56 protein-coding genes and 3 pseudogenes (2 of these 59 running past the window's edge) are annotated in these 55,117 nt (G+C 74.5%); 33 read left to right on the top strand and 26 right to left on the bottom strand.

What is annotated here, in order from left to right; all coding sequences use genetic code 11:
- From ygfZ to GA0070606_RS18765, 3 genes are all read left to right on the top strand, one after another.
- Positions 1–761, top strand: the 3' portion of a protein-coding gene (ygfZ, locus tag GA0070606_RS18755; RefSeq protein WP_091102041.1) for a CAF17-like 4Fe-4S cluster assembly/insertion protein YgfZ. The gene continues 352 nt to the left of window position 1, outside the view; the window shows 761 of its 1,113 coding nt (coding positions 353–1,113); the start codon falls outside the window, past its left edge; the stop codon is at positions 759–761.
- A 92-nt stretch (positions 762–853) separates the two neighbouring features.
- The gene (locus GA0070606_RS18760; protein WP_091102045.1) at positions 854–1,696 is read left to right on the top strand and encodes a beta-keto acid cleavage family enzyme; all 843 of its coding nucleotides are present in this window, start codon (positions 854–856) and stop codon (positions 1,694–1,696) included.
- Positions 1,697–1,790: 94 nt separating this feature from the next.
- On the top strand, positions 1,791–2,750 hold the full coding sequence (locus GA0070606_RS18765) for an asparaginase (protein ID WP_091102047.1): 960 nt from the start codon (positions 1,791–1,793) through the stop codon (positions 2,748–2,750).
- A 21-nt stretch (positions 2,751–2,771) separates the two neighbouring features.
- Here the strand turns inward: GA0070606_RS18765 and GA0070606_RS18770 are convergent, their stop codons facing one another.
- The gene (locus GA0070606_RS18770; protein WP_176737361.1) at positions 2,772–3,569 is read right to left on the bottom strand and encodes an alpha/beta fold hydrolase; all 798 of its coding nucleotides are present in this window, start codon (positions 3,567–3,569) and stop codon (positions 2,772–2,774) included.
- A gap of 108 nt (positions 3,570–3,677) precedes the next feature.
- Here GA0070606_RS18770 and GA0070606_RS18775 point away from each other — a divergent pair, with 108 nt between their 5' ends.
- The 4 genes and pseudogenes from GA0070606_RS18775 to GA0070606_RS18790 all read left to right on the top strand — a co-directional run bounded on the left by GA0070606_RS18775 (position 3,678) and on the right by GA0070606_RS18790 (position 6,406).
- Positions 3,678–4,310: a helix-turn-helix domain-containing protein gene (locus tag GA0070606_RS18775; protein WP_091102052.1), complete on the top strand. Its 633-nt coding sequence runs from the start codon at positions 3,678–3,680 to the stop codon at positions 4,308–4,310.
- Positions 4,307–5,137 carry a hypothetical protein gene (locus tag GA0070606_RS18780; RefSeq protein ID WP_091102056.1) on the top strand — a complete coding sequence of 277 codons (831 nt, stop codon included), beginning with the start codon at positions 4,307–4,309 and terminating at the stop codon, positions 5,135–5,137. The genes GA0070606_RS18775 and GA0070606_RS18780 overlap by 4 nt, the downstream gene beginning before the upstream one ends.
- Positions 5,138–5,208: 71 nt before the next feature.
- A complete protein-coding gene (locus GA0070606_RS18785; RefSeq protein ID WP_091102059.1) occupies positions 5,209–5,523 on the top strand; it encodes a DUF2516 family protein in 315 nt (104 codons plus the stop codon).
- Positions 5,520–6,406: pseudogene (locus GA0070606_RS18790) on the top strand (alpha/beta fold hydrolase). Before GA0070606_RS18785 ends, GA0070606_RS18790 begins: the two are co-directional and overlap by 4 nt.
- Before the next feature lie 156 nt (positions 6,407–6,562).
- Here the strand turns inward: GA0070606_RS18790 and GA0070606_RS18795 are convergent.
- On the bottom strand, positions 6,563–7,258 hold the full coding sequence (locus GA0070606_RS18795; protein WP_091107885.1) for a nucleotidyltransferase domain-containing protein: 696 nt from the start codon (positions 7,256–7,258) through the stop codon (positions 6,563–6,565).
- Positions 7,259–7,334: 76 nt separating this feature from the next.
- Between GA0070606_RS18795 and GA0070606_RS18800 the strand changes: the two genes are divergently transcribed.
- Entirely contained in the window at positions 7,335–8,249 is a 915-nt protein-coding gene (locus GA0070606_RS18800; RefSeq protein WP_091102063.1) for an SDR family oxidoreductase, read from the top strand.
- Here the strand turns inward: GA0070606_RS18800 and GA0070606_RS18805 are convergent.
- Positions 8,240–9,244, bottom strand: a complete 1,005-nt coding sequence (locus GA0070606_RS18805; RefSeq protein WP_091102066.1) for a helix-turn-helix transcriptional regulator — start codon at positions 9,242–9,244, stop codon at positions 8,240–8,242. The two genes, GA0070606_RS18800 and GA0070606_RS18805, sit on opposite strands and share 10 nt — an antisense overlap.
- A gap of 85 nt (positions 9,245–9,329) precedes the next feature.
- Between GA0070606_RS18805 and GA0070606_RS18810 the strand changes: the two genes are divergently transcribed.
- Positions 9,330–10,121: an EI24 domain-containing protein gene (locus tag GA0070606_RS18810; RefSeq protein ID WP_091102070.1), complete on the top strand. Its 792-nt coding sequence runs from the start codon at positions 9,330–9,332 to the stop codon at positions 10,119–10,121.
- 1 nt (position 10,122) lies between these two features.
- Positions 10,123–10,638 (top strand): O-acetyl-ADP-ribose deacetylase, encoded by a 516-nt coding sequence (locus GA0070606_RS18815; RefSeq protein WP_091102074.1) that lies wholly within the window; start codon positions 10,123–10,125, stop codon positions 10,636–10,638.
- 56 nt (positions 10,639–10,694) lie between these two features.
- Here the strand turns inward: GA0070606_RS18815 and GA0070606_RS18820 are convergent, their stop codons facing one another.
- The 8 genes from GA0070606_RS18820 to GA0070606_RS18855 all read right to left on the bottom strand — a co-directional run bounded on the left by GA0070606_RS18820 (position 10,695) and on the right by GA0070606_RS18855 (position 18,818).
- Positions 10,695–11,591, bottom strand: coding sequence for a GNAT family N-acetyltransferase (locus GA0070606_RS18820; protein WP_091102078.1), 897 nt, complete (start codon positions 11,589–11,591; stop codon positions 10,695–10,697).
- 2 nt (positions 11,592–11,593) lie between these two features.
- Positions 11,594–11,995, bottom strand: a complete 402-nt coding sequence (locus GA0070606_RS18825; protein WP_091107887.1) for a RidA family protein — start codon at positions 11,993–11,995, stop codon at positions 11,594–11,596.
- A gap of 115 nt (positions 11,996–12,110) precedes the next feature.
- Entirely contained in the window at positions 12,111–13,118 is a 1,008-nt protein-coding gene (locus GA0070606_RS18830; RefSeq protein WP_091102081.1) for a LacI family DNA-binding transcriptional regulator, read from the bottom strand.
- A gap of 19 nt (positions 13,119–13,137) precedes the next feature.
- Positions 13,138–14,517, bottom strand: a complete 1,380-nt coding sequence (locus tag GA0070606_RS18835) for a GH1 family beta-glucosidase (RefSeq protein ID WP_091102084.1) — start codon at positions 14,515–14,517, stop codon at positions 13,138–13,140.
- Complete coding sequence (locus GA0070606_RS18840; protein WP_091102087.1) at positions 14,514–15,347, bottom strand: carbohydrate ABC transporter permease; 834 nt, start codon at positions 15,345–15,347, stop codon at positions 14,514–14,516. The genes GA0070606_RS18835 and GA0070606_RS18840 overlap by 4 nt, the downstream gene beginning before the upstream one ends.
- Positions 15,344–16,357, bottom strand: a complete 1,014-nt coding sequence (locus GA0070606_RS18845) for a carbohydrate ABC transporter permease (RefSeq protein WP_091102090.1) — start codon at positions 16,355–16,357, stop codon at positions 15,344–15,346. Before GA0070606_RS18845 ends, GA0070606_RS18840 begins: the two co-directional genes overlap by 4 nt.
- 74 nt (positions 16,358–16,431) lie before the next feature.
- Positions 16,432–17,736: an ABC transporter substrate-binding protein gene (locus GA0070606_RS18850; protein ID WP_091102093.1), complete on the bottom strand. Its 1,305-nt coding sequence runs from the start codon at positions 17,734–17,736 to the stop codon at positions 16,432–16,434.
- A gap of 320 nt (positions 17,737–18,056) precedes the next feature.
- Positions 18,057–18,818, bottom strand: a complete 762-nt coding sequence (locus tag GA0070606_RS18855; protein WP_091102097.1) for a maleylpyruvate isomerase family mycothiol-dependent enzyme — start codon at positions 18,816–18,818, stop codon at positions 18,057–18,059.
- 70 nt (positions 18,819–18,888) lie between these two features.
- Here GA0070606_RS18855 and GA0070606_RS18860 point away from each other — a divergent pair, with 70 nt between their 5' ends.
- A complete protein-coding gene (locus GA0070606_RS18860; RefSeq protein WP_091102101.1) occupies positions 18,889–19,980 on the top strand; it encodes a UDP-N-acetylmuramate dehydrogenase in 1,092 nt (363 codons plus the stop codon).
- Between the two features lie 137 nt (positions 19,981–20,117).
- Here GA0070606_RS18860 and GA0070606_RS18865 read toward each other — a convergent pair whose 3' ends face one another.
- A complete protein-coding gene (locus GA0070606_RS18865) occupies positions 20,118–20,915 on the bottom strand; it encodes a class I SAM-dependent methyltransferase (protein WP_091102105.1) in 798 nt (265 codons plus the stop codon).
- 13 nt (positions 20,916–20,928) lie between these two features.
- Entirely contained in the window at positions 20,929–21,693 is a 765-nt protein-coding gene (locus GA0070606_RS18870) for an SDR family NAD(P)-dependent oxidoreductase (RefSeq protein WP_091102108.1), read from the bottom strand.
- 181 nt (positions 21,694–21,874) lie between these two features.
- Here GA0070606_RS18870 and mshA point away from each other — a divergent pair, with 181 nt between their 5' ends.
- The 3 genes from mshA to GA0070606_RS18885 all read left to right on the top strand — a co-directional run bounded on the left by mshA (position 21,875) and on the right by GA0070606_RS18885 (position 24,915).
- Entirely contained in the window at positions 21,875–23,230 is a 1,356-nt protein-coding gene (mshA, locus tag GA0070606_RS18875) for a D-inositol-3-phosphate glycosyltransferase (RefSeq protein ID WP_091102111.1), read from the top strand.
- Positions 23,231–23,281: 51 nt separating this feature from the next.
- The gene (locus GA0070606_RS18880) at positions 23,282–23,875 is read left to right on the top strand and encodes a type III secretion system chaperone family protein (protein WP_091102116.1); all 594 of its coding nucleotides are present in this window, start codon (positions 23,282–23,284) and stop codon (positions 23,873–23,875) included.
- A gap of 116 nt (positions 23,876–23,991) precedes the next feature.
- The gene (locus GA0070606_RS18885) at positions 23,992–24,915 is read left to right on the top strand and encodes a hypothetical protein (RefSeq protein ID WP_091102121.1); all 924 of its coding nucleotides are present in this window, start codon (positions 23,992–23,994) and stop codon (positions 24,913–24,915) included.
- A gap of 380 nt (positions 24,916–25,295) precedes the next feature.
- Here GA0070606_RS18885 and GA0070606_RS18890 read toward each other — a convergent pair whose 3' ends face one another.
- Complete coding sequence (locus GA0070606_RS18890) at positions 25,296–26,576, bottom strand: MFS transporter (protein ID WP_091102125.1); 1,281 nt, start codon at positions 26,574–26,576, stop codon at positions 25,296–25,298.
- Between the two features lie 212 nt (positions 26,577–26,788).
- Positions 26,789–28,108, bottom strand: a pseudogene (locus tag GA0070606_RS18895) (MDR family MFS transporter); the annotation flags it as partial.
- Between the two features lie 151 nt (positions 28,109–28,259).
- Between GA0070606_RS18895 and GA0070606_RS18900 the strand changes: the two are divergent.
- On the top strand, positions 28,260–29,027 hold the full coding sequence (locus tag GA0070606_RS18900; RefSeq protein WP_091107889.1) for a phosphoglyceromutase: 768 nt from the start codon (positions 28,260–28,262) through the stop codon (positions 29,025–29,027).
- 55 nt (positions 29,028–29,082) lie between these two features.
- Here GA0070606_RS18900 and phoU read toward each other — a convergent pair whose 3' ends face one another.
- A complete protein-coding gene (gene phoU / locus GA0070606_RS18905; protein ID WP_091102132.1) occupies positions 29,083–29,736 on the bottom strand; it encodes a phosphate signaling complex protein PhoU in 654 nt (217 codons plus the stop codon).
- A gap of 198 nt (positions 29,737–29,934) precedes the next feature.
- Here phoU and GA0070606_RS18910 point away from each other — a divergent pair, with 198 nt between their 5' ends.
- Both GA0070606_RS18910 and GA0070606_RS18915 read left to right on the top strand, forming a co-directional pair.
- A complete protein-coding gene (locus GA0070606_RS18910; RefSeq protein ID WP_091102136.1) occupies positions 29,935–31,221 on the top strand; it encodes a sensor histidine kinase in 1,287 nt (428 codons plus the stop codon).
- Positions 31,222–31,244: 23 nt separating this feature from the next.
- Positions 31,245–31,928, top strand: a complete 684-nt coding sequence (locus GA0070606_RS18915; protein WP_091102139.1) for a response regulator transcription factor — start codon at positions 31,245–31,247, stop codon at positions 31,926–31,928.
- A gap of 49 nt (positions 31,929–31,977) precedes the next feature.
- On the opposite strand, the gene GA0070606_RS18920 is transcribed toward GA0070606_RS18915, so the two are convergent.
- On the bottom strand, positions 31,978–32,787 hold the full coding sequence (locus tag GA0070606_RS18920) for a DUF3109 family protein (RefSeq protein WP_091102143.1): 810 nt from the start codon (positions 32,785–32,787) through the stop codon (positions 31,978–31,980).
- A gap of 74 nt (positions 32,788–32,861) precedes the next feature.
- Here GA0070606_RS18920 and GA0070606_RS18925 point away from each other — a divergent pair, with 74 nt between their 5' ends.
- Both GA0070606_RS18925 and GA0070606_RS18930 read left to right on the top strand, forming a co-directional pair.
- Complete coding sequence (locus tag GA0070606_RS18925) at positions 32,862–33,806, top strand: Ppx/GppA phosphatase family protein (protein ID WP_091102147.1); 945 nt, start codon at positions 32,862–32,864, stop codon at positions 33,804–33,806.
- Positions 33,807–33,867: 61 nt separating this feature from the next.
- A complete protein-coding gene (locus GA0070606_RS18930) occupies positions 33,868–34,674 on the top strand; it encodes a sugar phosphate isomerase/epimerase family protein (RefSeq protein ID WP_176737362.1) in 807 nt (268 codons plus the stop codon).
- Between the two features lie 88 nt (positions 34,675–34,762).
- Here the strand turns inward: GA0070606_RS18930 and GA0070606_RS18935 are convergent, their stop codons facing one another.
- Genes GA0070606_RS18935 through GA0070606_RS18945 form a run of 3 tightly spaced genes read right to left on the bottom strand, consistent with a single transcriptional unit; the run spans position 34,763 to position 36,792 of the window.
- Positions 34,763–35,335, bottom strand: a complete 573-nt coding sequence (locus tag GA0070606_RS18935; RefSeq protein ID WP_091102153.1) for a CGNR zinc finger domain-containing protein — start codon at positions 35,333–35,335, stop codon at positions 34,763–34,765.
- Positions 35,336–35,357: 22 nt separating this feature from the next.
- Entirely contained in the window at positions 35,358–36,521 is a 1,164-nt protein-coding gene (locus GA0070606_RS18940) for a glutathionylspermidine synthase family protein (protein ID WP_091102157.1), read from the bottom strand.
- A 1-nt stretch (position 36,522) separates the two neighbouring features.
- Positions 36,523–36,792 (bottom strand): hypothetical protein, encoded by a 270-nt coding sequence (locus GA0070606_RS18945; protein ID WP_091107891.1) that lies wholly within the window; start codon positions 36,790–36,792, stop codon positions 36,523–36,525.
- A gap of 131 nt (positions 36,793–36,923) precedes the next feature.
- Here GA0070606_RS18945 and GA0070606_RS18950 point away from each other — a divergent pair, with 131 nt between their 5' ends.
- Positions 36,924–37,844, top strand: coding sequence for a proline dehydrogenase family protein (locus GA0070606_RS18950; RefSeq protein ID WP_091102161.1), 921 nt, complete (start codon positions 36,924–36,926; stop codon positions 37,842–37,844).
- A 1-nt stretch (position 37,845) separates the two neighbouring features.
- Here GA0070606_RS18950 and GA0070606_RS18955 read toward each other — a convergent pair whose 3' ends face one another.
- The gene (locus GA0070606_RS18955; protein ID WP_091102166.1) at positions 37,846–38,256 is read right to left on the bottom strand and encodes a VOC family protein; all 411 of its coding nucleotides are present in this window, start codon (positions 38,254–38,256) and stop codon (positions 37,846–37,848) included.
- Between the two features lie 76 nt (positions 38,257–38,332).
- Here GA0070606_RS18955 and GA0070606_RS18960 point away from each other — a divergent pair, with 76 nt between their 5' ends.
- The 9 genes and pseudogenes from GA0070606_RS18960 to GA0070606_RS19000 all read left to right on the top strand — a co-directional run bounded on the left by GA0070606_RS18960 (position 38,333) and on the right by GA0070606_RS19000 (position 45,530).
- The gene (locus GA0070606_RS18960; RefSeq protein ID WP_091102169.1) at positions 38,333–39,133 is read left to right on the top strand and encodes an alpha/beta fold hydrolase; all 801 of its coding nucleotides are present in this window, start codon (positions 38,333–38,335) and stop codon (positions 39,131–39,133) included.
- On the top strand, positions 39,126–39,692 hold the full coding sequence (locus tag GA0070606_RS18965) for a TetR/AcrR family transcriptional regulator (protein WP_091102172.1): 567 nt from the start codon (positions 39,126–39,128) through the stop codon (positions 39,690–39,692). Before GA0070606_RS18960 ends, GA0070606_RS18965 begins: the two co-directional genes overlap by 8 nt.
- 8 nt (positions 39,693–39,700) lie before the next feature.
- Entirely contained in the window at positions 39,701–40,036 is a 336-nt protein-coding gene (locus GA0070606_RS18970) for a DUF2568 domain-containing protein (protein ID WP_091102175.1), read from the top strand.
- Between the two features lie 634 nt (positions 40,037–40,670).
- Positions 40,671–41,999 carry a hypothetical protein gene (locus GA0070606_RS18975; protein ID WP_176737363.1) on the top strand — a complete coding sequence of 443 codons (1,329 nt, stop codon included), beginning with the start codon at positions 40,671–40,673 and terminating at the stop codon, positions 41,997–41,999.
- Between the two features lie 102 nt (positions 42,000–42,101).
- A pseudogene (locus tag GA0070606_RS33905) lies at positions 42,102–42,311 on the top strand (hypothetical protein); the annotation flags it as partial.
- 261 nt (positions 42,312–42,572) lie between these two features.
- Entirely contained in the window at positions 42,573–42,782 is a 210-nt protein-coding gene (locus tag GA0070606_RS18985) for a helix-turn-helix domain-containing protein (RefSeq protein WP_007465625.1), read from the top strand.
- Between the two features lie 218 nt (positions 42,783–43,000).
- Positions 43,001–43,102 (top strand): 30S ribosomal protein bS22, encoded by a 102-nt coding sequence (locus GA0070606_RS18990; RefSeq protein ID WP_007465623.1) that lies wholly within the window; start codon positions 43,001–43,003, stop codon positions 43,100–43,102.
- A gap of 119 nt (positions 43,103–43,221) precedes the next feature.
- Positions 43,222–44,295, top strand: coding sequence for an NAD-dependent epimerase/dehydratase family protein (locus GA0070606_RS18995; RefSeq protein WP_091107893.1), 1,074 nt, complete (start codon positions 43,222–43,224; stop codon positions 44,293–44,295).
- Between the two features lie 338 nt (positions 44,296–44,633).
- Entirely contained in the window at positions 44,634–45,530 is an 897-nt protein-coding gene (locus GA0070606_RS19000; protein ID WP_091107895.1) for a lysophospholipid acyltransferase family protein, read from the top strand.
- Between the two features lie 49 nt (positions 45,531–45,579).
- Here GA0070606_RS19000 and GA0070606_RS19005 read toward each other — a convergent pair whose 3' ends face one another.
- From GA0070606_RS19005 to GA0070606_RS19015, 3 genes are all read right to left on the bottom strand, one after another.
- Entirely contained in the window at positions 45,580–46,455 is an 876-nt protein-coding gene (locus GA0070606_RS19005; protein WP_091102180.1) for an HAD family hydrolase, read from the bottom strand.
- A gap of 111 nt (positions 46,456–46,566) precedes the next feature.
- Complete coding sequence (locus GA0070606_RS19010) at positions 46,567–47,436, bottom strand: DUF5667 domain-containing protein (protein ID WP_091102184.1); 870 nt, start codon at positions 47,434–47,436, stop codon at positions 46,567–46,569.
- Between the two features lie 288 nt (positions 47,437–47,724).
- Positions 47,725–48,684 carry an ECF subfamily RNA polymerase sigma factor, BldN family gene (locus tag GA0070606_RS19015; RefSeq protein WP_091102188.1) on the bottom strand — a complete coding sequence of 320 codons (960 nt, stop codon included), beginning with the start codon at positions 48,682–48,684 and terminating at the stop codon, positions 47,725–47,727.
- A 623-nt stretch (positions 48,685–49,307) separates the two neighbouring features.
- Here GA0070606_RS19015 and GA0070606_RS19020 point away from each other — a divergent pair.
- From GA0070606_RS19020 to GA0070606_RS19030, 3 genes are read left to right on the top strand one after another with little or no spacing between them, the layout of a single operon-like run.
- A complete protein-coding gene (locus GA0070606_RS19020) occupies positions 49,308–51,002 on the top strand; it encodes an AMP-binding protein (RefSeq protein ID WP_176737364.1) in 1,695 nt (564 codons plus the stop codon).
- The gene (locus tag GA0070606_RS19025; RefSeq protein WP_091102193.1) at positions 50,995–51,246 is read left to right on the top strand and encodes a glutaredoxin family protein; all 252 of its coding nucleotides are present in this window, start codon (positions 50,995–50,997) and stop codon (positions 51,244–51,246) included. Before GA0070606_RS19020 ends, GA0070606_RS19025 begins: the two co-directional genes overlap by 8 nt.
- Before the next feature lie 22 nt (positions 51,247–51,268).
- Positions 51,269–51,919: an HAD family hydrolase gene (locus GA0070606_RS19030; RefSeq protein ID WP_091102197.1), complete on the top strand. Its 651-nt coding sequence runs from the start codon at positions 51,269–51,271 to the stop codon at positions 51,917–51,919.
- 219 nt (positions 51,920–52,138) lie between these two features.
- On the opposite strand, the gene GA0070606_RS19035 is transcribed toward GA0070606_RS19030, so the two are convergent.
- A complete protein-coding gene (locus GA0070606_RS19035) occupies positions 52,139–52,792 on the bottom strand; it encodes a response regulator (RefSeq protein WP_091102202.1) in 654 nt (217 codons plus the stop codon).
- Positions 52,793–52,817: 25 nt separating this feature from the next.
- Entirely contained in the window at positions 52,818–54,119 is a 1,302-nt protein-coding gene (locus tag GA0070606_RS19040) for a sensor histidine kinase (protein WP_091102206.1), read from the bottom strand.
- Positions 54,120–54,557: 438 nt separating this feature from the next.
- Here GA0070606_RS19040 and GA0070606_RS19045 point away from each other — a divergent pair, with 438 nt between their 5' ends.
- Positions 54,558–55,117 carry the 5' portion of a redox-sensing transcriptional repressor Rex gene (locus GA0070606_RS19045; protein WP_091102208.1) on the top strand. The gene runs 211 nt beyond the window's last position, so only the first 560 of its 771 coding nucleotides appear in the window; it begins with the start codon at positions 54,558–54,560; the stop codon falls past the right edge of the window.

A 55,117-nucleotide genomic window follows, 5' to 3' on the forward strand; every position in this document is an offset into this window, starting at 1 on the left:
CCGAGCCCGGCGCGACCGCCGGCCTGCTGGCGTACCTGGAGCGGATGCGGTTCTTCAGCAAGGTCGAGCCGCGCGACGTGACCGCCGAGCACGCGCTGCTCTCGCTGGTCGGCCCGGAGGCCCCCGCCGCGGTGGAGACGCTCGGCGTCACCGGGCTGGCGGCGCCCGACGTGGTCGCGGTGCCGGGCCCGAAGTTCCGCTCCGGCGAGGTGCCACCCCGGCCCACCGCGCTGTACGACGTGCGGCCGCTGCCCGTCGGCGGCTGGGCGCGCCGGGGGCCGCTGGGCGTGGACCTGCTGGTGCCCCGGGCCGCAATGGAGCAGGTGGTCACCGAGCTGCGGGGCAACGGGGTGCCGGTCGCCGGGCTGTGGGCGTACGAGGCGGTGCGGGTGGCCGCCCGGCGGGCCCGCGTCGGGGTCGACACCGACCACCGGACGATCCCGGCCGAGGTGGACCTGATCGCCCCGGCCGTGCACCTGGACAAGGGCTGCTACCGGGGCCAGGAGACCGTGGCCCGGGTGCACAACATGGGCCGGCCGCCGCGTCGGCTCGTACTGCTGCACCTGGACGGGGTGACCACCGACCAGCCGCCGACCGCCGGCACGCCGGTGATGCTCGACGGCCGGGCGGTCGGCTTCGTCGGCACCGCCGTGCACCACCACGAGCTGGGCCAGGTCGCCCTCGCCGTGGTCAAGCGCAACGTCGCCGACGACGCCCGCCTCCTGGTCGGCGAGACCGCCGCCGCGATCGATCCGGCCTGACCGCCCGTCGGCGAAAGAATCTCTGCTTCGCGGCGTCATGGCCGGAAAAGTTCCGGTCGACTGGCTCGCTGGCCTCGGTCTAGGATCCGGGCATGACGACAGGGACGTTGATCACGGTTGCCCCCACCGGCGCGGAGTCGGCCAAGGCGGAGGTGCCGGCGCTGCCGGTGACGCTCGACGAGCTGCTGCTCACCGCCAAGGAGTGCGAGGCGCTCGGCGCCGCCGTGATCCACGTCCACATCCGCGACGACGAGGCGAGGCCCACCCTGGACCAGGGGCGGCTGCGGGAGACCGTGGCGGCGCTGCGGCAGAACACCGACCTGATCGTGCAGCTCTCCTCCGGCGGCGCGGTCACCGACCCGGAGGCCGACCGCCTCGCCGTGCTCGACGCGGGGCCCGACATGGCCTCCTGCACGATGGGCACGCTCAACTTCGGCGACGACGTCTTCCTCAACCGCTGGGAGTTCATCGTCGACCTGCACACCCGGATGCAGGAACGCGGCATCGTGCCGGAGTACGAGATCTTCGACCTCGGCCACCTGACCGCGTTGCAGCGGCTGCTCGGCAAGTACGGCCTGCCGGCCGGCGGGCACGTGCACGTCGACTTCGTGATGGGCGTGCCGGGCGGCATGCCGGGCACCACGGCGACGCTGGTCGCCGCCCACCAGGCGCTGCGCGACCTGCCCGAGGGCACCACCTTCTCGGCCACCGGCATCGGTCGCAGCACCATCCCGGTCATGCTGGCGTCGCTCTCGGCCGGCGGGCACCTGCGGGTCGGCATGGAGGACACGGTGACCTACGCCAAGGGGCGCCCGGTCGAGTCCAACATGCAGCTCGTGGCCCGGGCGGTCGGCTTCGCCCAGCTCGCCCAGCGGCCGCCGCTGACCACCGTCGAGGCGCGCGAGCTGCTCGGCGTGCCGGCCGCCGGCCGGTAAGCGGCGGCTCCGCCAGCGCCCCTGTACGCCGGGGCGCCGACGTCCTGGTCACCCGCCCGCCGGGGGTGACCGGGCGATCGGTACCGTCCACACCGTGGGAAAGACGTACGAGGGCGGCGTGCCGCTCGCCGAGGTGGTCCGGTCCGGGTTCGTCGAGGGCGTGCACCGGGGCTCGGTGGTGGTGCTCGACGCCGACGGCGCGACGGTGTCCGGCGCCGGGGACGTGACCTCCCCGGTCTTCCCGCGCTCGTCCAACAAGCCGATGCAGGCGGTCGGGATGCTCCGCGCCGGGCTGTCGCTGACCGACCCGGCGGACGTGGCGCTGGTCTCGGCCAGCCACGCCGGGGAGGACTTCCACCTGGCCCGGGTCGGGGCGCTGCTGGCCGGCGCAGGGCTGGACGAGTCCGCGCTGCACTGCCCGCCGGAGCTGCCGGTGGGCGAGGAGGCCCGGGCCGCGGTGCTGCGCGCCGGCGGCGGCCCCACCCGTACGCAGATGAACTGCTCCGGCAAGCACAGCGGGATGCTGCTGACCTGCCTGGCCGCCGGCTGGCCGCTCGACGGCTACTGGCGCCCGGAGCACCCGCTGCAGCAGCGCCTCCGCGACGCGGTCGAGGAGTTCACCGGCGAGCGGGCGGCGGCGGTCGGGGTGGACGGCTGCGGCGCTCCGGTGCTCGCGGTCTCACTGACCGGGCTGGCCGGGGCGTACCTCCGGCTCGTCTCGGCGGAGCCCGGCTCCGTGCCGCGGACGGTGGCCGACGCGATGCGCGCCCACCCGGAGATCGTCGGCGGCACGCAGGCCGACGACACGCGGCTGATGCGCGGCGTCCCCGGGCTGCTCGCCAAGGTGGGCGCCGAGGGGGTCATCGCCGCGGCGGTGCCCGGGGTCGGCGCGGTCGCCCTCAAGATCGACGACGGGGCGGGCCGGGCCCGGATGCCGGTGCTGGTCTCCGCCCTGCGCCGGCTCGGGCTGGACGCCCCGGTCCTGTCGGAGTACGCAGAGGTGCCGCTCTTCGGCGGCGGCCTGCCGGTCGGCGGCGTACGCCCCCTCCGGTGACCGCCGCCGACGCGCCGGGCGTCAGGGGAGGAAGTCCAGCAGGGCGGCGTTGACCGGGGCCGGGCGCTCCAGTGGCAGCAGGTGGGCGGCGTCCGGCACGTCCGGCAGGCGGGTCGCCCCCGGCGCCTCGGCCGCGATCCGGTCGGCGAGCCGGCTGATGTCGGGCACGTCCGCCGCGCCGGCGGTGACCAGGACGGGCATCCGCAGCTCACCGAGGCGCCCGATCGCGGGCGGGTCCAGCTCGGCGACGTCCACCGCGCTGAGGGCCAGCTCGGCGGCGAGCGCCCGCTGGTCCATCTCGCGGGCGAACGCGACCAGCCCGGGGTCGACGTCCTCGGGGCGACGCTCGGGGCCGACGACCCAGAAGCGCACCTCACCGGCGGCGCTCGCGGCGAAGTCCTCCGGGTCGACCTCGCCCACCAGCGTCTCCCAGAGGCCGTTCGCCTCGTCGGACCACTCGTGCCCGGTGACGGCGCTGCCGAGCAGGGCGAGCGCGCTCACCCGGTCGGGATGGGCCAGCGCGGTGTCGACGGCGACCGCGCCGCCGAACGAGCAGCCGACCAGGGCGGCCCGGGGCAGGGCGAGCGCGTCGAGCAGGCCGGCCACGTCGTCGTGGTGGGCGAACGGCGTGGGCGGCAGCTCGGAGTCGCCGTAGCCGCGCAGGTCCAGGGCGATCACCCGGTGCCGTTCGGCCAGCGGGCCGAGCTGTTCCCGCCACATCCGGCGGTCCGCGATGCCCGCGTGCAGCAGGACGACGGGGCTGCCGCTGCCGACCTCGTCGTACGCGAGCCGTGCGCCGTTGACTTCGATCTTGTTCACCGGAGGAACGTACGGACGGCGCAGCGGCCACGCAAGTACGTATGAGACCTTGCTAACTCCGGTTAGCGTTTCGCTTGCAAAAGCTAGCGGCGGTGTTAGCGTCGAGGCATGGCCAATGGCAAGGACCTTCCCGACGTCGGCGGGTTCATTCGCGATCTGCGCCGCAACGCCAAGATCTCGCTCCGGCAGCTCGCCGAGCAGGCGGGGGTCAGCAACCCGTACCTCAGCCAGATCGAGCGCGGCCTGCGCAAGCCGAGCGCGGAGGTGCTCCAGCAGCTCGCCAGCGCGCTGCGGGTCTCCACCCCGGCGATGTACCTGCGCGCCGGCCTGCTCGACGACCGGGAGGGCCAGGGAGTGCTGGCGGCCATCGCGGTCGACCCCGAGCTGACGATGGCGCAGAAGCAGTCCCTCACCCAGATCTACGAGACGTTCCGGCGGGAGAACGCGCGGCTCGCCGAGGCGACCGGGCAGGCCCCCGGCGCCGACACCGAGCCGGGCGGCACGGCGGCCGGACCCGGCGCGACGCCGGCCGCGGGCTCGCCGTCGGCCGCCGAGGCGGCGGACCTGGCCAGCGTCGCCGCGACCGGACCCACCACGCCGGAGGGCACCCCGACCGAGGCGGTCCTCGAGTCGGTGGCCGTCACCGAGGCCGGCCCCGCCCCCGCTCCGACCGACACCCCCGCGAAGAAGGCCGCCGAGGCGGTCCGGAAGGCCGCCGACGCGGCCGAAGAGGAGAAGTGATGACCCAGCCGAAGACCCACCGCATCCCGGCCCCGATCTACGCCGCCGCCGGTGCCGGCGAGCTGGCTCTCGAGCAGCTCCGCAAGCTCCCCGCCGTCGTGAGCGGCCTCGGCACCAAGGTCGTCGCCGACCTGGGCGGCAAGGCCGTCGTCACCGGCGTCGAGCTGCGCCAGAAGGCCAACGAGACGCTGCGTACGGCGAACCTGACCGCCGGCGGCCTGCGGGAGAAGGCGGTCGCGACCGACCTCGACCTCAAGCGCCTCCGCGAAGCCGCCGACCTGCACAAGCTGCGCGAGGCGGCCGACCTGAACAAGCTGCGCGAGGTCGCCGACCTCGACAAGCTGCGCGAGGTCGCCGACCTGGACAAGCTGCGCGAGGCGGCGATCCGCAACGCCGCCGTGGTGGTCGCCGGCGCCCAGGCCGCGCAGGAGCGGGCGCAGGCCGCGTACGTCGCCCTGGTCGCCCGGGGCGAGCGGGTGGTCGGCGCCGGCGTGCTGGAGGCCGCCGAGACCGTGAACGCCGACATCGAGGCCACCGAGGCCGAGACCGAGCCGGCCGCCGCGAAGCCGGCCGCCACCGTGCCGGCCCAGCCGGCCGCCCCGGTCACCGCCGAGGTCCCGACCCCGGCGACCGCCGAGGTCCCGACCCCGGCCGACGTGGCCGAGATCGTCGAGGCCAAGCCGGCCGCCGCGAAGAAGGCGACCCGGGCCCCGCGGGCCACCAAGGCCGCCGCCAAGCCGGCGGCCACCAAGGCCGCCAAGCCGACCGCCACCCCGTCGGCGAAGCTGCCCCGGGCCACCAAGCGGACTCGCCCGGCCGCCGAGTAGTACCGCTGCGCCGGCGACCCCGGAGGCGTCCTGTCGGACGTTTCCGGGGTCGCCGGCATAAGCTTGCCGTCATGGCATACGCCGCGCCGCTCTTCGCCTTCGAAGTCCGCTACGTGATCGAGCTGATCCTGCTCGTCTTCGCGTTGATCGTGCAGGGCGTCGCCCTGGTGCACGCCATCACCCAGCGTTCCGACGCCTTCGCCGCCATCGGCACCCTGCCCAAGGGCGGCTGGATCGCCATCCTGGCCGTCTGCCTGGTGCTGACCCTGCTCGGCTTCGGCCCGATCAGCCTCTTCGGACTGATCGGCATCGCGGCGGGCCTGATCTATCTGCTCGACGTCCGGGTCGGCCTGCGCGACCTCAGTGACGGCAGAGGGCCCTGGTGAGAGGATTCCGCTGGCCGCCCCCGCCGGACGGCGGGCCCCGCACCTGGGGCCCGGGACCGGGCGCCCCGCGCACCGGCCGGCCGGCCCTGCCCGAGCCGGAGACCGAGCTGGTCGCCACGCCGCATGGCGTACGGCTGGAGCAACTCGTCACGGGGGTGGGTGACCCGGTCACGGTGTTCGCCCACGGGCTGGGCAACGGCATCGCCACGACCCGGCCGTTCGGCAGCGGCGTGACCGGTCGCAAGCTCTTCTTCCAGTTCCGGGGCACGGCCGCTCCGACGCGCCGCCCGGCCCGTGGAGCTACCTGGACCTCGCCCGCGACCTGCGCGCGGTCGCCGACCTGGGCGGCGCCACCCGGGCCTTCGGCGCCAGCCTCGGGGCGGGCGCGCTGTGCCGGCTGCTCGCCGAGAGCCCCGAGCGCTTCGAGCGGCTGGTCTTCTTCCTGCCCGCCGTGCTGGACCAGCCGCGCGGCGAGGTCGCCCGGGCCCGGCTGACCGCGCTGTTCGACGCGGTGGAGAGCGGCGACGCGTCCGCGGTCGCCGACGTGGTCCAGGCCGAGCTGCCGCCGGCCGTACGCAACACCCCCGCCGGCTGGGCCTACCTGCGTCAGCGGCTCGACCAACTCCTCCGCGACGGGCTCGCCCCCGGGCTGGCCAGCCTGCCCGAGCAGGCGCCGCTGCGCGACGCCGCGTCGCTGGCCGCGGTCACCGCGCCCGCGCTGGTGATCGGCTGCGTCGGCGACGACCTGCACCCGGCCGAGGTCGCCGAGCAGCTCGCGGCCGCGTTGCCCCGGGCCACCCTGCACGTGTACGACCGGCCCGGCGTCCTCTGGAGCGAACGCGCCGATCTGCGCGGCCGGATATCCGACTTCCTCAACGGGTGACGCGCCCCGACCCGGGCGCCTGATCGCTGCCCGGGATCCGGACAACATCCGGGAAAGAGTGGGCTCCCGCCCCGGCGGAGGGGACTACTTCCGGGAAGTTGCGTGATCGTGGCCGTGCGCGGTCGAGCGCCCGCCGGGTTCCGCACGGCGGCGCGATCAGCGGCCGGTCGACCCGGGCGGCAGGTGGGCGGCGCGGACGTCGAGCAGCCAGCGCTCCACGGTGGCCTCGTCCGGGCGGTCCGGCAGCGGGGAGCGGGTGCGGTCGAAGTCGCGTTCCGCCTCGGCGAGCAGCGCCCGCGCCTCGCTCAGGTCGCCCCCGGCCACCCGCTCGCCGAACGCCCGGAACCATTCCGGGTCGGCGAGCCGGATCTCCAGCACGCCGGTGGCGTACAGCAGGCGGCCCTGGTGCACGAGCCGGGCCAGGTGCCGGGCGTGCTTGGCGGTGCGCCGCCGGGTGTCGGCCGAGAACGTCCCGTCGCCGCGTGACTCCAGCTTGCGGAACTGCTGACCGGCGTAGCCGAGGTAGGCGTCGCGGACGCGCGGCGCGCTGAGGAACGCCGAGCGGATGCCGATCAGCCGGTCGCCGAACTCCGTACGCGTCTCGTAGCAGTCGTCCGGCAGCCAGGCCAGCTCGGTGGCGGTCGGGTTGCCGCCCAATGCGAGCCGGCACCACTTCGCGGCCTCGTGCAGGGTGATGTCCGGGTCGGTGGTCACCACCGACTCGCGGGGCGGGCGCAGACCGTGGAAGGCGACGGTGGGCGCGGCGAAGACGCCGATCCGGTCGACGTCGGAGCCCGCGCCGGCCAGCCCGTACGCCACCGAGCCGACGATGCCGGAGAGCAGCAGGTGCATGCGGGCGAGCATGACGCATCACACCGATGCGCGAAACCGGACTTCGGTTGTCAGGTATCGCTGACAGGCTCGCCGTATGACGAAACCGCTGACAGGCAGGGTTGCGCTCGTCGCCGGGGCGACACGGGGCGCCGGCCGGCAGATCGCCGTCCAGTTGGGCGTGGCCGGCGCCACCGTCTACGCGACCGGTCGCAGCAGCCGGGCCGGCCGCTCCGAGATGGGCCGGCCGGAGACCATCGAGGAGACCGCCGAGCTGGTCACCGAGGCCGGCGGCACCGGTGTCGCCGTCCGGGTCGACCATCTCGTGCCGGAGCAGGTCCGCGACCTGGTGGCCCGGATCGACGCCGAGCAGGGCCGGCTCGACGTGCTGGTGAACGACATCTGGGGCGGCGACCCGCTGACCACCTGGGAGAAGCCGGTCTGGGAGCAGCCGCTGGAGGCCGGCTTCCGCGTCCTGCGGCTGGCGGTCGACACGCACATCGTCACCAGCCACTTCGCGCTGCCGCTGCTGATCCGCCGCCCCGGCGGGCTGGTGATCGAGGTCGGCGACGGCACCAGGGAGTACAACGACACGACCCGCCGGCTCTCGGTCTTCTACGACCTGGCCAAGGTCTCGGTGAACCGGCTCGCCTTCAACTGGGCGCACGAGCTGGCGCCGCACGGATGCACCGCCGTCGCGCTCACCCCGGGTTGGCTGCGTTCGGAGGCGATGCTGGAGCACTTCGGCGTCACCGAGGAGAACTGGCGGGACGCCCTCGACCGGGAACCGCACTTCGCCATCTCCGAGTCGCCCGCCTTCGTCGGGCGGGCGGTGGCCGCCCTGGCCGCCGACGAGGACCGGGCCCGCTGGAACGGGCGGTCCGTGTCCAGCGGCGAGCTGGCCAAGGTGTACGGCTTCACCGACGTCGACGGCAGCCGGCCGGACGCCTGGCGCTACATGGTCGAGGTGCAGGACCCGGGCAGGCCGGCCGACGTCACCGGCTACCGCTGAGCGGAGGCGTCCTGCCCGGCGGGCGGTGTGGCGTAGAGCGTGGCGGACCGCCGGGCGGCGTCGGCCAGCCGCGCCCGCAGCTCGGGCGGGTCGAGCACCTCCACCTCGGGGCCGAGCCCGAGCAACTGCTGGTACGCCACGTCGGCGGACTCGACGGGCAGCCGGAGCACCATCCGGCCCTGCCCGTCGGGCCCGTCGGCGGCGGCGAGCGCCTCGTCGTACACGAAGGGGGCGTCGACCAGGTGCCGGAGCTGGCGCAGGCCGGCGGGGCTCAGCCGGACCGTCACCCGGGCCCGGAGCATGTCCCGCAGGAACGCCTCGGCCTGCTCCCGCCAGTATCCGGCCAGGTCGAAGCCCTCGTCCCGGTCGAACGTCTCCGCGCCGACCTCGACGCCGGTCACCCGGTCCACCCGGTACGTGCGCGTGTCGTCGCCGACCCGGCCGACGAGATACCAGACGCCGTTCTTGAGCACGAGCCCGTACGGCCGCACGGTCCGCGTCACCTCGCGGTCGCCGCGCCGGTAGCGCAGCTCGACCACCCGGTCCCGCCAGACCGCGCCGGCCAGCTCGGTCAGCCACGTCGGCGGCCCCACCTCCCGGAACCAGCCCGGCACGTCCAGGTGGAACCGCTGCCCGGTGCGGGCCGGCGCGTCGCGCAGCGCGGGCGGCAGCGCGGCCAGCACCTTCAGCTCGGCCGAGGCCACCGCGTCGGCGAGCCCCATGTCGCCCGCCGGCCCGCGCAGACCGGCCAGGAACAGCGCCTCCGCCTCGTCCCGGGTCAGCCCGGTCAACCGGGTGCGGTAGCCGCCGACCAGCCGGTACCCGCCGGCGCGCCCCCGGTCGGCGTAGACCGGCACCCCGGCGGCCGAGAGGGCCATGACGTCCCGGTAGACGGTGCGCTCGGAGACCTCCAGTTCCCGCGCCAGCTCCGCCGCGGTCATCGTCTCCCGCGCCTGGAGCAGCAACACCAACGAGATCAACCGGGCCGCCCGCACCCGTCCATCCTGCCGCCCGCCCGCCCGGCCGCCCCCGACCGCCTCCGGGGCCGTCGACCCGACGCGACCACTAGGCTCTGCGGTCGTGAACGCACCCCGTATCGCCGCGCCCGTGACCGGCGTCGTCGGCCGGTTCTTCACCGGCGTGGGCCTGCTTCTGCGCGGCCTCGGCCTCTACGTCCGCAGCCCCGGGCTGATGCTGCTCGGCGTCGTGCCGGCGCTGATCTCCGGCGCGCTCTTCGTGGCCGCGTTCGCCACGCTGGCGTACTTCGTCGACGCCCTGGCCGCGCTGGTGACGCCGTTCGCCGACGACTGGTCGGCCACCTGGCGCAGCCTGGCCCGGGTGGTCGCCGGGCTCGCCCTGCTCGGGCTCGGCGGCCTGCTCTCCGTGGTCAGCTTCACCGCGGTCACCCTGGTCATCGGCGACCCGTTCTACGAGAGGATCTCCGAGCGGGTGGAGGAGCGGCTCGGCGGCACGCCCGGCGCGGTCGACGTGGCGTTCTGGCCGTCGCTGCGACGCAGCATCGCCGACTCGGTACGCCTGGTGGGCCTGTCGATCCTCTTCGGCATCCCGCTCTTCGCCGCCGGCTTCATCCCGGTGGTCGGCCAGACCGTGGTGCCGGTGATCGGTGCGGCGGTGGGCGGCTGGCTGCTCGCCGTGGAACTGGTCGGCGCCCCGTTCTACCGGCGCGGGATGCGCCTGCCGGACCGGCGGGCACAACTCAAGGCGGACCGGCCCGTCACGCTCGGCTTCGGGGTGGCCGTCTTCGTCTGCTTCCTGATCCCGCTCGGCGCGGTGCTGGTCATGCCGGCCGCCGTCGCCGGGGCGACCCTGCTGGCCCGCCGCTCGCTCGGCCAGTCCGTCACGGAGGGCTGACGTGCGGGTCACGCTGGTCGAGGGGGACATCACCACGCAGCGGGTGGACGTGGTCGTCAACGCCGCCAACTCGTCGCTGCTCGGCGGCGGGGGAGTGGACGGCGCGATCCACCGGCGGGGCGGCCCGGCCATCCTCGACGAGTGCCGGGCGCTGCGCGCCTCCCGGTACGGCCGGGGCCTGCCCACCGGCCAGGCGGTGGCCACCACCGCCGGCAACCTGCCCGCCCGGTGGGTGGTGCACACGGTCGGGCCGGTCTGGTCGGCAACCGAGGACCGCTCGGCGCTGTTGCGCGACTGCTACGCCAACAGCCTGCGTGCCGCCGACGAGCTGGGCGCGACCAGCGTGGCGTTTCCGCTGATCTCGGCCGGCGTCTACGGCTGGCCGGTCGAGGACGCCGTGCGGCAGGCCCTGTCGGTGCTCCGCCCGGCCACCCCGGCACACGTCACCGAGGCCCGGCTGGTGCTCTTCGGCGCCGACGCCCGCGCGGCCGCACAGCGGGTGTACGACGCCGGTTGACCGGGACGGTCCGGAAGCTCGCGCGGCCGGGGCCGGCTCGTCGTCGACCGGGGCGGTCAGGAGAGCTCGCGCAGGCAGGACCAGCTCGAGCCGACCGGGCGGTAGCCGAGCCCGACGTTGATCGCCAGCATCGGCGCGTTCGCCTCGTCGTTCGAGGTGTAGGCGACGCGCACCCCGTTGGCGGCGGCGCGGTGCAGGGCCGCCGTCTTGGCCAGCCGGGCCAGCCCGCGCCCCCGGTGGGCCGGCACCGTGGCGGTGTAGTCCGACCACATCCGGTCACCGTCGCGCACGACGAGGCTCAGGGCCACCACCTCGCCGCCGGTCACGGCCGCCGTGCTGGCCGCGCGGTCCAGGCCCGGGTTCTCCCAGGTCTCGGAGCACCAACGCGCGTAGCTGGTCGCGTCGGAGGACACGTCCCCCGGCTCGTCGGCCGCCGCCGCCGTCTCGGCCAGGTAGACCCGACGCGGGTCGACGTCGGTCAGCGGCAGCAGCCGTACGCCCGGCGGCGGCTCCGGCATCGGCGGGGCCGGCCGCAGGTCCAGGGCGGAGTAGCGCAGCTCCCGGCTCGGCGTGAACCCGTGCCGGCGGGCGAACGGCAGCGACTCCGGCAGCGCCCAGGTGCGCACCCGGCGCGCCCCGATCACCCGCAGGCGCCCCAGCGCGGCGGTCAGCAGCGCGGTGCCGCCGCCCCGGCCCCGGTGCTCCGGGTGCACGTGCAGGGGGGAGACCTCCCCGACGTCGGGCTCCGAGGTCTGGTCGTTGCGGTACGCTGCCACCCAGCCGACCACCGTGTCGTCCACCTCGACGACGTACGCGGTCCACTGCTCGCTGGGCGGGGGCTGGGCGATCATGCGGCGGGTCGACTCGACGCCGCGCACGAGGTACGGGTACACGAGCGCGCGCAGCGCCACCACGGCGGGCGCGTCGTCGGGGCGGGCGGTGCGGATCCGCACGGTCAGCCCTCCCCGCGTACGGCGGCGACGGCCTCGACCTCGACGAGCTGGTCGTCGTAGCCGAGCACGGCCACCCCGAGCAGGGTGCTGGGCGGCTCGTGGTCGCCGAACGCGTCCCGGACCACCTCCCAGACGGCCACGAGGTCGGCCTGGCGGGACGACGCCACGTACACCGTGGTCTTGACGACGTCGGCGAGGCGGGCGCCGGCCGCCGCGAGGGCGGTCTCCAGGTTGGCCATCACCTGCCGGGCCTGGCCGACCGGGTCGCCGGGCGCGACGGTCCGCCCCTCGGCGTCGAGCGGGCAGGCACCGGCGGTGAGGACGAGCCGGGAGGGTGGCTCGACCGTGGCGGCGTACGCGTACTCGGCGACGTCGGAGAGGGCGGGTACGCGGATCAGGTTCACGGTCACGCGCGCGACGCTACCGACGCCGGCACCACGCCTCCACGGATTAATCCGCCGCCCGCCGGCGGTGCGGGGTGGGCGCCCCGCCCGCGCGGGAGGCCGCCCGCCCGCACCCTCAGGCCGACTCGCGGACGATCAGCTCGGTGGGTAGCACCACGGCCGGCTCGATCGCCTCGCCGGCGGCCAGCCGCAGCAGCAGCCGGGTCATCTGCCGGCCGAGTTCCACGATCGGCTGGCGGACGGTGGTCAGCGGCGGCTCGGTGTACGCCGCCGTCTCGATGTCGTCGAAGCCGATCACCGCCACGTCGTCCGGCACGCGCCGCCCCGCCTCGCGCAGCGCCCGCAGGGCGGCGTGCGCCATCAGGTCGGAGGCGGCGAAGACCGCGTCGAGGTCGGGGTGCGCGGCCAGGAGCTGCCGCATCGCCGTCGCGCCGGACTCGCGGGTGAAGTCGCCGGTCGCCACCAGCTCCGGCAGGCCGGCCTCGGCGACCGTGTCGCGGTAGCCCGCGAGCCGCTCGATGCCGGCCACCATGTCCTGCGGGCCGGCGATGGTGGCGATCCGGCGGCGACCGCTTCCGATCAGGTGCCGGACGGCCCGCGTCACCCCGCCGACGTGGTCGACGTCGACGTAGGGCACCTCCGCGCCGTCGAGCGGGCGACCGCTGCACACCACCGGGATGCCCAGCCGGGCGAGCCGGCCGGGCAGCGGGTCCTCGCCGTGCAGCGAGGCGAAGAGCACCCCGTCGACGTGCCGCCCGGTGGTGTAGCGCTCGACCCGGTCGTGCCCGGCGGGGGAGCCGGCCAGCATCAGCACGAGCTGCTTGTCGGCCGCCTCCAGCTCCTGCGCCGCGCCCCGGATGATGCCCGGGAACACCTGGTCGTCGGAGAAGACCCGGGTGGCGGCCTCCGGCAGCACCAGGGCGATCGAGTCGGTCCGCTGGGTGACCAGGCTGCGGGCGGCCAGGTTCGGCACGTATCCCAGCTCGGCCACCGCCCGGCGGACCGCCTCCCGGATCGGCTCGGCGACGGTGGTGGAGCCGTTCACCACCCGGGACACCGTGGCCCGCGAGACCCCCGCCCGCCGGGCCACCGCCTCCAGCGTCGGCCGTTGCGCCGTCGTCATCCCCGTTACCACCGCCTCGTCACAGCCCGTTCCGGGAGATCACCTCCTGGTACCACCGGGCGCTGGACTTCGGTGTGCGTCGCTGGGTCAGGTAGTCGACGTGGATGATCCCGAACCGTCGGCGGTAACCCTCGGCCCACTCGAAGTTGTCCATCAACGACCATACGAGATAGCCCCGGAGGTCCACGCCCCGGGAGATCGCCTCGTGCGCGGCGCGCAGGTGCCCGTCGAGGTAGGCGATCCGGTCGGCGTCCACGACCTGCCCGGCGCCGTCCGGGGCGTCCGCGCCGGCCTTGTCGGGGAACGCCGCCCCGTTCTCGGTGACCATCAGCGGCACGCCGGGGTGGTCGGTGGCGATCCGCTCCAGCAACCGGGTCAGCCCCGCCGGCTCGATCATCCAGCCCATGTCGGTCAGCGGACCGGTCGGCGGGAGGAACTCCACCGCGCCCTCGGTGCCCGGGTACGCGCTGCCGCCCGCGCCGCCCGGCCGTCCGGCGACGTAGGTGGGCGCGTAGTAGTTGATCCCGAGCAGGTCGATCGGTGCGGCGATCAGCTTCTCGTCGCCGTCGCGGACGAACGTCGGCTCGATGATCCGGGCCACGTGCTCCAGCACGTCCTCCGGGTAGGCCGCGCGCAGCAGCGGGTCGAGGAAGATCCGGTTGTGCAGGCCGTCGACCAGGCGCACGGCCGCCACGTCGGCGGCGCTGTCGGGGTCGGCCGGGCGCACGTCGGCCGGGTTGACCGTGATCCCGACGGTGTCCGCGCCGCCCGCGCGCAGCGCGCGGGCCGCCAGCCCGTGCCCGAGCAGCAGATGGTGTACGGCGGTGAAGGCCGCGCCCGGGTCCCGCTCGCCGGGGGCGTGCACCCCGTTACCGTAGCCCAGGTAGGCCGAGCACCACGGCTCGTTGAGCGTGGTCCAGGTGCCCACCCGGTCGCCGAGCCGGGCGTGCACGGCGGTGGCGTACGTGGCGAAGTGCTCGGCGGTCTCCCGGTTGGTCCAGCCGCCCCGGTCCTGGAGGGACTGCGGCAGGTCCCAGTGGTAGAGCGTGACGATCGGGTCGATGCCCCGGTCGAGCAGCGCGTCGACCAGCCGGTCGTAGAAGTCCAGGCCGCGCGGGTTGACCGGGCCGCTGCCGTCCGGCTGGATCCGCGGCCAGGCCACCGAGAATCTGTACGCCTTCAGCCCGAGCTCCGCCATCAGCGCCACGTCGTCGGCGTACCGGTGGTAGTGGTCGCAGGCGACGTCGCCGGTGTGGCCGTGGTGGACCCTGCCCGGCGTACGGCTGAAGGTGTCCCAGATCGACGGGCCGCGACCGTCGTCGGTGGCCGCCCCCTCGATCTGGTACGCGGCGGTGGCCGCGCCCCAGACGAAGTTCTCGGGGAATCGCAGAGTGCTCACGCCTTGACCGCACCTTCCATGATGCCGCCGATGATCTGGCGGCCGAACAGGACGAAGACCAGGAGCAGCGGAAGGGTGGCGATGGCCGTCCCCGTGAACACCTGGGACATGTCGGTGTAGTACCCGTCGGAGAGGGTGCGCAACGCCAGCTGCACTGTCGGGTTCTCCGGATCGTTGAGGACCGCGTACGGCCACAGGAAGTCGTTCCAGGTGGTCATGAACGTGAGCAGTCCCAGCACGGCGGCGGCCGGGCGCAGCGCCGGCAGCACCACGTTCCAGTAGATCCGCGCCGTGCCGCAGCCGTCCATCCGGGCCGCCTCGATCAGCTCGTCGCTGACGGCCTGGCCGGCGTACTGCCGCATCATGAACACCCCGAACCCGGTGACCAGGGCCGGCACGATCACCGCCGGCAGCCGGTCGTTCCAGTTCAGCCTGGTCATCAGCATGTAGAGCGGGATGACGCCGAGCTGGGTGGGCACCATCATCGTCGCGATGATGACCATGAGCAGCGCGTTGCGTCCCCGGAACCGCAGCTTGGCGAAGGCGAACCCGGCCAGCGTGGAGAAGAACACCACCGAGACGGTGACCGTGGTCGCCACGATCGCCGAGTTGACCAGACCGGTGACGAAGTACGCGTCGGTGTTGCCGAGCAGCCGGGAGACGTTCGCGCCGAAGTTGCCGCCGGGGGTGACCGGGGGCGGCAACTGGCCCATCGCGTCGTTGGAGCGGCTGGCCACCACGAACATCCAGTAGATCGGGAAGACCGACAGGATCCCGGCGGCGATCAGCGCGGCGTAGGTGAGCCGGCTGGCGGCCCAGAGGCGGGTCATCGCGGTCCTTCCTTCGGCTTCGCGTCCGCCCTCGCGGGGCGCGCGCCCCCGCCGAGCCGGCGCAGGAGCAGCACGTTGACCGCCGCGACGACCGCGATCAGCGCGAAGAGCAGCCATGCCACGGCCGAGCCGTACCCGAAGTTGTAGTGGGGAGCGAAGGCGTTCTCGAACATGTACATGGTCACGGTCTGCGACTCCCGCAGCGGTCCGCCCCGGATCGGGTTGGTCCCGGAGTGGAAGAGCCGGGGCTCGGTGAAGAGCTGGAGCCCGCCGATGGTGGAGATGATGACGGTGAAGATGATCGTCGGCTTGAGCAGCGGCACGGTGATCGACCAGAACTGCCGGGCCCGGCCGGCCCCGTCGATGGCGGCCGACTCGTAGAGGTCTCGTGGAATGGCCTGCATCGCGGCCAGGAAGATCAGGGCGTTGTAGCCGGTCCACCGCCAGTCGACCATGGCGGAGATGGCCACCCAGGAGGCGAACCGGTTCGACTTCCACTCGACCGCGTCGATCCCGACCAGGTCCAGCAGCCAGTTGACCATGCCGAAGTCGCGGCTGAAGAGCACCCCGAAGACGATCGCGACGGCGGCGGTCGAGGTGATGTTCGGGATCAGCACCGCCATCCGGAACGTGGTCCGGGCGCGCAGTTGCCGGTTGAGCAGGTTGGCCAGCCAGAGCGCGGCCAGCAACTGCGGGACGGTGGAGATGACGAAGATGCCGAGGGTGTTGACGACCGCGTGCCAGAAGTCGGTGTCCGCCAGCAGCCGGCTGTAGTTGTCGAGGCCGACGAACGGGTGGTCGCTGCCCAGCAGGTCCCAGTCGTGCAGCGAGACCCAGAGGGTGTAGATCAGCGGGTACACCCCGAACACCGCGAAGAGCACGAAGAACGGGGCGATGAACAGGTAGGGCGAGAACTGCGTGTCGAGGCGGCTGAGCCGCGTCCCCCGCGTACGCCGGCCGGCGCGGGGCGCCGGTGCGACCGGCGGGCGCGCGTCGAGCTGGACGGTCATGCCCGAACACTCCTTTCCACGGTGCGGGCGGGACCGGCGCCCCCGGCGCCCACCCGCCCGCACTCCGGCTCGGGCTACTTGGCGGCGGCCTTCTTCGCGTTGTTCACCGCGTCCGTCCAGCCCTGTTCGGGCTTGCGCTGGCCCAGCTCCACCGTCCGGACGGCGTTCTCGACCTCGGTGCGTACGGCCTGGTTCTTCGGCCCCATGTAGACGGGCTTCAGGGTCTTGGCGCCCTCGCCGAAGATCTGCCCGACGGGGGCGTCGGAGAAGTACGGGTTCTTGGCGTCGACGATCGCGGGATCGGCCAGCGCCTGCGGCGAGGAGGGCAGTGGGCCCTTGGCCTTGAACGCCCCGATCTGGCCCTTGGCGCTGGTCAGGAACTTCGCCAGCTCGATCGCCTCGGCGCGGTGCTTGCTCTGGGTCGGTACGGCGAGCCACGACCCGCCCCAGTTGCCGCCGTTGCCGGGCACCCGGGCGATGTCCCACTTGCCCTTGGCCTCCGCGCCGGCGTTGCCCTCGATGACGCCGGTCATCCACGCCGGGCAGGCGATGGTGGCGAACTTGGCCTGCTTGAAGGCCGAGACCCACTCCTCGGACCAGGAGCCGTACTTGCCGGAGAGGCCGGAGTCGATGATGTCCATCGTGGTGTCCCACGCCTGCCGGACGGCCGGGTTGCTGTCCACCACCAGGTTGTCGTTGGTGTCGTAGTAGTGGTGACCCTGCGAGTTGCCCGCCGTCTGGAGCACGATGGTGTTGAAGATGTTGGTGGCGGCGTCGAGGAACGACGCCCCGGTGTTCTTCGCCTTGAACTGCTCGCCGACCTTGATGTAGTCCTGCCAGGTCGGCCAGAGCTTCGACACCGCGTCGCGCTCGGTGGGCAGCCCCGCCTTGGCGAACAGGTCCTTGCGGTAGCACATCGCCATGCCGCCGACGTCGGTGCCCAGGCCGATCAGCTTGCCGTCCTGGGTCATCCCGCCCTTCCACTTCCACTCCAGGAAGTTGCCCTGGAGTTCGGCCCCGCCGTGGTCGAGCAGGTTGACGAAGTTGTCGGGGTTGGCCTTGTACTCGACCATCAGCCCCTCCTCGATGGCGACGACGTCGCCCGCGCCCTTGCCCGCGGCGAGCCACTGGGTCAGCTTGGGCGAGTAGTCGTCGAGGTTGGTGCCGGTGCCCCGCTCGACGATCTTCACGTTGGGGTGGCTGGCCATGTACTCCTTGTAGAGCTCGTCGTAGCCGAACTGGCTGAACACGTCGACCGTCAGCGTGATCTTGCCGTCGTCGGCGGGCTCGCCGTCGCCGGCGCAGCCGGCGGTGGCGAACAGCGCGGTGGCGGCGACGAGGGCCACCGCCGCCAGGCGGCGGCGCGGAAGGACACCCATGCTTTCGGACCCCTCTCAGGTCGTCTGAGGTGGTGAGGAAGGTGGTGGAGCAGAGCTGAGAGAGCGCTCTCACGACAGGGTGGGGGCTGGCGGGTCCGGTGTCAAGAGAGCGCTCTCCCCCGGATGCCGGCGGCGCGTTCGGACCGGAACCGACCCGCCCGGCCGGGGCGCGCGCACGACAGTGGCCGCCCCCTCGGTCGGGGACGGCCACTGTCGTCGGTGGTGCGCTCGCCCGGCCCGTCCGCCGGTGTCGTCGCCGGGTGCGGCCGGCGTCGGTGCGCGACTACGCGAAGCCCTCGGGGCCCGGCTCCGCGCGGAGGTCAGCCGACCCGGAGGCCCTCGAGCAGGGCGCGGTCGCCGGCCACGTCGAGCGTGTCGAAGCTGACCCGGCCCCAGAGCGCGAGCAGCAGGTCGCTCGCCGTGCCGCTGACCTGGACCCGGGCGCGGTGGTCGTCGTGGTCGAAGATGGTCGCGGTGTCGAGCAGGGCCACCCCCTCGCCGCGCAGCCGCAGGAACCACTGCTGGGCGGCGTCGACCGCCGAGAGCTGCACGACCCCGTGCCACTGGCCGGCGGTGCGGCGGCGGCCGGCGGGCAGCCAGGTGTCCAGCACCTCGCCCACCCCGTCGGCGGCGAGCTTCGCCTCGACCGGCTCGCCGGCGGCGATCGCGAGCTGGGCGTCCCAGCGGTGCACCGCGGTCTCGTGCGCCATCCGGCGCGGCCAGAAGCCCGCCTTCTTCGGCTGCGGCGCCCAGTTCCAGGCCGGCGCCTCCGGGTCGAGGGCGTCGAAGAGGGTCATCAACTGGTCGTACGCCTGCTGCCAGAGCTGGAGCGGCGCGACGCCCGGCTCCGGCTCGATGGGCGTGGACCTCCCCGGCGACGGGGAGGTCGCGCCGGAGCCGGCGAACGAGTGCACCCAGCGGTAGATGGAGGTCAGGTGCAGGGTCAGGTCGGCGACGGTCCAGCCGGGACAGGACAGCACCGGTGTCTCCGGTGGGGCCTCGGCCGCCGCCGCGGCGAACGCGGGGCCCTCGGCCCGGAGTGCGCCGATCCAGAAGTCCTTCGTGCCGTGCAGTCTGCTCATCGCCATCCTCCCGGGGGTGACCGGGCCACCAGTGGGCGCCGCGGCTACCCCTCAGCCTAGGGTGAGAGGCGTGTCAGACGTCTACGCCCAGCCGACAACGGGAGCCGAACCCACCGATACGTGCGAACTGGCGCGATACACGACATTGCGCCTCGGCGGCCCGGCCGGACGGGTCGTGGCCGGCACCGACGCCGACGAGATCGTCCGGGCGGTGCGGGAGGCGGGCGACCGCGACGAGCCCGTCCTGGTCCTCGCCGGGGGCAGCAACGTCGTGATCGGCGACGACGGCTTCCCGGGCACGGTGGTCCTGGTCCGCTCGCGCGGCCTGCGGGTGGTCGCCGAGGACGCCGAGACGGTCACCGTGCGCGTCGAGGCCGGCGAGCCCTGGGACGACCTCGTCGCCACCACCGTGGCCAACGGCTGGTCCGGGCTGGAGTGCCTCTCCGGCATCCCCGGCTCGACCGGCGCCACCCCGATCCAGAACGTCGGCGCGTACGGGCAGGAGGTCGCCGAGACCGTCACCGGCGTCCAGGTGCACGACCGGGTCGACGGGACCGTCGGGCGGATCGCCGCCGCCGACTGCGGCTTCGCGTACCGGTCCAGCATCTTCAAGTACAGCGACCGCTGGGTGGTGCTCTCGGTCGACTTCCGGCTCGCCCGCTCGCCGCTGTCCGGCCCGGTGCGCTACGCGGAGCTGGCCCGGGCGCTCGGCGTGCAGGTGGGGGAGCGGGTGCCGCTGGCCGACGCCCGGGCCACCGTGCTGCGGCTGCGCGCCGGCAAGGGCATGGTGCTCGACGCAGGCGACCCGGACACCCGCTCGGTCGGCTCGTTCTTCACCAACCCGGTGCTGGACGCGACCGCGTACGAGCTGCTGCGCGAGCGCGCCGCCGAGCTGGGGGAGCCGCCGTCCTGGCCCTGCCCGGGCGACATGGTCAAGGTCAGCGCGGCGTGGCTGATCGACAAGGCCGGCTTCGGCAAGGGCCACCCCGGCCCGGAGGGCACCGCCATCTCCAGCAAGCACACCCTCGCCCTGACCAACCGCGGCGGCACCGCCAGCACCGCCGCCCTGGTCGAGCTGGCCCGGGAGATCCGCGACGGCGTCCACCGCCGCTTCGGCGTCACGCTCCACCCCGAGCCGGTCCTCGTCAACTGCGCCATCTGACCCACTCCCGCCCCCGCCCCCGACCCTCCCGTGATCTTGCACTTGCTGCCCGGGCGAAGCGGGGTAAAGGCGCGAAACGCGGGCCGAAAGTGCAAGATCGCGGAGAGTCAGGGGGGCGCGGAGGGGCCGGGGAGGGGTCAGGTGGGGGCGACGGCGGGCCAGGGGAGGGTCAGCTCGCCGTGGCGCCAGCGGCGGGGGCCGTCGAGGACCGGCCAGCCCGCCTCGCGTACGGCGGCGACGGCGCGCAGCCAGCGCTGGCGGGGGCCGAACGGGGCGTAGCCGGCGGCGGCGTGCCAGGCGTCGTCCAGCGCTCCGACCAGGTCGTGGATCCGCTCGCCGGGCACGTTGCGGTGGATCAGTGCCTTGGGCAGGCGTTCGGCCAGCTCCGCCGGGGTGCCGAGGGTGGTGAGCTTCGCGGCCAGGGTGAGCGTGCGGGGGCCGTCGGCGCCGAGCAGCACCCAGCCGCCGAGCCGGCCCAGCTCGTCGCAGGTGCCCTCCACCAGCAGCCCGCCCGGGGCCAGCGCGCCGGTCATCGTCCGCCACGCGTCGGCCACCTCGCGCTCGTCGTACTGGCGCAGGACGTTGAACGCGCGGACCAGGGCGGGCCGTAGCCCGGCCAGCTCGAACCCGCCGCGGGCGAAGGTCAACCGGGGCGGGTCGGCGGAGGGCTGGGCGGCGGCCACGCGTACCGGATCGATCTCCAGCCCGACCACCCGCACGTCGGCGCGGACCCCAGCGGCCAGCCGGGCGCGCAGCTCGACGGCGGTGACGGGGGTGGCGCCGTAGCCGAGGTCGACCACCAGCGGGTCGGCGGCCTCGCGCAGCGCCCCGCCGCAGGTCTCGACGATCCAGTTGTCCACCCGGCGCAGCCGGTTGGGGTTGGTCGTCCCCCGGGTCACCACGCCGAGCGGCCGGTGCCGCGCCGTGCCCGCCATCGTCCGCGCCGGCTCAGCCGGCCCGGTGCACCTTGTGCTGGGCGGCCTGCGCCAGCGGGCGCACCACGAGGCGGTCGACGTTGACGTGCTGCGGGCGGGTCGCGCACCAGGCGACGCAGTCGGCCACGTCGTCGGCGACGAGCGGCTCGGCGACGCCGGCGTAGACCGCCTCGGCCTTCTCCCTGTCGCCGCCGAAGCGCACCAGCCCGAACTCGTCGGTCTTGACCATGCCGGGGTCGATCTCGATCACCCGGACCGGCCGGCCGCAGAGCTCCAGGCGCAGCGTGCCGGCGACGGCCGTCTGCGCGTGCTTGGCGGCGGTGTAGCCGCCCCCGCCCTCGTAGACGGTGAAGCCGGCGGTGGAGGAGACGATCACGATGGTGCCGGCCCCCGACGCCTCCAGCGCGGGCAGCAGCGCCTGGGTGACGCGCAGCGTGCCGAGCACGTTGACGTCGTACATCCACTGCCAGTCGCCGACCGACCCGGACTCGACCGGGTCCAGACCGCGCGCGCCGCCGGCGTTGTTGACCAGCAGGGTGACCGGCCCCGGGGCGGCGGCCGCGGCCTCGGCGAGCCCGGCCACCGACTCGTCGGAGGTGACGTCGCAGGCCACGGCGGTGGCCGTGCCCCCCGCCGCCTCGATGTCGGCGACGAGGGCGGCCAACCGGTCGGTACGCCGCGCGGCGGCGAGCACGTGGAAACCCTCGGCGGCGAGCCGGCGGGCGGTGGCCGCGCCGATCCCGCTGGACGCTCCGGTGACGACGGCGACAGAGGTCATCCGGCCATTCTCACCCGGGCGCCGCGACGGGCGGCGCCGGCCCGGTGATGAGGTCCGTCACGCCCGGGGGTCGTCTCCGCGCATCACGGGGGCCGGATCGGGAAGATGACATCCGGCGAGGACGTTGTCCGAAAAGCGCCGGGCGTGCGGGACGGCATAAACCGTGACAGAGGGAGCGGACGTGGCGGAAGTGCACACCGGTGTCGGTCGTCAGCGCGGTGCGCGTCCGTGGCCCCGCCCCCGGCGGATCGCCACGCTCTCGGTGCACACCTCTCCCCTGCACCAGCCGGGCACCGGCGACGCGGGCGGCATGAACGTCTACATCCTGGAGGTCGCGCGGCGGCTCGCGGAGGCGAACGTCGAGGTGGAGATCTTCACCCGCGCCACCTCCGGCGACCTGCCCCCGGTCGTCGAGACCGCGCCCGGGGTGCACGTCCGGCACGTCACCGCCGGCCCTCTCGAAGGGCTCACCAAGGAGGAGCTGCCGGGCCAGCTCTGCGCCTTCACCGCCGGCGTGCTGCGCGCCGAGGCGTCCCGCCCGCCGGGCCACTACGACCTGATCCACTCCCACTACTGGCTCTCCGGCCAGGTCGGCTGGCTGGCCAAGGAGCGCTGGGGGGTGCCGTTGGTGCACACCGCGCACACCCTGGCGAAGGTCAAGAACGCCCAGCTCGCCGCGGGGGACCGGCCGGAGCCCAAGGCCCGCGTCATCGGCGAGGAGCAGGTGGTCGCCGAGGCCGACCGCCTCGTCGCGAACACCGCCGTCGAGGCCCGGGACCTCATCGACCGGTACGACGCGGACCCGGCCCAGGTGACGGTGGTCCAGCCCGGCGTGGACCTGGACCGGTTCCGTCCCGCTCCGGAGAGCCGCCGGCACGCCGCCCGCCGCCGGCTGGGGCTGCCCGCCTCCGGGTACGTGGTGGCCTTCGTCGGCCGGATCCAGCCGCTGAAGGCGCCCGACGTGCTCGTCCGCGCCGCGGCGGCGCTGCGCGAGCGCGATCCGGCGCTCGCCGACGAGCTGACCGTGGTGATCTGCGGGGGCCCCAGCGGCAGCGGCCTCGACCGACCGACGGCCCTGATGGAACTGGCCGCCTCGCTCGGGGTCGCGGACCGGGTGCGGTTCCTGCCGCCGCAGACGGGCGACGACCTGCCCGCCCTCTATCGGGCGGCGGACCTGGTCGCCGTGCCGTCCTACAACGAGTCCTTCGGGCTGGTGGCGCTGGAGGCGCAGGCGTGCGGCACGCCGGTCGTGGCCGCCGCCGTCGGCGGCCTGGTGACCGCGGTCCGCGATCAGGTCAGCGGCGTGCTGGTCGACGGCCACGACCCGGTCGACTGGGCCCGTACGCTCGCCCGGCTGCTGCCGGACCGGCTCCGCCGGACCGAGCTGTCCCGGGGCGCGGCCCGGCACGCCCGCGGCTTCTCCTGGCACCGGACGGCCTCGGGGCTGCTCGCCGTCTACGGCGAGGCGATCGCGGAGCACCGCGCCCGGCTCGCCTCCGAGCTGGCCGGCGGCGCGGCCATGTCCTGCTCCTGGTGACGGGTCGCCGCCACCCGGTGGCGGGTCGTCGGCGGCCGTAGAGTGGGTCCGATGAGCGCGAAGAGTGATCTTGCAGCCCTGATCGAGGCGGTCTGCGACGAGCGGGAGCTGGCCTGGGAGTCGACCGGCCCGGGCTCGTACGCGGTCACGCTGCCGGGCACCCACAAGCTGAAGACGGTCTGCAACCTGATCGTCGGCGAGCACGCGCTGCGGATCGAGGCGTTCGTGATGCGCCAGCCGGACGAGCGGCGCGAGGAGCTGTGGGCCTGGCTGTTGCAGCGCAACGCCCGGATGTACGGCGTGTCCTTCTCCATCGACGCCGTCGGCGACGTCTACCTGACCGGCCGGGTCAACCCTGCGGGCGTCGACGCCGACGAGCTGGACCGGCTGCTCGGCGCGGTGCTGACGTACTCCGACGAGTCCTTCGACACGATGCTGGAGATCGGCTTCGGCAGCTCGATCCGCCGGGAGTGGGAGTGGCGGGTCAAGCGGGGCGAGTCCACCGCGAACCTCGCGGCGTTCGCGCACCTCTTCGAGCCGTCCGCCGCCGGCCCGGGCGCCGCCGCCGGCTCGGAACGCGCCGCCGGCTCGGAACGCGACGCCGGCTCGGGACGCGACGCCGGCTCGGGGCGCGCCGCCGGGTAGCGCCGGGAGCCCTCGGCGAGGTTCGGACCGGTCCTGACGGGTATGCCGCACCGCGCGGTGCGGCACTGGGACCCGCCGCGCGCCGAGGACCAACTGTCGAGGAGCGTGAGCGTCCCATGGCTCAGCGGAACAGCTCAGGTCGCGGCGGGACTGCGACCAGGACGAAACGGCAGGCGGGCAACCAGACCCCGAACACGCCGGGGATCTCCGAGTCCGAGATCTCGCGGATGAAGGTGGACGAGATCCGGGGGCAGCTCCGCCGGCGCGGAGTCTCCGGGATCTCCGCGCTGCGCAAGCCGGAACTGGTGAAGACGCTGGCGCGGACCCTGCGGGCGGAGCGTCCGTCGGGTGGGGCCGCCCGGCGCAGCACCGGGCCCGCCGGCCGCGCGACGGGCGCGAAGGCGTCGGCCGGCCGGGCCGCCGCCACCAAGAAGGCGGCGACGGGCCGGGCCGCGGGCAAGGCGGCCCCGAGCCGGGCGAAGGCCGCGAACAAGGCCGCGCCGGCGAAGAAGGCCCCGGCGAGGAAGGCCGCCGCGAAGGCCGCCCCCGCGAAGAAGGCCGCCGCCGCGCGGAAGGCGGCGCCGGCGGCCCGGAAGACCACGGCGACGAAGACCACCGCGTCGGCGCGGACGGGCTCGGCGGGCGGCGGTACGGCGACGAGGTCGACCCCCGTCCGTACCGGGCGGAGCGCCTCGCGGTCGGTGCGTTCGTCGCAGCCGATCACCTCCGTCGCCGACCGGCCGGAGCGCCCCGGCCGCAGCCTGGTCACCACCAATCACGAGGTGATCCGGCGCTGGGCGCGGGAGCGCGGCGCGAAGCCGGCGACGATCGCGGGTACCGAGCGGGAGGGCCGGGCCGGCGTGCTCACCTTCAACATGCCGGGCTACCGCGAGAGCAGCCGCGTGCGCGAGATCACCTGGGACGAGTGGTTCCGCACGTTCGACGAGCGCAAGCTGAACCTGATCTACCAGGAGCAGCTCCGCGACGGACGGCCGAGCAACTTCTTCCGCACCGAATCCCCCGATCGGGAGGACGCCTGACGTGTTTGACGGAATGGTCGACGGGTATCCGCTGTTGGCCACGAAGGAGGGCCGCCAAGGGCGAGACCCGGGCGGGACACCGGCGCTGTGATCGGCGAGACAGCCCATCCGGCTTGTATCGGTAATCCGGGCGAACTAACTTTATTGCACCGCGCCACGCTTGGAAACGTTCGGGGGAGCGGCGGATCGCTCAGGTCCGTGCACCGAGCGAGGCGCAGGGGACGGGTGGAACAACACCGTTGGGGGACGGTGGCCACCTGTTTGGACCGGCGGCGCGAGCGGGCGACGCCTACGGGGGTGGGTATCGCCCGCCGCCGCCGGTCATACCGTGCGAGCGCCCATCACGACCACCGGTCGTGGTGGGCGCTCTGCTTTCGCCGTCAACGGACCGGGGCGGGAGTCCGGGCGGGTGCCTGGGCGAAGCGCAGCGCGGCGACCCGACGGTCGCGGGCCGGGCCGGTCAGCAGGTGGCAGCCGGCGGCCAGCAGCCCGAGCCCGCCGACGATGAGCCAGTGCCGGTCCCCGAGGTACTGCAGGCTGACCCCGCCCAGCGTGGGCGCCACGAACGACGCCGCCGGGAACGCCAGATAGAACACGGACTGGTAGCGGGCGCGCAGCTCGGGCGGGGCGAGGTCGGCGTTGATCTGGGCGTTCGGCGGGGCGGCGAGCATCTGGCCGATGGTCCAGACCACCGCCGCCGCCAGGTAGACCGCCAGCTCGTCGGCGACGGCGAGGGCGGCGAAGCCGGCAGCCAGCAGACCGGTCGAGACGGCCAGGACGTGGTGTTTGCGGTGCCGGTCGATCAGCCGCGGCACGAAGAGCTGCCCCACCACGATCAGCAGCCCGCCGAGCGCCACGACCGCGCCGTACGCCGACGGCCGCAGCCCGTCCGCCCGCATGGCCAGCGGCATGATCGTCGAGGTCTGCATGGTCAGCACGGCCAGTACGAAGGTCAGACCCACGAAGACCAGGAAGGTGCGGTCGGTCAGCGCCGTGTGCAGGCCCGGCGCGCGTACCCGCCGCTGCCGGGTCGCCCGCCCGCCGCGCTCCGTCGGCCCGGCGGCGCGTACGCGGGTCAGCGTCTCCGGGACCTTCCAGCCGATCACCGCCGCGGCGGCCAGGGTGGCGGCGGCGTCGACCAGGAAGAGCGCGACGAAGCTCGCCTCGGCGAGCAGGCCGGCCAGCAGCGACGCCACCGCCATGCCGAGGTTGAACGCCCAGAACTGGAGGTTGAAGGCGCGCGAGCGGCGCTGCTCGGGCACCACGTCGACGATCGCGGCGACGAAGGCGGGGCTGGGCATCGAGTGCGCCACCCCGACCAGGGCGGCGAGCGCGGCGATCACCGCGAGGTGCCGGCTGAAGGCCAGCGCCGCCATCAGCCCGGCGGTGCCCAGGTGGGCGGCGAGCAGGGTGGCGCGGCGCCCCCACCGGTCGGCCAGCACCCCGCCGAGCAGCACGCCGGCCGCCCCACCCAGCCCGTACGCCCCGACCACCGTGCCGGTCAGCGCCTCGCTCGCGCCGCGCGCCTCGGTCAGGTAGAGCGACAGGAAGAGCATGGCGAACGCGCCGGCCCGGTTGATCAGCAGGCCGGCCCAGAGGTACCAGAAGGTGGCGGGAAGGCCGCCCACGGTGTCGTCCAGCCAGCGACGCAGGGCCCGCACTCGTCCTCCAGAAAGTTTCTTTACGGTTCAGCCTGGACCGTAGGAACTCCGGATGCGCCGTGCCAGTGAATTTCCGATCACCGCGCGCTGGTCGGCTCGGCCTCGCGGCGCGGGCCGCCCGACCGGTCGGCGTCCCGCCCGGGCGTCACCGGCTCGGCCGGCTGTCCACGGCCTGGCACGTCGCCCAGCACAACCCGGCCGTCGGCGTCCCGTCCGGGCGTCACCGGCTCGGCCGGGGCGGTGGCCGCCGCCTCGGCCGCCTCCGGGGCGGGCGGCTGGATCGCCGTCACCGGCACCACGGTCCCGGTGGCGCCGCGCAGGGCGACGGCGCGCCGCTCGCGGGCCGGGCCGGAGACCAGGTGGGCGATCGCCATGAGTGCGCCGATCGCGGCGCAGCCGAGCCAGAGCTGCGTGTTGCCGGCCTGCTCCCGGACCAGCCCGCCGAGCACCGGCGCGACGGCGCCGGCCACCTGCCAGGAGAGCGAGAAGACGCCCTGGTAGCGGCCGCGCAGCTCGCCGGGGGAGAGCTCGGCGATCAGGGTGGCGTTGGAGGGCGAGTTGAGCATCTCGCCGACGGTCCAGATCAGCACGGTCAGGCCGTAGAGCCAGGCGGCGTCGGCGAACGCGGTGAGGCCGAAGCCGACGCCCATCACCACCGAGGCCAGGGCGAGCACGTGCGACCGGCTGCGGCCCTTGATCAGCCGGGGTACGAAGAGCTGACCGGCCACGATCAGCACCCCGTTGAGCGCGATCACCGAGCCGTACGTGGCGGGGCTCAGGCCGTCCTCGCCCATCGCGATCGGCAGCATCGAGATGTGCTGGAGGAAGACCAGCGCGCCGAACAGGTTGAGCACCACGAAGCCCAGGAAGACGCGGTCGGTCAGGATGGTGCGCAGCGCCCCGGCCGGCGCCCCGGCGCCCTTGTGGCGGGCGGCGGCGGAGGGCTGCCGCGTCTCGCGGACCTTGACGAAGATGATGAGCGCGGTGATCACGGTGGTGGTCGCGTCCACCACGAAGAGCAGCAGGTAGCCCGCCTCGGCGGCGAGGCCGGCGAGGACGGCCGCGCAGGCGAAGCCGAGGTTGATCGCCCAGTAGTTCAGCGAGAAGGCGCGCAGCCGGTCCTTCTCCGGCACCACGTCGATCATCATGGCCCCGAACGCGGGGCGGGCCGCCTCGGCGAACGTGCCGAGCAGCAGCGCGCCGAGCGCGACCGCCCAGAGTTCCTCGGCGAAGCCGAGGGAGAGCATCATGACGGCCGCGCCGAGGTGCGCGGTGAGCAGGGTCGGCCGGCGGCCCCAGCGGTCGGCCAGGGTGCCGCCGACGGTGGTGCCGACGGCGCCGCCGACGCCCCAGAGCCCGATCACGAGGCCCGCCTGGGACGCCGAGAAGCCGCGCTCCTGGGTCAGGTAGATGGCGAGGAAGATCAGGACGAACGAGCCGAGGCGGTTGATCAGCGTGCCCGCCCAGAGGTACCAGAAGGCGACCGGCAGCCCGCCCGTCGTCTCCCGGAACCAACCCCGCATCGTCCGCACGTCGGCGCCCCCGCTCGCGTAATGACTGCTGTGATTGTTGCGCCTTACAACCTAGTGTCGGGTCCGTTTCCCGGTCATCGCCTTTTCCACGTGGTGGTCGTCACGACCACTGCCCGCGTGTTCCGAGGCGACGTGCGGCAGGATGATCGGCATGACTGCGAGCGAGGGGCCCACCGTCGGGACGCTGGTCCTGCTGCGGCACGGCGAGAGCGACTGGAACGCCAAGAACCTCTTCACCGGCTGGGTCGACGTCGACCTGACCGAGAAGGGCGAGAACGAGGCGCGCCGCGGCGGCGAACTGCTGCGCGAGCACAGCCTGCTGCCGGACGTGGTGCACACCAGCGTGATGCGCCGCGCGATCCGCACCGCCGAACTGGCGCTCAACGCGGCCGACCGGCACTGGATCGCCGTGCGGCGGTCGTGGCGGCTCAACGAGCGGCACTACGGCGCACTGCAGGGCAAGAACAAGAAGCAGACCCTGGAGGAGTACGGCGAGGAGCAGTTCATGCTCTGGCGTCGCTCGTACGACACCCCGCCGCCGCCCATCGCGGACGACGACGAGTTCTCGCAGGTGGGCGACCCGCGTTACGCGCTGCTGCCGAGCGAGCTGATGCCGCGCACCGAGTGCCTCAAGGACGTCGTCGAGCGGATGCTGCCCTACTGGTACGACTCGATCGTGCCGGACATCCTGGCCGGCCGGACGGTGCTGGTGGCCGCGCACGGCAACTCGCTGCGCGCCCTGGTCAAGCACCTGGACCAGATCAGCGACGAGGCCATCGCCAAGCTGAACATCCCCACCGGCATCCCGCTGCGCTACGACCTCGACCCGCAGCTGCGCCCGCTCACCCTGGGCGGCACCTACCTCGACCCGGCCGCCGCCAAGGCCGCCGCCGCCGCGGTCGCCAACCAGGGCCGCTGACGCGCACGGAAAGGGCCCCCGTCGCACGTCGTCGACGGGGGCCCTTCCGCACACCTCAGCTCGCGGCGGGCGGGGTCTCCCCGGTGATCAGGTAGACCACGTGCTCGCCGGCGTTGACGGCGTGGTCGGCGAAGCGCTCGTAGAAGCGGCCGAGGAGGGTGGCGTCGATGGCGGTCTCCACCCCGTACGGCCAGTCCTCGCCGAGCAGCACCCCGAACAGGCTCCGGTGCAGGTCGTCCATGGTGTCGTCGTCGCGGTCCAGTTCGGCGGCGAGGTCCGCGTCGGGCTTGGCGAGCACGGAGCCGATCTTGACGGCCATCCGGTCGGCGGTGGCGGCCATGTCAATGAAGATCGGCCGCAGCTCCGCCGGCACGGCCGGCGAGGGGTGCCGGCGCAGGGCGGTCTTGGCGACGTGGTCGGCGAGGTCGCCCATCCGCTCCAGGTCGGCGGCGACGTGCAGCGCGGTGATCATCGCGCGCAGGTCGGAGGCGACCGGCGCCTGCCGGGCGAGCAGGTCGCAGACCCGCTCCTCGACGTGCCGGTAGAGGTCGTCGATCTCGGCGTCCCGTTCGATCACCGTCTCGGCCGCCCGGCGGTCCGCGGTGAGCAGGGCGTGGGTGGCCTGCCGCATCGCGGCCCGGACCCCCTCCGCCATGTCCACCAGCAGCTGGCTGACGATCTGCAGGTCAGCCCGGAACTCCTCGCGCATTGTCACGTCCTGTGGTCGGTGGTCGCCGCCGCGTGGGCGGCGCGGGGCAGTGCGCCGCCCACGGTAGGTCGGGCGGGGCGGACCCGAGGTGAACCCCGGTGAACGACGCCGGACGCGGGAGTGAACTTTCCCGGAAGCGCGAGTGATTCACACCTTTTGTGGTGGTTGCCAGGTTAACAATGACCCTACGATCGCCGGGTGGAGTGGGCGGTGACGGTCGCGTTGGCCGTGGGGCTGGTGGCCGGGCTGGTCGCCGGGGCGCTGCTGCCCCGGCTCGTCCCCGCGCTGCGCCGACGCTCCACCTCGCCGGGGAGCCGGTCCGGCTTCCCCTTCACGCGTGGGAGGCTCCCGATAGCCGAGGATCCGCAGTCCGGGCTCGGCCGCCGGACGATCGACTCCCTCCGGGCGGGGGTGGTGGTGCTCGACCCCGAGGACCTGCCCGTCCTGGTCAACCCCGCCGCCCGCGCGATGGGGCTGCTCCGCACCGGCCCGACTCCCGGCTCCGTGGCCGCCCACCCGCTGATCCGTACGCTCGCCGGGCAGGTGCGGCGCACCGGGGTGCGGCGCGAGATCGAGCTGGACCTGCCGCGCGGCCGCGACAACACGGGGGTGAACCCGCTCGGGGTGCACCTGCGGGCGATGGGGCTCGGCGCGGGCTACATCGCGGTGGAGGCGGCCGACGTCACCGAGTCGCACCGGCTGGCCCGGGTGCGCCGGGACTTCGTGGCCAACGTCAGCCACGAGCTGAAGACCCCGATCGGCGCCCTCCAGCTCCTCGCCGAAGCCCTGCTGGACGCCACCGAGCCGGCCGGCGCCGGCGCGCCCGACCTCTCCGAGGACCTCGTCGCCGCCAGGCGTTTCGCCGAGCGGATCCAGCACGAGTCGACCCGGCTGGGCCGCCTGGTGCAGGAGCTGCTGGAGCTGACCCGGCTCCAGGGCGCCGAGCCGCAGCCGCCCCCGGAGCCGGTCGCCGTCGACTGGGTGATCGCCGAGGTGGTCGACCGGACGCGCACCTCCGCCGCCGCCCGCCGGATCGACGTGGTCGTCGACGGGGAGCGGGGCCTCACGGTCCACGGCAGCGACACCCAGCTCGCCACGGCGGTGTCGAACCTGGTCGAGAACGCCATCAACTACTCGGGCGAGGACACCACCGTCCGGATCACCGCCCGCGCCGACGACGAGCACGTGGAGATCGCCGTTGCCGACCAGGGCATCGGCATCGCCCCGACCGACGTCGACCGCATCTTCGAACGGTTCTACCGGGCCGACCAGGCCCGGTCCCGCTCGACCGGCGGCACCGGCCTGGGGCTGGCGATCGTCAAGCACATCGCCGGCAACCATGGCGGGCGGGTCGAGGTGTCGAGCACCCTTGGTGGCGGGTCGACGTTCACCCTGCGGCTGCCCGCCAGCCCCCCCGACGAGATCCTGGCGACACTGCCGTCCGCTGGGATCGAGGCCGGCCCGGCCGAGCTCCGGCAGGTCTGACAGCAATGGAAAGGAAATCCCCGTTGAGCCGCGTTCTGGTGGTCGAGGACGAGGAGTCGTTCTCCGACGCCCTGTCGTACATGCTCCGCAAGGAGGGCTTCGAGGTCTCCGTCGCCGCGACGGGCCCCGCCGCCCTCACCGAGTTCGACCGGACCGGCGCCGACATCGTGCTGCTCGACCTGATGCTGCCCGAGATGTCCGGCACGGAGGTGTGCCGGCAGCTGCGCCAGCGCTCGCACGTGCCGATCATCATGGTCACCGCGCGGGACAGCGAGATCGACAAGGTGGTCGGCCTGGAGATCGGCGCCGACGACTACGTGACGAAGCCGTACTCGCCGCGGGAACTGGTTGCCCGGATCCGTGCGGTGCTGCGCCGGCAGAGCGCCGAGGCCGCCGAGTCGGGCGCGCCGACGCTCGCCGCCGGCCCGGTCCGGATGGACATCGAGCGGCACGTGGTGACCGTCGACGGGGCCCCGGTGCAGCTTCCGCTCAAGGAGTTCGAGCTGCTGGAGCTGCTGCTGCGCAACGCCGGCCGGGTGCTGACCCGGGGGCAGCTCATCGACCGGGTCTGGGGAGCCGACTACGTCGGTGACACCAAGACCCTCGACGTGCACGTCAAGCGGCTGCGTTCCAAGATCGAACCGGAGCCGTCCGCGCCGCGCTACATCGTCACCGTGCGGGGGCTGGGCTACAAGTTCGAGCCCTGACCGGCGTACGCCGAGACGGGGCCCGCGCGTCGGCGGGCCCCTCGTCGCGTCAGGCGGGGTCGGCGGGGTGCGGGGCGACCATGCCTCCCCGGCTGCGCGCGCCGCACAGCTCGGCGAGCTTCGCGTACGCGGGCGCGCCGATGAGCGCCGTCAGCTCGGGCCCGTAGGAGACGTACATCGGTTCGGTGCCGACGTGGGCGTCGGTGGAGGAGGTGCACCACCAGTCCAGGTCGTGCCCGCCAGCGCCCCAGCCCCGCCGGTCGAACTCGGCCAGCGTGGAGACCAGCACCTTGGTGTTGTCCGGTCGCTTGACCCACTCCTGGTCGCGGCGGATCGGCAACTGCCAGCAGACGTCCGGCTTGTATTCCAGCGGGTGCACCCCGTCGCGCAGCGCCTGCGCGTGCAGGGCGCAGCCGGCGCCGCCCGGGAAGTCGGCGTCGTTGAGGAAGACGCACGGGCCCTCCGCCCCCTGGGTGGCGGTGCGGCGGGCCGGGTTCTTGCCGTCGATGGTGTCGTTCTCGGTCCAGTTCTTGAACCCGCGACGGTGGTGCTGCCACGTCGCCGGGCTCAGCCGCTTCACCGCGGCCCGGACCCGCTGCTCGTCGTCGGAGTCGGTGAAGAACGCGCCGTGCGAGCAGCAGCCGTCGGCGGCCCGGCCGGCGACGATGCCGTGGCAGCCCCGGCCGAAGACGCACGTCCAGCGGGACAACAGCCAGGTGAGGTCGGCCCGGACGAGGTGGCTCTCGTCCGCCGGGTCGACGAACTCGATCCACTCCCGGGGAAAGTCCAGCGGCACCTCGCGGCTGCGCGGGTCGTCCGGGTCGTCCACCAGCACTCGGAGTTCGATCTGCCCTGTCACCCGGCCCAGCGTACGCCCGGAGGCCGGCCCGGTCCGCCGAGCCGCGCGATCGCGTTGCCCCTAGTGTCTTGGGCATGCGACTGGGTGTCCTCGACGTCGGTTCCAACACGGTGCACCTGCTGGTGGTCGACGCCCACCACGGCGCGCACCCGTGGCCGGCGCACTCCGAGAAGGTGGTGCTGCGGCTCGCCGAGCAGGTCGGCCCGGACGGCGCGCTCACCGAGGCGGGCGCGGATGGCCTGGTCAAGGCGGTCAGCATGGCCAAGGCGGCCGCCGCCGGGCTGGACGCCGACGACCTGATCGCGTTCGCCACCTCCGCCGTCCGGGACGCCACCAACGCCCCCGAGGTGCTCGCGCGGGTCCGCGACGAGGCCGGCGTACGCCTGGAGGTGCTGCCGGGCGCCGACGAGGCCCGGCTGACCTTTCTCGCCGTGCGGCGCTGGTTCGGCTGGTCGGCGGGGCGGCTGCTGGTGCTGGACATCGGCGGCGGCTCCCTGGAGATCGCCGCCGGCATCGACGAGGACCCGGACGTGGCGGTGTCCCTGCCGCTCGGCGCCGGCCGGCTCACCCGGGACCGGCTCCGGGCGGACCCGGACAGCGCGGCCCCGCCGCCGGCGGAGGCGGTCGACGAGCTGCGGGGGTACGTCGACGGGCGGCTGGAGCCCGTCGTCGCGCGGATGACCGAGGTGGGCTGGGACCGACCGGTGGCCACCTCGAAGACGTTCCGGACGCTGGCCCGGCTGGCCGGGGCCGCGCCCTCCGGGGCGGGCCTGTGGGCCCCGCGCCGGCTCACCCGACGCGGGCTGCGGCAGGTGCTCGGGTTCGTCCGGCACATCGCGCCGGCCCAGCTCGTCGAGCTGGAGGGGGTCAGCCCCGGCCGGGCCCACCAGCTGCTCGCCGGCGCGGTGGTCGCCGAGGCGGTACTGCGCCAGCTCGACGTGGAGGCGCTGGACATCTGCCCGTGGGCGCTGCGCGAGGGCGTGATCCTGCGCCGCCTCGACCAGCTCGGTTCCGGGTGATCTGGGCGCTTTGCGGGCTCTCGTCATGAGGTGTCGATCGATCGCGGCTACCCTCGATGGTGTGACTTCCCGCGTTCCGGTGCTCCTCTCCAGTTCCTCGGTCTTTCCTGAGCGGACCGCGGCGGCGTTCCAGCTGGCCGCGGCGCTCGGCTACGACGGTGTCGAGGTGATGGTCTGGACCGACGCCGTCAGCCAGGACGTCGGCGCCCTGCGCGGGCTCGCCGAGCACTACGGCGTCCCGGTGCTCTCCGTCCACGCGCCCTGCCTGCTGGTCACCCAGCGGGTGTGGAGCCCGGACCCGTGGGAGCGGCTGCGCCGCTCCGCCGAGATGGCGGCGACGCTCGGTGCGCCCACTGTCGTGGTCCACCCGCCGTTCACCTGGCAGCGGGACTACGCGCGCAACTTCGCCGACGGGCTGGGCGCGATCGCCGCCGAGTTTCCGGACCTGAGCTTCCCGGTGGAGAACATGTACCCGGTGCGGATGGCCGGCCGGCAGTTCGTCCCGTACGTCCCGGGCTGGGACCCCACCGAGACCGGCTACGCCTCCTACACGCTCGACCTGTCGCACTGCGCCGCCTCGCACACCGACGCACTGGCGATGGCCGACCGGATGGGCGCCGGCCTGACGCACGTGCATCTCGGCGACGGCACCGGCGAGGGGCGCGACGAGCACCTGGTGCCCGGGCGCGGCAACCAGCCCTGCGCCGAGCTGCTCTCCTCGCTCGCCGGGCGCGGGTTCACCGGCTCGGTCGCCGTCGAGGTCACCACCCGGGGCGCGAAGAGCCGCGCCGTGCGGGAGGCCGACCTGCGCGAGGCGCTGGCGTTCGCCCGCCAGCACCTGGGCACCCCGTCCCCGGTCGACGCCTGACCGCCGGTCGACGCCTGACCGCCGGCCGGCTTCCTGGCCGCCTTCGACGGGTTCGGCCCCCGCCAGCCGGGCGCGACCTCGGGCGGCGTCAGACGACCGTGGTGAGGGACTCCTTGGCGGCCGCGCCGGCCTGCTCGCCGACCGCCGCGCGCTTGCGGGCGCGGTGCGCGGCCACGTGCGAGCGGGTGGCGCAGCGCTCCGAGCAGAACCGCCGGCAGCAGTTGGACGAGGTGTCCAGGTAGACGTTGCCGCAGCGCTCGTCGGCGCAGACCCCGAAGCGGGCGCTGCCGTACTCGCAGAGCCACACCGACAGGCCCCAGACGGCGCCGGCCAGGTATTCGGCGCTGACCGAGGCGCCCCGGCTGGTCACATGCATGTGCCAGTCGCTGGAGTCGTGCCCGGAGATGCGCGGCTGCACCGGGAACGCCTCCAGCAGGGCGTTGAGCTCGGTCACCGCCTGGGCGTCCCGCCCGGAGGTGCCGTACTCGAAGACGTCGCGCAGGCGCTTCTGCGCCCGCCGGAAGGTCGCGAGGTCTCGCTCCGCCACCTCGTCGCGCATCCACGCGTTGTCTTCGGGGAAGAGGGCTCGCAGGTCGTCGAGGTCGTCCAGGCGGGCGTTGACGAGGTCGACGCCGGTCCGGGCGTACGCGTCGAAGTTCACGCCCCCAACGGTAGTCGACTCGTCAGCCCCGTGGCGCGTCGATGTAGTGCGGCAGGAACCGCGCGTAGCCGTCGGTGATGAGGCTTGCGCTCTCCCGCAGCCCGGCGCCGGCCGACTCGCCGTCGACGATCCAGCTGCCCAGCACCGTCCGGTTGCCGTCGAACTCCGGCAGCGCGCGGAACTCCTGGTAGCAGAAGCCCTCGTCGCCGTAGATCCCCGGATTGGTGATCTCGCCGCCGCCGGTGACGATCCGCACCGACGCGCCCTCCCGGCCGAGCAGCGGCTTCGCCACGTACTCGGACATTCCGCGCGGCGAGTCGAGATACGCCGGCAGCAGCAGCTCGTGGCCCGGGTACAGCTCCCACAGCACGGCGAGCAGCGCCTTGTTCGACAGGAGCAGCTTCCAGGCCGGCTCGATCCAGGTGGTCGGGGTGCCCGGCTCCAGCGCCGGCGGCCCGTACGGCTCGGCGACCATCCACTCCCAGGGATAGAGCTTGAAGCAGGTGGTGACCGGCTGGTCCGCCGCGTCGACGAAGCGCCGGCCGTCCCAGCCGAGCCCCTGGATGGGCTGGAGCTCGACCTCCAGCCCGGCCTGTCGGGCCGTCTCGGCCAGGTAGCCGGCGGTCATGTGGTCCTCGCCGGACTCCTCCTCGTTCGACCAGACCACGTGCACCCGTCGGTCGTGCAGGCCGGCGCCGATCTTCGCCCAGGCGCCGACGAGGCGCTCGTGCAGGCTGTTCCACTGGTCCAGCTCCGGCCGGGTGTCCTCCAGCCAGTACCACTGGACGATGCTCGCCTCGACCAGCGAGGTCGGGGTGTCGGCGTTGTACTCCAGCAGCTTGGGCGGCCAGCTGCCGTCGTAGGCGAGGTCGAAGCGGCCGTAGAGGGAGGGCGGCGACTCGCGCAGGGAGCGGGCCACCGCCTCGGCCGCCCAGTCCGGGATGCCGAACTCGGCGTGCCGGCGGCGCGCGACGACGTGCTCGGCGGCGGCCACCGACATCCGGTGCAGTTCCTCCGTCGCCTCCTCCAGCCGGAGCACCTCGTCCAGCTCGAACGCGTACGCGGCCGTCTCGTCCCAGTACGACATGATCCCGCCGTCGGGCAGCTCGGTGTCGACGTACACCAGGCCCTGGGAACGGATGGTGGCGTCCCAGCCCGGGCGGGGGCTGACGGACTCGCGGCGCACCTCAGCCGCCGCAGGCGGCGAGGTGGGTGCCGAATCCGCCCCGGTCGGGAACGGCCGCGGTGGTCGGCTCCGGCGCGGCGCGGCCGGCGGAGACCTCGGGCACCCGCAGGGCGACGGCCACCGTGCCGTCGCCGCCGGCGGGCCCCAGCGCGCAGTCGTCGTCATCGTCGTCGGAGGTCGTGTTGCAGGCGGTGAGGGCGAGCGCCAGCGCGGTGAGCGCGCCGAGCTGTACGGAGGCCGACCGGAGCCGGCGGCGGGGGCGTTGTTCCACGTCATGGTTGTAACCGATGAACGCCACCGGCGTCCGCCCGCGGGTGGGGCCTGTGACGCGGTTGGGACCTGGGCGCGGGCGCCCTGGCCGCCGCCCGGCGCGGGGGCCTGGCCGGGCGTTACGCTCGGTCCATGCTCCGTTCCGTCATCCTCGCCGCCTCCCGGTCATCCCAGGTCGAGCGGCTCGTCGCGACGGCCCCGTTCACCCGGGACCTCGTCCGCCGGTTCGTCGCCGGCGCCAAGACCGACGACGCGTTGCGCGCGACCCGCGAGCTCGTCGACGACGGTCTCGCGGTCACCCTCGACAACCTCGGCGAGGACACCGTCACCCCCGAGCAGGCCAACGCCACCCGGGACGAATACCTGCGGCTGTTGAGGATGCTCTCCGGCGCGGGGCTCACGCCGGCCGCCGAGGTGAGCGTCAAGCTCTCCGCGCTCGGCCAGATGTTCGACGAGCAGCTCGCGTACGAGAACGCCCGGGCGATCTGCGCGGCGGCCGACGAGGCGGGCACCACGGTCACCCTCGACATGGAGGACCACACCACCACCGACTCGACCCTCGACATCCTGGCGAAGCTGCGCAAGGACCATCCGTCCACCGGGGCGGTGCTCCAGGCGTACCTGCGGCGCACCGAGTCCGACTGCCGCGAGCTGGCCACGGCCGGCTCCCGGGTGCGGCTGTGCAAGGGCGCCTACAAGGAGCCCGAGTCGGTGGCCTACCAGTCGGCACGCGAGGTGGACAAGTCCTACGTCCGCTGCCTGAACATCCTGATGTCCGGCGACGGGTATCCGATGCTGGCCACCCACGACCCGCGCCTGATCGCCATCGGCGAGGACCGGGCGCGCTGGTTCGACCGCGGCCCCGAGCGCTTCGAGTTCCAGATGTTGTACGGCATCCGGCCGGAGGAGCAGGCCCGGCTGGTCGGCGACGGCTACACCGTGCGCACCTACGTCCCCTACGGCGACGAGTGGTACGGCTACCTGATGCGCCGCCTCGCCGAGCGCCCGTCGAACCTGGCCTTCTTCGGCCGCGCGGTGCTCAGCAGGAAGTGACTCAGTCGTTCGACCACTCCCGGGTGCTCAGCACCAGGCGGTAGCCGTCCGGATCGGCCACCGTCACCCCCCAGCGGTCCCAGTACGGGCCGGCGGAGACCCTCGTCCCGCCGGCCCGTTCCAGTTCCCGGACGAGCTCGTCGTCGACCGGGCCGTCGAGGTAGAGCACCAGCAGGTCCTCGGTGGTCGGCGCGGGCTCGACGGCGAGCTGCGCGCCGCCGACGAGTTCCAGGTGCCATTCGGCCCCGGGCAGGCCGACGATCAGCAGGTCGTGCTCGCCGGGCCCGTCGGCGGCGGCGCGCCACAGCACGTCGAGGCCGAGCCCGCCGACCCAGAACCGCTCGGCCGCCGTCAGGTCGCGGCTCGGGCGGGCGATGCGTACGTGGGGAGCCGTGGTCCGGGAGAGAGGCATGCCGTCGATCCTGGAACCTCAAGCTGACTTCAGGTCAAGTTTGACGGTCGAAGCTAAGTGAGTTAGCTTTTTGGCTATGAATGTTAGCTACGTGGAGCGGGACGGCGGGCGGATCGCCTACGAGGTGCACGGGCAGGGGCCGCCCGTGCTCCTCGCGCACGGCATGGGGGAGAACCGGGGCTCCTTCCGCCACCTGGTGCCGCTGCTCGTCGCGGCGGGACACCGGGTGGCGTCCGTGGACGTGCGGGGGCACGGCGACTCCAGCGCCGGCTGGTCGTCGTACGCCCCGGCCGAGGTCGGCGCCGACCTCCTGGCGGTGGTCCGCGCCCTCGGCGGCGGGCCGGCCACCCTCGTCGGCAGTTCCTCCAGCGCGGCGGCCGTGGTCTTCGCCGCCGCCGACGCCCCCGCGCTGGTCAGCGGGATCGTCCAGGTCGGCCCGTTCGTCGAGCAGCCGAAGCTCAACCCGTTCCTGCGGGTGGCGCTGGCCGCCGTGCTGCGCAGCCCCCGGCTGTTCGGGATGTTCCACCGCACGCTCTTCCCGTGCGACCGGCCCGCCGACGACGCGGCGTACCGCAAGGCGATGGTCGCCACCCTGCGCGAGCCGGGCCGGATGGCCGCCATGCGTGGGGTGGCCGCCCCCGTCGACCCGCACTGGACGACCCGCGCCCGCGACGTCCGGCAGCCGGTGCTCGTGCTCATGGGCGCGAAGGACCCCGACTTCCCGGACCCGGGCGCGGCGGCCCGCGCCGCCCGGCGGCAGTTCGCCACCGCCGAGGCCCGCATGGTCGCCGACTCCGGCCACTACCCGCACGCCGACCGGCCCGCGCAGACCGCCGCCGACCTGGTTGAATTTCTGGCGGTGACCGGGCGTGCCTAGGGCCGGGCTCAACCAGCAGGCCGTGGTGCGGGAGGCGGCCCGGCTCGCCGACGAGGTCGGCGTCGACCGGCTCACCCTCGCCGCGCTGGCCAACCGGCTCGGCGTCGCGCTGCCCAGCCTCTACAAGCACGTCCGGGGGGCGGACGCCCTCGCCCAGAAGCTCTCCGCGTTGGCCACCGGCGAACTCGCCGACGACCTGACCGCCGCCGTCGCCGGCCGGGCCGGGCCGGACGCGCTCCGTGCCGCCGCCCTCGCCTACCGGGCGTACGCCCGCCGGCACCCCGGCCGCTACCCGACCACCCAACGCGTGCCCGACCCGACCGACCCGGAGCACGTGGCCGCCGGCGAGCGGGCCGTCGGGGCGATCTACGCCGTCCTGCGGGGCTACGGCCTCGACGGCGACGCCGCCGTCGACGCGACCCGGATGCTGCGCAGCACCCTGCACGGCTTCGTCTGCCTGGAGGCGGCCGGCGGATTCGGCCTGCCCCGCGCCGTCGACACGTCCTTCGACCGAATGCTGGTCGCCCTGGACGGCACGTTCCGGTCCTGGCCCGAGTGAGGAGCGCGATGTACGCCACGGGTCTGCTCCTGCTCTTCCTGCTCGAACTGGCCGTGCTGGCGGTCGGCGGCTGGTGGGGCTGGGCGCTGGACGCCGGGACGCCGGTGCGGGTGGCCGCCGCCGTCGCCGTACCGCTGCTGCTCGCCGCCCTCTGGGGCGTGTTCGGCTCGCCGAAGGCCCGGGTGCCGCTGCCGGCCGCGGGCAAGCACGCCTTCCAGGCCGCCTGGTTCGCCGCCGGCGGCGGGATGCTGGCCCTGCTCGGACGGCCGCTGGCCGGCGTCGCGCTGGTCGTCAGCTGGGCGCTCACCGTCGCCCTGCTGCGCCGGGCGGGCCGCCCCGCCTGAGCCACTGCCCGGGCTGAGCACTGGCCCGCCTGAGCCGCTGCCCTTCGGCCCTCGCCTTGCCCTCGGGCCCTCCTCGCCCTTCGGCCCTCGGCGCCTGCCCCCTGCCTCCCGCCTCCGCGCCCTTCGGCCCTCCACCTCACCTCGGCCCTCGGCATCTGTGTCGGTGCTGGTGTCGGGCCAGCTCGGTCACCGGGGCGGGGTGGCACCGTGGTACGAGTCGCCCGAAGCAGCGCCGCACCGGGGCGGGTCGTCGCCGGGGCGCCTCGAAGGTCGTACCCTTCGCCGGGTGAGTGACGGGAAGCCCGGGGTGGACGGCCGCCCGCCGACGGCCGACCTGCCGGCCCCGGGTACCCCCGAGACGTCCGTCGGGCGACCCGTCCGGGGTCCGCTGCCCGACCCGGCGACGCCGACCCGTCCGGACCCGCCCGCACCGTCCCCGCCCGTCGCCCCGCCTGAGCCGTCCCTGGCCGCTGTGTCGGCTCCGCCTGTCGTGTCGGCCCCGCCTGTCGTGTCGGCCCCGCCTGTCCTGTCGGCCAGAGCCGACGTGGGCTCGTCGGCGGCACCGGTCGGGCCGGTGGCTGTCGGCTCTGCGTCGGTCGGGTCGGTGGCTGTCGGCTCTGCACCGGTCGGGCCGGTGGCCGTCGATTCGGCGTCGGTCGGGGCGGCCGTTCCCGGCGGGGGCGCGGTCGCGCGTCCCGAGCGGACGGCCTGGCGGCTCCGGCCACTCTGGGCGGCGCTCGCGGCGGTCGTGGCGATGCTCGCCTGCGGCCTGCCCGCGGCGCTGCTGACCGACCGGGCGCGGCACGGGGCCGGGCCGGTGCCGGGGCCGTCCGGCGCGGCCGCCGACGACCCCGCCTCGCGGGCCGCCCGTCAGCTCGGTGAGCGCATGACGGCCGAGCTGGCCCGGCAGTCGACGGCCCTGATCGGTGGGGACCGGGCCGGGTTCCTGGCCGTCGCCGAGCCCGTCGCCCACCCGGATCTGCGCCGCCGGTACGCCGCGCTGCGGGCGCTGCGGGTGACCACCTGGCAGGCCGGCGCGGCCGACCTGCCCGCGCCGGTCGAGGGGCGGCCCGGCGAGTGGCGGCTGCTGGTCGAGTTCCGGTACTGCTTCGTCGTGCCGGGCTGCCGCCCCAGCCGGCTGCTGGCCGTCACCCGATGGCGGGCGAGGGAGGAGCGGCCCCGGCTGCTGGCCGTCGAGCCGTCCCGGTCGGCGGAGGTCGGCGCCCGCCCCTGGGAGGTCAGCGAGCTGGCTGTCGCCGTCGGCCCGCGTACCCTCGTGGCCACCACCCCGGCCCTGCGCGGGAGGCTGCCGGGCCTGCTCGCCCAGGCCGAGGCGGCCGCCACGGTCGCGGACGCGTACGCGGTCGGCGACCGGAAGCCGGACCGGTACCGGATCTTCTACGCGGGCCGCGCCGAGTGGAAGCGCTGGTACGGCGGCGACCGTCCCCGGTGGACCGGCGGGTACGCGGTCACGGTCGGCGGCGGCCACCACGAGGTGGTGCTGAACGCCGACGGGCTGGCGTCCGGCGGGGTGGACGACCTGCTCCGGCACGAGCTGACCCACGCCGCCTCGCTGCCCGAGCGGGGCTACCCGGGCAAGGGCACCTGGTGGCTGGTCGAAGGGCTGGCCGAACACGCCGGCGCGGACGGCCAGCCGGTCGACCGGTACGAAGGGCTGACCGAGGTGCGACGGCTGGCGAAGGGCGGCTGGGGCGGCCGGCTCGACAGCCTCACCCCCGCCGACGACGCCCCGGCCGACCGGGTCAGCGGCAGCTACGGGATCTCCTACCTGGCCGTCCGGCACCTGGTCGACCGGTTCGGCCCGGAGCGGCTGCTCGCCTTCTTCGCGGCCGTGGTGCACGAGCGCCGCCCGCTGGCCGATGCCGCCGAGGCGATCTTCGGCGAGCCGTGGGGCGCCCTGCACGACGAGTGCGTCGCGTACGTCCGCGCCGTGGCCGCCTGAACGCGACCGCCGGCGTGCCCCGGCCCGCCGGCCGACGGCGACGCTGACGACGGCCCACCAGCGCGATGCCGGACCGACCCGGCCCACCGCCGCCCGGAGATTCATGATCGACCGCTGTCGGGCGTCGCCGACCGACCTGACACACTGGTGCCCGCTCCCAGCGCGGAGCCCCGGTCCGCGTCCGGAAGCGGCCCGGGGCACCCGCCCGGTGGTTCCGGTGGCGCCGCCGGAACCACCGGGCGCCTTCCGCGCGGGGCAGGCGTCACGTTCATGGTGCGGCCCAGGGGCGCGGGAACCGGCCGGCGGACGTGACCGGGCGCGGCGGCGGCGCCGGCAACCGGCCGGAGGGTCGCGCCACGGACGGAACGGGGACCGATCGGACGCCGGGCGCAACAGGTTCGACGACGACGTAGCCGGTCGGGTGGACAACGGCCCGAACCATGATCAGTTGTACGAAGGGATCGCGCCGGTCACAGCCGCCCCGCTACCGTACTGGTAACACGCGCGTCGCCGGTCCGGGCGGGAGGATCCCGTCCGGTGGCACGCGCCGGGCATGGGATGGGTCGGTGAGCCATGGCCGGGTCGCAGTCCGACGGTCGGCTGTCGGAGGTCAAGTTCCTCACCGTCGCCGAGGTGGCGACGGTGATGCGGGTGTCGAAGATGACGGTCTACCGCCTGGTGCACAGCGGTGAGCTCACCGCGGTCCGGGTCGGCAGGTCGTTCCGGGTGCCCGAACACGCGGTGCACGAATACCTGCGGGGCGCGTTTCAGGAGACCGCCTGAGCCACCCGCGAGCCCTCCGTCGACTGCGACGTAACGGGCATCGACGGGGGCGCGTTGGTCCTGCTGACGCTCTCCGGCTACCCTGGACCCGACCGTGACCGCAGGAGCGCCCCGCCGCATTTCCCGCTGGCCCGGTCCGCTGTCCGCACGCGGTCGTAGACGGCACCCGGTTGTGGTGTCATCCGGTCGCCCCGCATGTTGCATCGAAAGGCTGTCGTATGGGCTCGGTGGTCAAGAAGCGCCGCAAGCGCATGGCTAAGAAGAAGCACCGCAAGCTGCTGCGCAAGACCCGCGTCCAGCGTCGCCGTCTCGGCAAGTGACCGGGGCCGGGCGCTGCCCGGCACCCGTCGTCACTTGCCAACTGTCGACCCTCGGAGGCTCAGGTGATCAGGCCGTGGATGTCCCGGCTCGATCCCGCCTGCCGGGGGAGGTGCGCGACATGACCCCCGGTGGCACCCCAGGTGCCCCGGGGGTCGTCGTCGTGACCGGGGTCGGCCGTTACCTCGGCGCGCACGTCGCCGCCCGGCTCGCCGCCGATCCGCGCATCGAGCGCGTCATCGGCGTCGACCCGCCCGAGCCGGGCGCCGAGTTCACCGACCTGCTCGACCGGGTCGAACGCGTCCGCGTCGACGCCGGTTCGATCGGTGGCCTCCTCGCCGACCTCGACGTCGACGCCGTGGTCCACCTCGCCCTGGTCACCGCCCCCGATCCGCAGCACGGCGGGCGCGCGGCGATGAAGGAACAGAACGTCATCGGCACGATGCACCTCCTCGCCGCCTGCCAGCGCGCGCCCCGGCTGCGCAAGCTCGTCGTCCGCTCCTCGACGGCCGCGTACGGGGCGTCGTTCCGCGACCCGGCGGTCTTCACCGAGGAGACCGAGCCGCGCGAGGTGCCGCGCGGCGGGTTCGGCCGCGACATCCTCGACATCGAGGGGTACGTCCGCGGCTTCCGCCGCCGGCGGTCCGACGTCACCGCCACCGTGCTGCGCTTCGCGCCGTTCATCGGTTCGACCGCCGACACGACGCTGACCCGCTACTTCTCCCAGCCGGTGGTGCCCACCGTGTTCGGCCGCGACCCCCGGTTGCAGTTCCTGCACTTCGACGACGCGCTGGAGGTGCTGCACCGGTCGATCGTCGAGGACCATCCGGGGACGTACAACGTGGCCGGTCCCGGCGTGCTCTCCCTGTCCCAGGCGATCCGCCGGGCGGGTCGGATCGCCGTTCCGGTGCTGGAGCCCGGCCTCTCCGGGGCCGTCGCGTTCGCCCGCAACCTCGGCTTCGGCCGCTACGGCCTCGACCAGGTCGACCTCTTCGTGCACGGGCGGGTCGTCGACACCACCCGCCTGGAGCAGGAGTACGGCTTCACGCCCCGCTCCACCGCCGCCGCGTTCGACGACTTCATCCGCGCCCACCACGGCGGCGTCGTGGTGACCCGCGACCAGTTGGCCGTGGCGGAGCACCTCGTGCTGGAGGGCATCCGGCAGGTCCGGGACGCCGTGCGGGAGCGCTCGTGAGCGGGCGGGAGGAGCGGCGCGACGGCCGGTACGACGTACCGCTGACCGTGGCCGCGCCGGGCGCGGAGCCGGCGCGGGCGAACGGGCACCGCCGCGCCGCCACCGCCGACGAGCCGGTCCGGGGCGCCGCCACCGACGAGCCGGACACCGCCACCGACGAGCCGGTCGCCGCCGGGCGGCGACGCGGGCCCGACGACGCGATCGCCGCCGACGTGCCGGCCGCCCGGGAGGCCACCGACGAGCACGGCGCGCCGGACACGGCTGCCACCGTCCGCGAGCCGGACACCGCCGCCGACGAGCCGGCTGCCACCGACGAGCCGGCCGTTCCGGCGGGCGGGCTGGCTGGCGGGGCCGGCGGCCGGGCGGCGGGCCCGTCGGTGCCGGACCGGCCGGGCGACCACTGGGACCGCCGGGTCGCCAAGGGGCTGGCGTTCCTGCGCCGCCGGCTCTCCGGCGACTACGAGGTCGACGAGTTCGGCTTCGACCCCGACATCACCGAGGCGGTCTTCCACCCGCTGCTGCGGGTGCTCTACCGGGACTGGTTCCGCACCGAGGTCACCGGCCTGGAGCACGTGCCCGCCGAGGGCGCCGGTCTGGTGGTCGGCAACCACTCCGGCACGGTGGCGCTGGACGCGCTGATCCTCTCCACCGCCCTGCACGATCAGCATCCGGCCGGCCGCTACCTGCGGCTGCTCGGCGCGGACCTGGTCTTCCGGATGCCGGTGGTCTCCGAGATCGCCCGCAAGACGGGCGGGACGGTCGCCTGCAACCCGGACGCCGAGCGGCTGCTCGGCAACGGCGAGCTGGTCGGCGTCTTCCCGGAGGGCTTCAAGGGCATCGGCAAGCTCTACTCCGAGCGCTACAAGCTGCAGCGTTTCGGCCGGGGCGGGTTCGTCTCGGCGGCGCTGCGCACCGGCACCCCGATCGTGCCGGTCGCCATCGTCGGCGGCGAGGAGATCTATCCGATGCTCGCCGACATCAAGCCCCTGGCGCGGCTGCTCAAGCTGCCCTACTTCCCGGTCACCCCCACCTTCCCGTGGCTGGGGCCGCTGGGCATGGTGCCGCTGCCGAGCAAGTGGCTGATCGAGTTCTGCCCGCCGATCCCCACCGCCCACCTGACCGATTCCGCCGACGACCCGCTGGTGGTGTTCAACCTGGCCGACCAGGTGCGGGAGACCATCCAGCAGACGCTGCACAGGCTGCTCGAACGCCGCCCGGACCCGTTCGGCCCGTGACGCGGGCGGCCGGCGGGAAGCACGCCTCCACCGTGCCGCAGACCGCGTGTCAGCCGTTGCGGCGACGCCGGTGCAGCGCCATCCCGGCCGTGACCGCCCCGGCCAGCAGCCCCGCGGCGGCGGTGGACGGCACCGCGATCTTCACGGCGCGGCGGCCGGTGCGGAAGTCGCGTACCTGCCAGCCGCGCTGCCGGGCCTCCCGGAACAGGGCGGCGTCCGGGTTGACCGCCACCGCGCGGCCGACCGTGGAGAGCATCGGCAGGTCGTTGCAGGAGTCGCTGTAGGCGGTGCAGCGGGCCAGGTCCAGCCCTTCCACCGCGGCGAGCTGGGTGACCGCCTCGGCCTTGGCCGGGCCGTGCATCAGGTCGCCGACCAGCCGGCCGGTGTAGGCCCCGTCGACGACCTCGGCGACGGTGCCGATCGCGCCGGTGAGGCCGAGCCGGGCGGCGATCACCCGGCCGATCTCCACCGGCGCGGCGCTGACCAGCCAGACCCGCTCGCCGGCGTCGAGGTGCTGCTGGGCGAGCCGGCGGGTGCCGGCCCAGATCCGGGGCGCCATCAGCTCGTCGAAGATCTCCTCGGCGAGGCGTTCGACGTCGTCCACCCGCCAGCCCTCGATGAACGCGAGCGCGGCCTCCTTGGCCTGCGACATGTCGCCGGCGTGCTCGGTGGCGAGCACCCGGAAGCGCAGTTGCTGCCACGCGAACCGGGCCAGGTCCGTGGTGGTGAAGTAGTTGCGCGCGGCGAGGCCACGGGCGAACCAGTAGATCGACGCGCCCTGCATCATCGTGTTGTCGACGTCGAAGAACGCCGCTGCGGTCGGATCGGGCTGCGGCGGCGTGAGCGGCGCCTGGTCGGTCTCCGCCCAGCCGGCGGTGTGCCCGTGGGCGTCGGTGCTGACCGTCACCTTTCGGCTGCGGGCCACGCGACCTCCCTCCGCTGCCGGCGCGACATGTGCCTGCCGAGGGTATCCGGACGTGGGTTGCCGACGGCCGCCCGGCGGGTGAACTGTGGCGTGGACGGCTCGCCGAGCGGGTCAGCGGTCGCCGGGGCAGGCGGTCGGGGCCGGGCCGAGGGCGTCGCTGCCGGCGGGGGCCGGCAGGCCGCAGGCGATCGCCGCACGGAGGGCGTCGGAGCGCTTGCGGACCGCGTCCAGCAGGGCCAGCGAGCGGCGGGTGCGGTCCCGATCGGCCCGGGTGCCGTCGTCGAGCAGGCCGCCGACCGCCCGTCGCTGCCCGGCGAGGAAGGAGTTGACCGTGTCCAGCGCCGCCGGGTCGGAGCGCTGCACGGCGGCACTGGTCAGCAGGCGTACGCCCTGCCGGGTGTCCGCGTCCATGTCGTCCAGCACGGCGCTGTAGCCGTCCCGGTCGCCGCGCAGCGCGGCGGCCTCGGCCAGCCGGGTGCGGGCGAAGTCCAGGAAGAGCTGGCCCCGGCTGATGTCCGAGCTGGTGAGCGCGAGCTGGGCCCGTTCCGTCGAGCGCTTCATGCCGTACAGCGCGTCACCGGGGACCGCGTTCTCGCTCGCGGCGGAGATGCCGGAGAGGGCGATCGCGCCGGCCGCGACGCCGACGAGGATCGCGCCCCGGGCGCGGGCCCGCCGCGCGGTGACGGCGGGCAGCAGCCGACCACGGCCGGTCTCGGCGGCGGCCGGCTCCGGCGCGACGGCGGGTGTGCCGATGCCCTCGCGTTCGGCCGTGGCCAGCAGCATGGCCCGCAGCCCGGTGCGGAACTCGGGGTCCACCTCGACGGCCGGCGGGGCGGCGCCGAGCCGCTGCCCGACGGCGACGAGCGCGGCGAGCTGGTCGTCGGCCCGGGAACGCACGTGGTGTCGCCGGCCGCCGTTGGCCTCGTCGAGAAGCTGCGCGAAGCGCTCCGCGCGCCGACGGGAGAAGAGGTCGCTGTCCACCGCAGGCACCTCCTCTCGCTGGTCACGGCCGGTCGGCCGCTGTCGTCACCAGCGACCGGTGACGGCGTGACGCCACGGACGAACGTCGTGGCCGGCCGCGCCGTCGGACCTGGAGGCCCGGGGGATGCCGGGGCTACCACCGGTCGCACCCGGAGAAACGGTCCGCACCGTGCATGGGTTACGGGGCCGGCGGGGCCGAAATCACGGAAAGTGATTGGCGTCACGGCGTGGCAACGGCGCTGAGCTGGGCGTCCTTCTGATCGACGGTCGTCAGTCCCGCAGGCGGGACTACGGTTGGAAGCCGTCCGGCAGCAGCCGTGCCAGCGCCCGCACCGCGCGGTACTGCAACGCCTTGATCGCGCCCTCGTTCTTGCCCATCGCGCGGGCCGTCTCGGCCACGGAGAAGCCCTGGAGGAAGCGGAGCACGATGCACTCCTGCTGCTCCGGGTTGAGCTGCTTGACGGCGGTGAGCAGGGCCACGTTGGTGATGTGCTCGACGACCGCCGCCTCCGGGCTGCCCTCCGGCCCCCGGTCCTCCCGGTCGGCGTCCAGGACGTCGCCGGTGGTCACCTCCAGCCGGTAGCGGCCGGACTTGAAGTGGTCGGCCACGAGGTTGCGGGCGATGGTGACCAGCCACGCCCCGAGGTCCCGGCCCTGCCAGGTGAAGCTGCCGATCCGCTTGAGGGCGCGCAGGAACGTGTCGGAGGTGAGGTCCTCGGCGAGCTGGCGGTTGCCGACCCGGAAGTAGACGAACCGGAACACGGTGTCGACGTACCGGTCGTAGATGAGCCCGAACGCCTCGGACTCGCCGGCCTGGGCGCGCTCGACCAGGGCCCAGACCTCGGTCGCCGGATCGGACGGGTCCGGCCGGCTGGGGTAGCCCGTCGAGGTGACGGGGGCGGCGGCCGTCGCCGGCACCGCCGGGATCACCGCCGTCTCCGCGGCCGGCTCCTCCGGCGTCGTCGACGGCTCCGTCGTGCGGCGGCCCTGCGCCGGCATGGTGGGCCGGGCCGGCGCGGCGACCCGGCTGCCGGCCGGGCTCGTGTTGCCCCCCGGCGTCGCGGGGCGCGGCGGCGGCTCGTTGTGGTGCGGCCGCTGACGGGTCCGGCTGGACGCGCCCTCGCCCCGGACCGTGAGGCTGCCCGAGTCGTCCAGCGGGCTGCGCGCGGTGGGCCGCTCGTTGACCGGGGGACGGGTCGCCGGGCTGTGCAGGCCGAGTGGTCGTTCCGCGTAGCCGAAGGTGGTCACCGCGCCGCCTCCGTCCCGCCGGCGACCGACGGCGCGGGCCGGCGCGTCGGTGCCGCGCCTGGGCCCGGGCGGCCGGGCAGGGCTGGCTCGGGGTGTGCCGACTGGCGGCAGATCCCCTTGAGGTGCTGGTCCAATGCGCTCACAGGCACGGGGGCCTCCTCGGGCTGAGGGGTGTCGACTCACGGCAAATGGGGTGAGCCGACCCGAGTGATGATAGGGCCAACGTCACCCGCGCGTGGCAAGTCCGTTACACAGGGCGGAAGTATTTCCCGCGGCGTCGCACAACTGGCGGACCTGTTGTCCGTCGTGTGTGGTTGACTTTCCGATCTCGGCGTGATCGTGAATGTATTTCCAGGTCAACGGCCACGCTGGCCGACGCGGGAGCTAGTCGTGGCCAGGCGGTCGAGAGAGGACCGTCCAGGCCCTCCAGACGTGTCGGCGTGTCCCGTTGACGAGACTGATCCGTCTCGTCGACGCCCCGCCGGTCGTCCTGTCGGCGGGACTCGGCGCGGCCGGGCCGCCAGGCGGTCGCTCCCTCCGCCGCAGGATCGCCGCCTCCCACCGCCGCAGGAACGCCGTCGGGGCATGGCCCGCGACCCGGTGCTGTGCCAGACTCAGCCACCGTGCAGGACGCAACCGACAACACCGCGTCGAACCTCGCCGACCGGCTCCGCCGGGCGGCCGCCGCCCACGGCGACCGGCCCGCGCTGCACTGGCGCGAGCGGACGGTGACCTGGTCCGAACTGGACGCCTCGGTGACGGCCGCCGCCCGGGCCCTGGCGGACCTGACCGGCACCCCGCCCGCCGTTGGGGTGCAGCGGCCCGCCACCGCCGACCGGCATCCGCCCCGGGTCGCGATCGCGCTGGGCAACACGCCGGACTTCGTGGTCGGCTACCTGGCCGCGCTGCGCGCCGGGCTGGTGGCGGTGCCGGTGAACCCCGGCCTCACCGCCCCCGAGCTGCGGCACGTGCTGGCCGACTCCGGCGCCTCGGTGCTGATCGGCACGCGGCGGGTCCGGGACCTCGTGGCCGGCGTCGCCGGGGAACTGCCCGCGCTCACCGCCGTGCACGAGGCCCCGCCGACGGCCGACGGCGGAGGCCCGTTCCCCGTTCGGGGCGGCGACGACCTCGCGGTGCTGCTCTACACCTCCGGCACCGAGGGGCGGCCGAAGGGCGCGATGCTCACGCACCGGGCGCTGGCGGCCAACCACGAGCAGGTGGGCCGCATCGACCCGCCGGTCGTCGGCCCGGACGACACCGTGCTGCTCGCGCTGCCGCTGTTCCACGCGTACGGGCTCAACTCCGGGCTCGGGGCGGTCGTCCACCACGGCGCGACCGGGCTGCTGGTCGACGACCCCGGTCCCGACGCCGGGCTGGCCGAGATCGCCCGCCGCCGGGCCGGCGTGCTGGTGGGCGTACCGTCGATGGTCGCCGCCTGGTCCACGGCGGACGCCGGAACGGTCGCCACGGCGATGGCGTCGGTACGCCTGGTGGTCTGCGGCGCGGCGCCCCTGGAGCCGGCCGTCGCGGCGCGCTTCACCGAGGCCACCGGCCACCCCGTGCACGTCGGGTACGGCCTGACCGAGACCGCGCCGGTGCTCACCTCCACCCTGGTCGGCGGCGAGCCGAAGCCCGGCTCGATCGGCCGCCCGCTGCCCGGCGTCGAGCTGCGCCTGGTCGGGACGGACGGGGCCGACCTGTGGCGCGACGGCGTGGCCGAGCCGGACGACGACGCCGACGAGCTGGACCTCTCCGACCTCGCGCCCGGCACCGACCCGGGACAGATCGTGGTGCGCGGCGCGAACCTCTTCGCCGGCTACTGGCCCGACGGCCGGGGTGGCCCGGACGCGGACGGCTGGTGGGCCACCGGCGACGTCGGGTACGCGGACTCCGACGGCGACCTCTTCCTGGTCGACCGGATCGGCGAGCTGATCATCGTCAACGGGTTCAACGTCTACCCGCGCGAGGTGGAGCTGGTGCTCTCCGCCCACCCGGGCGTGGCCGAGTCGGCGGTACTGGGTGTGCCGCATCCGCGGACCGGCGAGACTGTCCGGGCGTACGTGGTGCGGGCGCCGGGGCGTCCGGTCACCGGCGAGGAACTGCTCGCCCACTGCGCCCGCAACCTGGCCCGGTTCAAGTGCCCGACGGCCGTCGAGTTCGTCGACGAGCTGCCGCACTCGGTGATCGGCAAGGTACGCAAGACCCTGCTCCGGCCGGCGTCGCCCCCGGCGGCCCCGGTGCCGTCCCCGACGGCGTCGCCGGAGAACCGCCCGCCGGCGCCGGCCGGCACCAGCACGACGGAGGAGACCGATGCGTGAGCCCCGACTCACCCTGATCACCCGACCCGGCTGCCACCTCTGCGAGGACGCCAGGGTCGCGCTGGACCGGGTGGTGGCGGTCACCGGGGACCGGTGGACCGAGAAGGACGTCACCGACGACATCGAGCTGGAGCGCGAGTACGGCGACCGCCTGCCGGTGGTGCTGCTCGACGGCAAGGAGCACGGCTACTGGCGGGTGGAGGAGGAGCGGCTGCTGCGGGACCTGACCACCCCGCAGCTGTAGGGCCGCCCGTTATGGTGCTGCGATGACCTCTGCTCGCCCCCACCTGGTCTGGGACTGGAACGGCACCCTGCTCAACGATCTCGACCTGGTGGTCGCCTCCACCAACGCGGCCTTCGCCAGCGTCGGCGGTCCGTCGGTGACCGCCGACGAACACCGGGTCAGGTTCCGCCGCCCGATCGCCGACTACTACGCCGAGGTGCTCGGCCAGGCCGTCGACGACGACGAGTTCGGCCGGCTGGACCGGATCTTCCACGACGCGTACCGGAACGGGCTGACCACCTGCGAGCTGGCGCACGACGCCACGGTGGCGATGGCGGCGTGGCCGGGCAGCCAGTCCCTGCTGTCGATGTGGTTCCACGAGGAGCTGGTGCCGACCGTGCGCACGTACGGGCTTGGCGGGCACTTCGTCCGGGTGGACGGGCTGCGCGCGACCGTCGGCGGCGACCGCAAGGCCGAGTCCCTCCGGGCACACCTGGCCGAGCTGGGCGTGGACGGTCGGGACGTGGTGCTGATCGGCGACTCCATCGACGACGCCGACGCCGCCCTCTCCGTCGGCGGCCGGGCGGTCCTCTACACCGGCGGGTTCACCGATCCGGCCCGCCTGCGCGCCTCCGGCCACCCGGTCGCCGACACGCTCACCGAGGCGGTGACGCTCGCCGCCGCCGTGTCCTGACCCTCGGCCGTCCCGGGGTCTGGCGACGCCGCCCGAGGCCGGGCCGTCGGGCCGGGTTGGACGGGCCGCCGGGCTGGGTTGGACGGGCCGCCGGGCTGGGTTGGACGGGCCGCCGGGCTGGGTTGGACGGGCCGCCGGGCCGGGCTGGACGGGCCGCGGGGCCGGGTGCCGCTTCGGGGCCGGGGGACGCCCGCCCCGGGACCGCGACGCCGGGCGGGGTCAGTTGCGCAGGTAGGCCAGGACGGCCAGCACTCGGCGGTGCTGTTCCGTGTCGGGCGGCAGCTGGAGCTTGGTGAAGATGTTCCGCACGTGCTTCTCGACGGCGCCGTCGGTGACGACCAGGGTCCGCGCGATCGCCGTGTTCGAGCGGCCCTCGGCCATCAGGCCGAGCACCTCGCGTTCGCGGGGGGTGAGCTCGCGCAGCGGATCGTCGCGGCGGCGCCGGGCGAAGAGCTGGCCGACCACCTCCGGGTCGAGCACCGTCCCGCCGGCGGCCACCCGGTCCAGCGCGTCGAGGAACTCGTCGATCGCGGCCACCCGGTCCTTGAGCAGGTAGCCGATCCCGCCCCCGCCGCCGCCGGTCGTGGCGAGCAGGTCGTCGGCGTACGACACCTCGACGTACTGGGAGAGGACCAGGATCGGGGTGCGGGGCACCAGCCGGCGCGCCTCCACCGCCGCGCGCAGCCCCTCGTCGGTGTGCGAGGGCGGCATCCGGACGTCGACGATCGACACGTCCGGCCGGTGCGTCACCACCGCCGCCACCAGCGCCTCGCCGTCGGCGACGGCGGCCACCACCTCGTGGCCCCCCTCGCTGAGCAGCCGGACCAGCCCTTCCCGGAGCAGGACGGCGTCGTCCGCGATCACGATCCGCATGATCGGAATGTCTACCACGTCCGGATCACAGCGGGAGTTCCGCGCGGATCTCGGTGGGCCCGCCCGTCGGGCTCGTCACCGAGAGCCGGCCACCGGCGGCGCGGACCCGGTCGGCGATGCCGACCAGCCCGTGCCCCTTGGCCAGGTGCGCGCCGCCCTGACCGTCGTCGCCGACGCCGACCTCCAGCCGCCCGTCGCGGCGGGCCACGGTGACCTGGCACTCGGTCGCCCGGCTGTGCTTCGCGACGTTGGTCAGCGCCTCGGCGACGACGAAGTACGCGGTGCTCTCCACGGCCGGGTCGAGCCGGCCGGCGGGGCTGGACAGCTCCGGGTCGACCCGCAGCTCGATCGGGATCAGGCCGCGCCCGGCCAGCGCCGCCAGGGCGCTGGGCAGGCCCCGGTCGACCAGGATCGGCGGCGCGATGCCCCGGGACAGGGCGCGCAGCTCGGCGAGCGTCTCCCGGGTCTGGGTGACCGCCTCGTCCAGGGTGCGCCCGGCGGCGTCCGGGTCGGTGGCGAGCTGCTGGCGGGCCCGGCTGAGGTCCATGGCGAGGCGGACCAGGCGCTGCTGCGGGCCGTCGTGGATGTCCCGCTCCAGGCGGCGCAGCGCGCTCGCCTCGGCCGAGACCGCGGCCCGCTTCTGCTCCTCCAGCACGGTGATCCGGTTGCGCATCTCGGCCACCCCGGTGAGCATGGCCCGGCCGAAGCCGGCCTGGAGCAGCGCGCAGCCGCGGGCCACGATCGGCAGGGTGATCAGGAAGAACAGCCCGATCGCGGTGTGCAGCCCGATCCGGGCGACGGTCGAGGTGCCCAGCCCGAGGAGCTGGGGGAGGTCCACGTCCTCCGGGTCGCCGTGCGGCAGCGCCCAGTCGTACGCCCAGTAGAGCGTGCCGGCGACGGCGCCGGCCCACCAGACCAGCGTGACCACGAAGGTGACGATGGCCACGATCAGCTTGAGGATGCCGTGCGCCAGGTCGAGCCAGGACTGCGCGTCCCCCATCGGCACGAAGATCCGCCGCCAGGCGCTCGCCCCGGGCTCGGGGAGCCGGTACTGCGGGCGGATCCGGGACTGGCGCAGGACGGCGGGGAGGCGGAGCCGCTCGATGTCGGCCAGTCCTCGGGCGGCGTACAGGGTGCCGCTGAGGACGGGCAGGCCGATCACCGTCACCATCAGCCCGAGTCCGGCCGCGAGGCCGACGATCAGGACCACGAAGCTGGCCAGGGCCAGCGGGAGGCCGAGCAGCACGTAGCCGGAGTCCAGGAGGAGCTGTCGGGAGATGGTCGGCGCCGGCACGGGCTGGTCGACGGCGGCGGGTACGGCGGTCATGCCACGAGGCTAGGCAGCACGGGGGTGTCGGACCCATCCCGTCGGCCCGCCTCTCCGGCGTAGGGCTGTCCCTACCGCGCCGGCGCGCCCGGCCGAGGGTGTCGAGTCGCGCCGCCCGGGCGCCGGCGGGAGCCGGGTCGGTCCGGCGTGACGTAATCGGCGGCGAGCCGCGCTCGCGCGATTGGTCAGAGAAGTCGTAATTGAGCAATAATCGCCGAGCGGCGCCGGCGGAGGCCGCTGGATCGATCTTGCGGAATGGAGGGCCAGGTGAAGCCGCGTCGCGAGCTGTCAAGATCGCGATTTGTGCACGCCTTCACAAGCGCCTACTCTGTAGTTCCGACGCGCCCTGCTAGCACAGCCGGCATTCTCGGTCGCCAGCGGGAGTCCCGAAACGGCCGGCCGCTGGAGCTGGCCGAGGATCGCACCGCACGGAGTCTCATGAGTCAGCACCGTCACCCTGGCGCGCCCGGTCGCGCCGGTGCCGTACCGGCGCTCCCGGACCTGCCCGAGGCGACCGTCGCGCGGCTCCCCGAATACCTCCGTGCCCTGCACAACCTCGCCGAGACCGGCCACGAGACCGTCTCCAGCGAGGGCCTGGCCAGCGCCGCGGGCGTCAACTCCGCCAAGTTGCGCAAGGATCTCTCGCACCTCGGGTCGTACGGCACCCGGGGCGTCGGCTACGACGTGGCCCTGCTGATCGACCAGATCGAGTTCGTGCTCGGGCTCACCCAGCGCCGGGCGGTCGCCCTGGTCGGCGTGGGTAATCTCGGTCACGCCCTGGCCGGCTACGACGGCTTCGCCAGCCGCGGCTTCCGCATCGCCGCCCTCTTCGACGCCGACCCGGACCGGGTCGGCGAGGAGATCAACGGGCTGGTCGTCCGGCACGTCGACGAGCTGCCCCGGGTCGCCGCCGAGGAGGCCATCGCCATCGGCGTGATCGCCACCCCGGCCCCGGCCGCCCAGGCCGTCGCCGACCAGCTCGTGGCCGTCGGTGTGAC

It is taken from the genome of Micromonospora citrea (assembly GCF_900090315.1).
Lineage (GTDB): Bacteria > Actinomycetota > Actinomycetes > Mycobacteriales > Micromonosporaceae > Micromonospora > Micromonospora citrea.

Bases quoted from the DNA above. Each gene is read 5' to 3' on its own strand.
- GA0070606_RS18900 (WP_091107889.1), top strand. From the start codon at position 28,260: ATGACTGCGAGCGAGGGGCCCACCGTCGGGACGCTGGTCCTGCTGCGG.
- GA0070606_RS18830 (WP_091102081.1), bottom strand. From the start codon at position 13,118: ATGACGACGGCGCAACGGCCGACGCTGGAGGCGGTGGCCCGGCGGGCG.
- GA0070606_RS19040 (WP_091102206.1), bottom strand. From the start codon at position 54,119: ATGACCGCCGTACCCGCCGCCGTCGACCAGCCCGTGCCGGCGCCGACC.
- GA0070606_RS18775 (WP_091102052.1), top strand. From the start codon at position 3,678: ATGGCCAATGGCAAGGACCTTCCCGACGTCGGCGGGTTCATTCGCGAT.
- GA0070606_RS18950 (WP_091102161.1), top strand. From the start codon at position 36,924: ATGCTCCGTTCCGTCATCCTCGCCGCCTCCCGGTCATCCCAGGTCGAG.
- GA0070606_RS18800 (WP_091102063.1), top strand. From the start codon at position 7,335: ATGACGAAACCGCTGACAGGCAGGGTTGCGCTCGTCGCCGGGGCGACA.
- GA0070606_RS18985 (WP_007465625.1), top strand. From the start codon at position 42,573: ATGGCCGGGTCGCAGTCCGACGGTCGGCTGTCGGAGGTCAAGTTCCTC.
- GA0070606_RS18995 (WP_091107893.1), top strand. From the start codon at position 43,222: ATGACCCCCGGTGGCACCCCAGGTGCCCCGGGGGTCGTCGTCGTGACC.
- GA0070606_RS18885 (WP_091102121.1), top strand. From the start codon at position 23,992: ATGGCTCAGCGGAACAGCTCAGGTCGCGGCGGGACTGCGACCAGGACG.
- GA0070606_RS18850 (WP_091102093.1), bottom strand. From the start codon at position 17,736: ATGGGTGTCCTTCCGCGCCGCCGCCTGGCGGCGGTGGCCCTCGTCGCC.
- GA0070606_RS18760 (WP_091102045.1), top strand. From the start codon at position 854: ATGACGACAGGGACGTTGATCACGGTTGCCCCCACCGGCGCGGAGTCG.
- phoU (WP_091102132.1), bottom strand. From the start codon at position 29,736: ATGCGCGAGGAGTTCCGGGCTGACCTGCAGATCGTCAGCCAGCTGCTG.
- GA0070606_RS18880 (WP_091102116.1), top strand. From the start codon at position 23,282: ATGAGCGCGAAGAGTGATCTTGCAGCCCTGATCGAGGCGGTCTGCGAC.
- GA0070606_RS19025 (WP_091102193.1), top strand. From the start codon at position 50,995: ATGCGTGAGCCCCGACTCACCCTGATCACCCGACCCGGCTGCCACCTC.
- GA0070606_RS18785 (WP_091102059.1), top strand. From the start codon at position 5,209: ATGGCATACGCCGCGCCGCTCTTCGCCTTCGAAGTCCGCTACGTGATC.
- GA0070606_RS19030 (WP_091102197.1), top strand. From the start codon at position 51,269: ATGACCTCTGCTCGCCCCCACCTGGTCTGGGACTGGAACGGCACCCTG.
- GA0070606_RS18955 (WP_091102166.1), bottom strand. From the start codon at position 38,256: ATGCCTCTCTCCCGGACCACGGCTCCCCACGTACGCATCGCCCGCCCG.
- GA0070606_RS18795 (WP_091107885.1), bottom strand. From the start codon at position 7,258: ATGCACCTGCTGCTCTCCGGCATCGTCGGCTCGGTGGCGTACGGGCTG.
- GA0070606_RS18990 (WP_007465623.1), top strand. From the start codon at position 43,001: ATGGGCTCGGTGGTCAAGAAGCGCCGCAAGCGCATGGCTAAGAAGAAG.
- GA0070606_RS18840 (WP_091102087.1), bottom strand. From the start codon at position 15,347: ATGACCCGCCTCTGGGCCGCCAGCCGGCTCACCTACGCCGCGCTGATC.
- GA0070606_RS18855 (WP_091102097.1), bottom strand. From the start codon at position 18,818: ATGAGCAGACTGCACGGCACGAAGGACTTCTGGATCGGCGCACTCCGG.
- GA0070606_RS18870 (WP_091102108.1), bottom strand. From the start codon at position 21,693: ATGACCTCTGTCGCCGTCGTCACCGGAGCGTCCAGCGGGATCGGCGCG.
- GA0070606_RS18845 (WP_091102090.1), bottom strand. From the start codon at position 16,357: ATGACCGTCCAGCTCGACGCGCGCCCGCCGGTCGCACCGGCGCCCCGC.
- GA0070606_RS18960 (WP_091102169.1), top strand. From the start codon at position 38,333: ATGAATGTTAGCTACGTGGAGCGGGACGGCGGGCGGATCGCCTACGAG.
- GA0070606_RS18970 (WP_091102175.1), top strand. From the start codon at position 39,701: ATGTACGCCACGGGTCTGCTCCTGCTCTTCCTGCTCGAACTGGCCGTG.
- GA0070606_RS18865 (WP_091102105.1), bottom strand. From the start codon at position 20,915: ATGGCGGGCACGGCGCGGCACCGGCCGCTCGGCGTGGTGACCCGGGGG.
- GA0070606_RS19035 (WP_091102202.1), bottom strand. From the start codon at position 52,792: ATGCGGATCGTGATCGCGGACGACGCCGTCCTGCTCCGGGAAGGGCTG.
- GA0070606_RS18925 (WP_091102147.1), top strand. From the start codon at position 32,862: ATGCGACTGGGTGTCCTCGACGTCGGTTCCAACACGGTGCACCTGCTG.